Origin of the sequence: Lysobacter arenosi (assembly GCF_016613475.2) — a bacterium.
Lineage (GTDB): Bacteria > Pseudomonadota > Gammaproteobacteria > Xanthomonadales > Xanthomonadaceae > Lysobacter_J > Lysobacter_J arenosi.
Genome location: NZ_CP071517.1, coordinates 3,179,188 through 3,235,450 on the forward strand (window position 1 = coordinate 3,179,188; position 56,263 = coordinate 3,235,450).

A 56,263-nucleotide genomic window follows, 5' to 3' on the forward strand; every position below is an offset into this window, starting at 1 on the left:
GTCCGGTGGGACTTTTGGCCTGTTGCCTGCCTTCGCCGGTGGCCTAGGATGCAAGCTTCCACCTGGACAAGGGAGTCCGGGCGTCACCCGATCAGGAGTCTTCCATGACCGCTACCTTCCGACCGCGCGCCGCGGTCCTCGCCGTCGCCCTGGCCACGGCCGTCGCCGGCACCGGCTTCGCACCGTCGTCCGCGCTGGCAGCGCCCAAGGCGACCGTGGACATTCCTTTCGAGGAATTCACGCTGCCCAACGGGCTGCGCGTGGTGGTGCACACCGATCGCAAGGCGCCGATTGTCGCGGTCAACATCTGGTACCACGTCGGCAGCAAGGACGAGCCGGCAGGGCGCACCGGCTTCGCCCACCTGTTCGAGCACCTGATGTTCAACGGCTCGGAGAACTACCGCGGCGAATTCTTCGAGCCCTTCGAGCTGGTCGGCACCACCGACCAGAACGGCACGACCAACTCCGACCGCACCAACTACTTCCAGAACGTGCCCACCACCGCGCTCGACATGGCGCTGTGGATGGAGTCCGACCGCATGGGCCACCTGCTCGGCGCGATCGACCAGGCCACGCTCGACGAGCAGCGCGGCGTCGTCCAGAACGAGAAGCGCCAGGGCGAGAACCAGCCCTATGGCCAGGTCTGGGACGAGCTGGGCAAGGCGATGTATCCCAGGACGCATCCCTACCACCACAGCACGATCGGCTCGATGGCCGACCTCAACTCGGCCTCGCTCGAGGACGTGAAGGGCTGGTTCCGCACCTGGTATGGCCCGAACAACGCCGTGCTGGTGCTCGCCGGCGACATCGACCTGGCCACCGCGAAAGCGAAGGTCACCGAGTACTTCGGCAACATCCCGGCCACGCCGACCATGGCCCAGCCGAAGGTCGACGTCGCACCGCTGGAGAAGTCGACCCGCGCCACCATGACCGACAAGGTGCCGCAGTCGCGCATCTATCGTGTCTGGAACGTCGCCCAGACCGGCACCACCGACATCGACCAGCTGCAACTGCTGGCGCAGGTGCTCGGCGGCAGCAAGTCCTCGCGCCTGGACCGCCGCCTGCTGCACGAAGACAAGATCGTCGACAGCGTTTCCGCCTCGGCCTATGGCTCGCAGCTGAGCTCCAGCTTCATGGTCACCGCCGATGTGAAGGAGGGCGTCGATCCGGCCAAGGTCGAAGCGGTCATCGACGAGGAGATCAAGCGCCTGCTCAAGGACGGCCCGAGCAAGGTCGAGGTCGAGCAGGCACGCACGGTGTTCAAGGCCGGCTTCGTGCGCGGCATCGAGCGCATCGGCGGCTTTGGCGGCAAGGCCGACGCACTGGCCGAATGCACCGTCTACACCGGCAACCCGGGCTGTTTCCGCGACAGCCTCAAGGTGATCGAGACCGCAACGCCCAAGGACCTCAAGGCGATCGGCAACAAGTGGCTGACCAAGGGCAGCCATACCCTGCTGGTGGTGCCGGGCGAACGCACGGTGATCGCCGAGGACCCGTCGGTGACGCCGGCCCCGCTGACGCTGCCGCCGGTGGATCCGAAGTTTGCCACCACGCCGAGCACGGTCGACCGCAGCAAGGGCGTGCCGGTGACCAGCCAGTTCCCCGACCTGAAGTTCCCCTCGTTGCAGCGCGCGATGCTGAAGAACGGTACGCGCGTGATCCTCGCCGAGCGCCATGACATCCCGGTCGTGCAGATGAGCTACGAGTTCCTTGGCGGCTTCAGCGCCGACCAGGGACACACGCTCGGCACGTCGAGCTTCACCATGGGCATGCTCGACGAGGGCGCGGGCAAGCTCGATTCGCTGGCGTTCGGCGACCGCGTCGAATCGCTCGGCGCCAGCATGGGTGCCGGCGCTTCGCTCGATGGCGGCAAGGTCTACCTGTCGGCGCTGAAGGAAAACCTGGTGCCATCGATCGACCTGTTCTCGCAGATGCTGCGCGCGCCGCGCTTCGACCAGAAGGAGATCGACCGGGTCAAGGCATCGTGGATCGCCGGCATCAAGCAGGAGAAGGCGCGTCCGAATGGCGCCGCGCTGCGCGTGCTGCCGCCGTTGCTGTACGGCGAGGGCCACCCGTACGCGATGCCGTTCAGTGGCAGCGGCACCGAGGAGTCGATCGCCTCGCTCAGCCGCAACGACCTGGTCGCGTTCCACCAGGCCTGGGTGCGCCCGCAGGATGCGACGCTGATCGTCGTCGGCGACACCACGCTGAAGGAGATCGTGCCGCTGCTCGACAAGCACCTGGGCGACTGGAAGGGCACGGGCGAAGCGCCGGCCAAGCCGACGATCGGCGAAGTCGCCAGGGCCGAAGGCGCCGCGCGTGTTCCTGATCGACCAGCCCGGCGCGGTGCAGGCGAACATCTTCGCCGGTGAAGTCGTGCCTTCGACCAAGGACCCCAGCTCGGTGCGGTTCGATATCGCCAATTCGGTGCTCGGCGGCGAGTTTTCCTCGCGATTGAACATGAACCTGCGTGAGAGCAAGCACTGGGCGTACGGCGCCTACAGTTTCTCGGCCAACTCGCTCGGCCAGCGCCCGTGGATGGCCTTCGCCCCGGTGCAGATCGACAAGACCGCCGACTCGCTGAAGGAACTGCAGCGCGAGATCAGCGCGTACTCCAGCGGGCAGAAGCCGCCGACCGCGGAAGAAGTGGCGAAGATCCAGGCGACCGAGATCCGCGGACTGCCCGGTTCGTTCGAAACCGCCTCGGCCGTGCTCGGCGCGATCAGCGCGATCGTCCGCTACGACCGTCCGGACGACTACGTGTTCAAGCGCAAGGCCGAGATCGAAGCGCTGACGCCGGAGCAGGTCAAGGCGGCCGCTGCCACTATCGATCCGGATGCACTGACCTGGGTCGTGGTCGGCGATCTCAAGCAGATCGAACAGCCGGTGCGCGCACTCAAGCTCGGCGACGTGCAGGTCCTGGACGCCGACGGCCAGACGAAGTAATCGCCGCCAACCCCTCCTTTGGGAGGGGTTCTCACTTCTGGCACAGGCGGCGGCTTGCGCAAAAGCGCGACCGCCGCCTCAGTCGGTGTTCACTTCGTCTCATTCACAACGTCAGCGTGTGAGGCGACAATCGCGCCGGTCGAGTGGCCGGTCGCGGATTGCGCCGTGCCGTACTCAGCAATCATTCGGAGCAGGCAATGCGTCAGTCGATGAGGGCTACGGTCCTGGCAGTGGGTTGTGCGGTGGCGATGGCTGGATGCACCTGGGTGCAGATGGCACCGGGCGCGTCCTCGGTGCGCGTGATCGACGGCAGCAGCGCGCCGGCCGGTTGCGAGAAGCGCGGCGAAGTCGAAGTGTCGGTCAAGAACAGCGTGGCCTTCTACGACCGCAACCAGTTGCGCGTTCGCGAGGAGCTGGAAACGCTTGCACGCAATGAGGCGCCGAGCCTGCAGGCCGATACCGTTCAGCCAATGGGCGAGCCGCTCAATGGCTCGCAGCGCTTCGCCGCCTGGCGCTGCGCCGCCGGGAACGCTGCTACGAAGGCCTCCGGGTCCGGTGGCAGTGCCCAGACCTATCCGATCGGACGCTGATCCGGGCCGTGCCGTTCGTCGCCGGCGCGGTGCACCACACGCCACCGAATGGTGGCTTGCCCGATAAAGCGTTAACATGGTGTGTTCATCCGTCTCCGGTCAGACCACCATGTTGTTCCAGCACGTCGCAATCGCCGGCCTCGCACATATCGACGCTCCTCGCCGGCTGACCTCGGATGAGATCAACACGCGTCTCAAGCCCACGCTCGATCGTCTGGGCATCAATTACAACGTGCTCGAAGAAGTAGCGGGTGTGCGCGAACGGCGTCTGTGGGACGGCGAAGTCCGCGCCTCCGATGCCGCAACGCTTGCAGGCGTGAAGGCACTGGCTGACGCCGGCATCGACGCCGATCGCGTCGGGCTGCTCGTCAGCACCTCGGTCAGCCGCGACTACCTGGAGCCGTCCACGGCCTCCATCGTCTCGGGCAATCTGCGCCTGCCCAACACCTGCCAGAACTTCGACGTCGCCAACGCCTGCCTCGCGTTCCTCAACGGCATGGACATCGCCAGCCGCATGATCGAGCGCGGCGAGATCGACTACGCCCTGGTCGTCAACGGCGAGACCGCTGACCTGGCCTACGAGAAGACCCTCGAGCGCCTGAGCCGCGACGATGTCACCCAGGAGCAGTTCCGCGACGAGATGGCCACGCTCACGCTCGGCAGTGGTGCCGCGGCGATGGTGCTGGCGCGTACCGAACTGGCTCCGGGCGCACCGCGTTACCGTGGCAGCGTCACCCGCTCGGCCACCGAGTGGAACCAGCTGTGCCGCGGCGACCTGCACCACGACCGCATGGTGGCCGACGGCCGCATGCTGATGATCGAAGGCCTCAAGCTCGCCAAGACCACCTTCGTTGCCGCCCGCGCGGCGATGGGCTGGGTGGTCGAGGAGCTCGACGAGTTCGTCATCCACCAGGTCAGCAAGGCCCACACCCAGGCCTTCCTCAAGGCCTTCGGCATCGACCCGAAGAAGGTCATGACCATCTTCGGCGAGCACGGCAACATCGGTCCGGCCTCGGTGCCGATCGTGCTGAGCAAGCTGCGCGAGGGCGGCCGCCTGAAGAAGGGCACGCGCGTGGCGCTGCTCGGCATCGGCTCGGGCCTGAACTGCTCGATGGCGGAAGTGGTCTGGTAAGCGCCAGCGCAATCGCGAAACAGAAAACCCGGCCATGTGCCGGGTTTTCTTTTGGTGCGGCACCTAGATCGCCGACGCGTCCAGCACGATGCGATAGCGCGCCTTGCCTTCGCGCAGGTGCGTCAGCGCTTCGTTGACCTTGCCCATCGGGAACATCTCGACCTGCGGCCGGATGTCGTGCCGGGCGGCGAAGTCGAGCAACGTGGCGATGTCGGTCGGTGAGCCGGTGGGTGATCCGGAGATCTCGCGTTGCTTCATGATCAGGCTGAAGGCGGCCACCGGGATCGGCTCCAGCACCGCGCCGACCACATGCATGCGGCCTTTCGGCGCGAGCGTGCCGACCATCGCGTCCCAGTCCATCGGCACGTTCACCGTCACCAGCAACAGGTCGAGGCTGCCGGCGATGGCGGCGATTGCCGCCGAATCGCGACTGGCGACGACGTGGTGCGCACCGAATCCGCGCGCCTCGTCGGCTTTCGCCGCGGTCGAGGTGAACGCGGTGACGTCGCAGCCCCAGGCGGCGGCGAACTTGATCGCCATGTGGCCCAGGCCGCCAATACCAACCACGCCGACTCGCATCGTCGGCTTGATGTCGTAGGCCAGGAAGGGCTTGAAGACGGTGATGCCGCCGCACAGCAGCGGGCCGGCGCTGGCGACATCGAGGCCATCAGGAACCGGTATCGCCCAGGCCCAGTGCGCGCGCACTTTCTGCGCGAAGGCGCCATGGTGCCCGCCGATGGTTGGCGTGCCGTTCGGACACAGGTTCTGGGCGCCGGACAGGCATTCGCGGCAATGCATGCAGGTTTCCGCGGTCCAGCCCACGCCGACGCGCTGGCCCACCTGCAATCCCTTGGCATGGCTGCCGACGGCGGAAACACGACCGATCGCCTCATGGCCTGGCACCAGCGGGTATTGGGTCATCCCCCAGTCGTTGTCGAGCATCGACAAGTCGGAGTGGCAGATGCCGCAGTACTCGACATCCACTTCGACCTCTTCCGCGCCGAGCGGTCCCAAGTCCAGGTCCTGCAAGGCCAGCGGCTTGCCAGGACCCTGAGCGGCCCATGCCTTGATCGTCGCCATTCCCGCTCTCCATCACGCATCAGCAAGGGTCACCGACGCTACGCCGGTCGCCGCATCGAACGGATGAAATCGCAGTGACCGGACCGGCGCTGGCCGCCGGCCCGGTCGCCGCTGCCGGATGACTCAATGGCGCCTGGGTTGCGGCCGCAATTGCGTGGTGGCCACGAACTTGCCGACCTTCTGTCCCAGCTTCACCCCGGCCTCGCAGCCGGTGCGGAAGTGGATGCCGCCATAAACGCGCGCATCCGCGGATTCATTGGCAGCTTGCGACAAGCTGGTGTAGCTGCGGGTGACCGAAGGCGGAAGCCCGGTGGCGGTGATGGTGAAGGGCACCTTGTCGGTGCCGAAGAACTCGCGCAGCGCGCCGCTGAAGGAGCCGACGGTGTTGGGCAGGCCGCAGGTGTAATCCGGATACGGCGGCGTGACGATGTACGACGTCCAGTTGGCGTCGGGTTGCGTGGCCTTGTTGCCGTCATCGACCCAGTGGATGGCCGTGTAGGGGCGCCAGAAGTTGTGGGTGTACTTGACCCGGAACGTGGCGACGAGACCGTCGTTGATGGCCATGTTCATCAGCGCGAACAGGCGCGCATGCTCCCACAGGTCGAAGTCGTAGTCGGCGACGATGACGCGGGCGACGCCATTGAGGTTGCCGCCGCCACCGGGCCAGAAGCGCGCGATGCGACTCGGCTCGGAATCGGGCGCGGCATTGCGGACGGCCGCGTTGCCGACGGCTTTGACTTCGTTGTAATCCTTGGCGTAGGCCGTGGTCTTGATGTTGAGCATGGCTGCCTTGCCCGGGTTGAACTGCATCGCATTGTTCAACGCGAAGGGTTCGACATTGCCCCAGCCACCGAACTGCGGGAACGGTGCGGGTGCAGGAGGTGTCGGCGGCGTCGGCTGGTAAACGCCAGGGCCCGGCCCGAGCGTGTACGGCACGTGCGGCGTCTGCGAACCATCGAGGACGCGCATGTCGAGGATGGCATCGGCAGCCGCAGCGCCGATGGTCTCGCCCTGGCTCACGCAGGCAGCCTGCGCCGGAGGGCAGGCGGGAAGCGCGGCGATGAAGTTGGTGTAGGCGGTATTGATGGTGGCGGCCTGGGTCGGCAACGTCGCCAGCAGTACATCGCGCGCTGCGCGTGCGACCGCCGCATCGGGCGATGCATTGGGATTGCCGGCACCGACCACGGCGTAGGTCCTGTAGCGCGGATCGATCGCGTTCAATGCATCGTGGATGGCGATGTGGACCATCGCGAACACGCGGAACTGCTGCGGCGGGCCCCCTGCCGCGCCGATGACCTGGTTGGTGGTGGCATTCCAGTCAGTCACGGCGTCGGCCAGTGCCTGGCATGGAACAACCAACGGCAGGACACCCGCCAACAACCAGCGGGGCGAATGCTTCCGGGGGAACTTCATGGTGGACTCCTTGCATCAGAGGACGCGCCATCGCGACGCGACCGCCGGGGGGCGGCATTGAACTCGACCAGAAGGTTTACGAGATCGACGCAGAAGAATTACGCGGTAGGACCGCCGCGCGGGCCACGTCGCGCAAACGCATGCGCTACCGGGCGTCGCGGACTGGCACGAATCCTGCCGGGAAGCGCCCCCAATCGAGAAAACGCGGCTGCCGACACCCGCGTGCGCGGTGCGCGAGGTCTGCTCGAAAACAGGCAACTGCTACAGCGTCGTGATGACCTCACCGCTGGCACTGCGCAGCAGCTCGGCCACCTGCGTTCGCTGCGCATGCGAGAGCGCGTGCACGACCACCGCGTAGCGACCTTCGCCGAGTGCATCCTGCACCTTGAGGATGTAGAGATCATGGTCGGGCCGCAGCGTGACCAGACCGCCGAACATCAGTCCTGCAACCGCGGCGAAGAAGATGATCGCGCCGGCCGCGTACGCGGCCGAGTTGACGATGAAAGGTATGCGCAGCGTCCACAGAACGCCGAACAGCACGGCGCCGAGCGCCGCACCGAGCAGGCCAAGCCAGAAATGCGCGCGCAGCATCGTCGAGAAGATGCCCTGGCTCTCCGGCTCGAGTTTCTTGCCCGCGCGCGGATCGTGTGGCGCAACCACGCGCACCTGGCTGTCCTTCAGGTGCAGCGTGCGGCGGATGGTATCGGCCGCCTGCAAGGCGGCGGCCTTGCTGTCGAGTACGGCGGCGACCTTGCTGTTGGAGACTTCGCCGGTGAGCACATGGTCGGTCATGACACGCTCCTGGTGGCTGTCATCAACCGGATCGTGTTGTGCGGCTGGTTGCGTGACCGTGAATTCGTGGTGATTGCGCCGGCCACGGCTCATCAACGTGAGGGCGACGTCATCAAGAAGTGCGCACAGCCGCCCCGGCACGGGATAATGGCGGCTTGTTCCCGGCTTGCGGCCTCCCGCGAGCGCCACCGAGCCGCCATGACGATCGACCTTCCACTTCCCGACTACCCCTTCACCCCGCAGCGCCTCCAGGTCCGACCCGACATCGGGATGAGCTACCTCGACGAAGGCCCTCGCGATGGCGAAGTGGTGGTGATGCTGCACGGCAACCCGTCGTGGAGCTTCTATTGGCGCCGGCTGGTGCTGGGCCTGCGCGATCGCTACCGCTGCATCGTTCCCGACCATGTCGGCATGGGCCTGTCGGACAAGCCCGACGATGCCGCCGGCGCGAGCCCGGGCTACCGCTACACCCTGCAATCGCGCATCGACGACGTCGAGACGCTGCTGCAGTCGCTGGGCGTGACCGGTCCGGTGACGCTGGCGGTGCACGACTGGGGCGGTGGCATCGGCTTCGGCTGGGGCCTGAAGCATTCGGCGCAGATCCGTCGGCTGGTCATCCTCAACACCGGCGCGTTCCCGTTGCCGGCGGAAAAGCCGCTGCCGAAGTCGCTGCGGCTGGGTCGCGATTCGGCGCTGGGCACCGGCATGATCCGCGGTCTCAACGCCTTCGCCGCCGTCACCGCGCGGGTCGGCGTCGAAGACGCGATGTCCGCCGACGTCCGCCGCGCCTACCTGGCGCCGTACGACACCTGGGCCAACCGCATCGCTACCTCGCGCTTCGTCCAGGACATCCCGCTGGGCGAGGGCGATGCCGCCTGGCCGCTGGTGCAGGCGATGGGCCGCAAGCTGCCCGAATACGCCGACCGCCCGACGTTCATCGGCTGGGGCCTGCGCGACTTCGTGTTCGACAAGCATTTCCTCAAGGGCTTCACCGACGCGTTGCCGCAGGCGCAGGTGCATGCGTTCGAGGATGCCGGGCACTACGTGCTGGAGGACAAGGCCTCGGTGCTGGTGCCGGAGATCCGGACCTTCCTGGACACGCACCCGCTTTGAACATGGCTGGCCTGCATGCGGCCGGCCGATGCGATTACAGGGCTGGCAGCGGGTTCTTGTCCGCCTCGCCGACGCCGGCCCAGTCGTCCTGGGTCAGCACCGCCAGGCCATGGGCCACGCGCGCCTTGTCGCATTGCGCGCTGGCGGCACCGAACTCCCACGACGCCGGCACCGCCGCGCAGACCGACGGGCGCCGGTCGTGGATGCTGCAACGGCTGTAGCGGCCGATGTCGGCGTCCAGTGCAATGCAGCTCGGCTTCGCCTGCGAGGTGCCGCGCATGACCCGCTCGTGCGAGCGCAGCGACTCGGTCAGCTCCAGCGGTACCCGCCCGCCGAGCTCCGGGTCGGCCTCGGACCAGTGGAAACTCACGCGGAAGAAGGCGCAGCAGGCGCCGCAGGTCAGGCAGGGGTGTTGCATGGGCTGGTGTTGCATGGACTGACAGGGTCCAGAAACAGCGGTTCGGGGGCGCGATTCTGAGGCTTTGCCGGCCCGAAGCAAGCGCTGTGCATAAAGGCGAGAATGAATGGATGAGCATGAATAGATGAGCACCCCCTGCAACATTGCCGCGTCGCTGCCTGGTCTGGCGGCACAGTTCCCCGACCGGGTGGCCATGCGCTGCCCCGGGACGCGCGGTCCGGACGGTCTGGCCCGTTTCGACCTGACCCTGACCTACCGCGAACTGGACGCCCGCAGCGATGCGATCGCCGCAGGCCTGGCCCGGCGCGGGATCGTTCGAGGCACCCGGACGGTGGTGATGGTGCGGCCGTCGCCGGAGTTCTTCCTGCTGATGTTCGCCCTGTTCAAGGCTGGCGCGGTGCCGGTGCTGGTCGATCCGGGCATCGACCGGCGCGCCCTGCGGCAGTGCCTGGACGAGGCCCAGCCGGAGGCGTTCATCGGCATCCCGCTGGCGCAGGTGGCGCGAGTGGTACTGGGCTGGGCCCGCTCGGCGAAGGTCCGGATCACCACCGGCCGGCGCGCCTGGCTGGCCGACGCCACCCTGGCACGGGTCGAGGCCGAGGGCGCCGGCGCGGGATCGCAACTGGCCGCAACCGAGCCCGACGACGTCGCCGCGATCCTCTTCACCAGCGGTTCGACCGGCATCCCCAAGGGCGTGGTCTACCGCCACCGCCACTTCGTCGCCCAGATCGCGATGCTGCGCGACGCCTTCGGCATCCGTGCCGGTGGCGTCGACCTGCCGACCTTCCCGCCGTTCGCGCTGTTCGATCCGGCGTTGGGGCTGACCTCGATCATCCCCGACATGGACCCGACCAAGCCGGCGCTGGCCGACCCGCGCAAGCTGCACGACGCCATCGCCCGCTTCGGCGTCGACCAGTTGTTCGGCTCGCCGGCGCTGATGGCCGTGCTCGCCGGCCACGGCGCGCCGCTGCCGACGGTGAAGCGCGTGACCTCCGCCGGCGCGCCGGTCCCGGCCGACGTGGTCGCCCGGATGCGCGAGCTGTTGCCGCAGGACGCGCAGTTCTGGACGCCGTACGGCGCCACCGAGTGCCTGCCTGTGGCCGTGATCGAAGGTCGCGAACTGCAGGCCACGCGCGCGGCGACCGAAACCGGCGCCGGCACCTGCGTCGGTCGTCCGGTCGCGCCCAACGAGGTCCGCATCATCCGCATCAGCGACGATGCGATCGCACAGTGGTCGGACGACCTGGAAGTTGCGGCCGGCGTCGTCGGTGAGATCTCCGTGGCCGGTCCCAGCGTTACCGACCAGTATTTCAACCGTGAGGCGCAGACGCGCCTGGCGAAGATTCGTGAGCCGCTGGCCGATGGAGGCGAACGCGTCGTGCACCGGATGGGCGATGTCGGCTATCTCGATGCGCAGGGGCAGCTGTGGTTCTGTGGTCGCAAGTCGCACCGCGTGGAGACCGCACAGGGTCCGCTGTACACCGAGCAGGTCGAGCCGGTGTTCAACACCCACCATGAGGCGCGACGCACGGCGCTGGTGGGGCTCGGCATGGAGGGATCACAGCGGCCGGTGCTGTGCGTGGAGCTGCAGCCCGGCGTGGATGCCGGGCAGTGGCCGCGAATCGAGCGCGAGTTGCGCGCGCTGGGCCAGACGCAGCGGCATACCGCCGGCATCGACCAGTTCGCATTGCATCCCAGGTTCCCGGTCGACATCCGCCACAACGCCAAGATCGGGCGGGAGAAGCTGGCGGCATGGGTCGCGGCACGGCCCACGTCTTACTGAAATCGTGACGCGGTGCTTCGCCCCGATGTGTAATAGCGATACACCATCCCCATAGCGACAACGCGTCGGCAAAGGCCACACACGAATGAAGATACTGGTAACCGGAGGCGGTGGTTTCCTCGGGCAGGCGTTGTGCCGGGGCTTGCGCGCGCGCGGCTACGAGGTCACGAGTTTCAACCGCGGCCGCTACGACGCGCTCGACGCCATCGGCGTGACCCAGGTGCAGGGCGACCTCGCCCAGCGCGATGCGATTGTGTCTGCCGCACGCGGCTGCGATGCGGTGTTCCATAACGCTGCCAAGGCCGGCGCCTGGGGTAGTTACGAGAGTTACCACCTGGCCAATGTCGTCGGCACCGACAACGTCATCGCCGCCTGCCGCGCGCATGGCATCGGCCGACTGGTCTACACCTCCACACCGAGCGTCACCCATCGCGCCACCCATCCGGTCGAAGGCGGCACCGCGCAGAACGTGCCCTATGGCGACCACCTCAAGGCGCCCTACGCCGCGACCAAGCAGATTGCCGAGCGCGCGGTGATCGCCGCCAACGACACCTCGCTGGCCACCATCGCCCTGCGTCCGCGCCTGATCTGGGGCGTGGGCGACAACCAGCTGCTGCCGCGTCTGGTCGAGCGCGCCAAGGCCGGGCGCCTGCGCTTCGTCGGCGACGGCGAGAACCGCATCGACACGACGTATGTCGACAACGCCGCACAGGCGCATTTCGATGCCTTCGACCATCTCGCACCGGGCGCGGCCTGCGCCGGTCGTCCTTACTTCATCAGTAACGGCGAACCCAGGACCGTGCGCGAGATCATCAACGGTCTGCTGCAGGCCGCCGGTGCACCGCTGGTGACCAAGACCATTCCGTTCCGCGCCGCCTATGCCGCGGGCGTCCTTTGCGAAGGTCTGTGGCATGCGCTGCCGCTCAAGGGCGAGCCGCCGATGACGCGCTTCCTCGCCGAGCAGCTGAGCACGACGCACTGGTACGACATGGCACCGGCCAAGCGCGACTTCGGCTACGTACCGCGAGTGAGCATTCACGAGGGACTCACCCGGCTGAAGGCCGCATGCACGGAACACGCGGCCGTCACCCACTGAAAACGAATGCCTATGCAGGATCGGGCTACATCCATCAGGCGCGAGTCGCCGGAGGTTTCCGATGCTGCACTACGCAGTGGTGTTCTTCGTCATCGCGATCATTGCCGCTGTGCTGGGCTTTACCGGCATCGCCGGCACGGCCAGCAACATCGCCTGGATTCTCTTTGTCGTCTTCCTGATCCTCGCCATCGTCTCGATGCTGCGCGGCAGACGCGTCTGATCCAGAAGCATAAGAGTGACCGCCACCGGGAGACGGTGGCCTCAGGCTGCGCCGGACCCGCAGGGAAGGGGAGCCCGGCGCTGGGGAGACATCCCCGGGGAGAGCAGGGGGCAGGGCTACAATGACGGGATGACAGACTCATCCCCACAGCCGGCTCCCTCGGCGCTGGCCGCGCTCAAGCCCATTGCCGGCCGGGCCCTGGAGGCCGCGCTCAATCGCGCACTGGCACTGGACCCCGACACCCGCGACGGGCTGCGCACGCTGGACGGCCGCCGCGTCGCCCTGCGCGTGGCTGCGCCGCCGCTGGCGCTGCAGGTACGGGTGGCCGGCGAACGGCTCGAGGTGGGGCCGATCGAGGGCGAGGGCGAACTCGACCTGTCGGTCCGCAGCACGTTGGGAGGCCTGCTGTCGCAGCTGCCATTCCTGCGTAATGACGACGCGCCGCCGGTCGGCAAATTGCGCATCGAAGGCGATGCCGAACTTGCGCGCCGCCTGCAGCGCCTGGCCGAACGATTCGATCCGGACTGGCAGCAGCCGTTCGTCAGCGTCTTCGGCGAAGTCCTCGGCGTGCAGATCGCCAGCTCGTTCGCCGCCGGCCTGCGCCATGCCCGCGGCGCCGCCGGCGCATTCGCCGGCAACGCCGCGGAGTACGTCACCGAGGAATCGCGCGACGTGATCCCGCGCGAGGAACTCAATGCCTTCCACGACGACGTCGACACCCTGCGTGACGACGTCGAACGCCTCGCCGCGCGCGTGGGCCGTTTGCGTGTGCGTACCGGGGGCGGTGCATGAAGCCTGTGTTCCGTGCATGGCGCATCGGCCGCGTGCTGTTGCGCTACCGCCTCGACGACCTGCTCGACGACACCCCGGTCGAACCGTGGCTCAAGCTGGCCCGGCCGTTCGTACCGCGTGCCTCCGCCGAAATCGCGGCGCAACCGCGTGGCGCGCGCCTGCGCCTGGCGCTGCAGGAACTGGGGCCGATCTTCGTCAAGTTCGGACAGATCCTGTCGACGCGCCGCGACCTGGTACCGCCGGATGTCGCGCAGGAACTGGCCTTGCTGCAGGACCGCGTCGCACCGTTCGATGGCGAGGCCGCGCGGCTGATCGTCGAGCGCGCGCTGGAGCGTCCGGTCAGCGAAGCTTTCGCCCAGTTCGACACCAATCCCCTGGCCTCGGCCTCGATCGCCCAGGTGCATGCAGCGACCTTGCCGCCCGATGCCAACGGCGTATCGCGCGAAGTCGTGGTCAAGGTGCTGCGGCCGAACATCGAAAAGCAGATCAGCGGCGACATCGCCCTGCTCAAGGCCGTGGCAGGGATCGTCGATCGCACCCATCCCAGTGCCGACAAGATCCGCCCGCGCGCAATTGTCGAAGAGATCGAAAATACGCTGGCCGCCGAACTCGACCTGCAGCGCGAAGGCGCCAACGCCAGCGTGCTGCGCCGGTTCTGGGCCGACAGTGACGACCTGTACGTGCCCGAGGTGATCTGGTCGCACACCGCCGAGCGCGCGCTGACGCTCGAACGCGTGCGCGGCATCCCGTCCGACGACATCGAAGCACTGGATGCGGCCGGCATCGACCGCCACGCGCTTGCCGCCAAGGGCGTGCGGGTGTTCTACACGCAGGTCTTCCGCGACAACTTCTTCCATGCCGATGCCCACGCCGGCAACATCTGGGTCGATAGCGATCCGGCGCGGCGCAACAACCCGCGTTTCATTGCGCTGGACTTCGGCATCATGGGCCAGCTCTCGGACGAGGATCAGTACTACCTCGCCGAGAACTTCATGGCGATCTTCAACCGCGACTACCGCCGCATCGCCGAGCTGCACGTGCGCGCCGGCTGGATGCCGTCGCACATCCGCATCGACGAGCTCGAGGCGGCCGCGCGCGCGGTATGCGAGCCGTACTTCACCCGTCCGCTGAGCGAGATCTCGCTGGCAGAAGTACTGCTGAAGCTGTTCCGCACCGCGCAGCGCTACGAGCTGACGCTGCAGCCGCAGCTGATCCTGTTGCAGAAGACCCTGCTCAACATCGAGGGCGTCGGCCGCCTGCTCGATCCCAAGCTCGACATCTGGGCGGTGGCACGACCGGTGCTGACGAAGATCCTGGTCGAGCGCTACAGCCCGCAGCGCCTGGCCAGCGAGTTCCGCAAGCGCCTGCCGGAGCTGGTCACGCACGCACCGGAAATGCCGCGCCTGCTCCACGCCTGGCTGACCCAGCAGGTCGAAGGCAAGCACGAGCTGCACCTGCACTCGCGCGACCTCGCCGAGCTCAACCGTTCGATCCGCTCGGCCCAGCGCCGCACGGTCGCCGCCGTGCTCGGCGTCGGCCTGCTGATCTGCGCCACGGTGCTGTACGGCCTGGAAGCCGGCGGCCCGAGCCTGTGGTCGATCCCGGCCGCAGCCTGGATCGCAGGTCTCGGCGGCATCTGGGCCTTGCTGGCCGCCTGGCCGCGCCGCAGCTAAGCTCCTCCCCCTGCGAATGCAGGGGGAGGCCGGGAGGGGGTGAAGTAGGCAACGGATGCCGCAAACGGAGGCCCAACGAAACCCCCAACGAAGGAGATCGCATGGAAGCGATATGGAAGAAGGCACGCAGCCTCAGAAGCACCGCAACGGACGCAGAGCGCCTGCTATGGCGTCACCTGAAGCAACGCCAGCTCGCGGGTGCCAAGTTCCGACGCCAATACCCGATTGCCGGTTTCATCGCCGACTTCGCCTGCGTCGAAGCAAAGCTGGTCATCGAACTTGATGGTGGGCAGCACCTGGACGCGGTCGAGTATGACGCGATGCGCACTCGTCGGATGGAGACGAACGGCTACCTGGTCCTGCGCTTCTGGAACGACGATGTGCTGCTGCGCACTGGCTCCGTGTTGGAGCAGATTCTGCGGATATTGAACGAGAGACGGCATCAGTGACTGCTTCACCCCTCCCCAGCCCTCCCCTCCATTCGGAGGGGAGGGGGCCAGAACCAGAAGCCCTCGACATCCTCTACGTCGATGAGCAACTGGCCGTGGTCAACAAGCCCGCCGGCCTGATGGTCCACGACAGCGCCCTGGCGCGTGGCGAAACCGACTTTGCCGCCGACCGCCTGCGCGAGCAGTTCGGCAAGCCGATCTTCCTGGTGCATCGCCTCGACCGCGCAACCAGCGGCTGCCTGCTGCTCGCGTTCGATCGCGACAGCGCTTCGACGCTGGGCAAGGTGTTGATGTCGCGCGAGGTCGAGAAGGACTACTGGGCGATCTGCCGCGGTTGGCCGGAAGAGAGCTTCGTCGTCGACTATCCGCTCGATGGCGGTCCGGGCAAGCCGCTCAAGAAGCCGGCCATCACCCGCTTCACGCGCCTGGCGACGACCGAGCTGGAACTGCCGTCGGCCAACTTCCCGACGTCGCGCTACGCATTGCTGTGCGCGCAACCGGAAACCGGACGCTTCCGCCAGATTCGCCGACACCTCAAGCACCTGTCGCACCACATGATCGGCGATACGAGTCATGGCGACGGTCGCCACAACCGCCAGTTCCGCATGCTCGGCATCCATCGGATGCTCCTGCACGCGCGCCGGCTGGCGTTCGCGCATCCGCTCGACGGGCGGCGCATCGAAGTGATCGCGCCGCCTGATGCGGAGTTCGCAAAGGCGCTGGCGTTGTTCGCCGACGCCCCATCGCATTGATTCCGGATTGGTAGAGTTGCGCCATGCTCGAGATCAGCGACAACCTGGCCATTCCCGACGACGAGCTGGTCGAGCGTTTCGTGCGCTCGTCCGGTCCGGGCGGCCAGAACGTCAACAAGGTGGCCACGGCGGTCGAGTTGCGCTTCGACCTGGCCGGCTCGCCGTCGCTGCCCGAGCCGGTGCGGGCACGGCTGCTGGCCAAGCGTGACCGTCGCATCACCGACGAGGGCGTGCTGGTCATCAGCGCCCAGCGTTTCCGCACCCAGGACCGCAATCGCGAGGATGCACGCGAACGCCTGGCGGCCTTCATCGCCACGGGATTGTTCGCGCCGACCCCGCGCGTGGCGACGCGGCCGACCCGGGCCAGCAAGGAGCGGCGGCTGAGCGGCAAGCGTGAACGCGGTACGATCAAGCGCGGTCGTGTCGTTCGCGATTGGGATTGACGAACCGGAACCGAAAGGCCGCACAGCACCATGAAAGCGCACCAGCCACGAGGGGCCAATGGCCGACACTGACGACCACCGCGTGCTCGACCAGCGCGTTCTGGACCTGCCGCCGAACGCGCCGCGGGTCAAACCCAATGCCTTCACACGCTGGCTCGGCCGCGCCATCCTCCGCGCCGGCGGCTGGCGCATGGTCGGTGCGTTCCCCGACATCCCGCGCCTGGTCCTGATCGGCGCGCCGCATTCGTCCAACTGGGATGGCATCTGGGGCTTCGCCGCGAAGATGGCGATGGGCCTGGACCTGAAAGTGCTGGGCAAGGATTCGCTGTTCAAGCTGCCGGTGATGGGCGCGCTGATGCGCCACCTCGGTGTGATCCCGGTCGACCGCAAGGCCGCCCACGGCGTGGTCGAGCAGGCGGCGCGGATGATCCGGGAGGCCGACAAGCTCTGGTATGCGCTGGCGCCGGAAGGCACGCGCCGGGTCGTCGAGCGCTGGAAGCCCGGCTTCTGGCGCATCGCCAAGGCCGCCGCGGTGCCGGTGGTGCCGGCGTACTTCCACTACGGCCAGAAGGTGATCGGCATCGGTCCGCCGTTCGACCTGGGCGAGGACTTCGACAGCGACTTCAACCGCATCCGTAACTGGTACCGCGGCGTGTCGAAGGGCAAGAACCACGACGCGTGACCCGCGGGGAGGGGCGTCAGCGCTCCGACTGCCCCGTCGAGTAGTAGTCCCCGCGCTCGAACAGCGCCGGCTTTATTAGTTCTGTAAATGCACGGGCTTGCGGCGATAAATATTTGCCCTTGCGGACCACGACACCGTAGGTCCGCGACGGGAAGTACTCCGCCAGCGACCGCGCCGACAGCCGCTCGCGGTCGGCCTCGGTCAGGCAGATCGCGGTGACGATGCTGATTCCCAGGCCCATCGCCACATACTGCTTGATGACCTCCCAGCCGCCGACCTCGAGCGCCACCGTGTACGGCACCCGGTTCTGCTGGAAGACCAGGTCGATCAGGCGGTAGGTGGTCAGTCGCTGCGGCGGCAGGATCAGGCCATAAGGCGACAGGTCCTGCAGGTGCAGGTCCTCCTTGAGCGCCAATGGGTGGTCGCGCGGCGTGATCAGCATCGGCTCGAACCGGTACACCGGCTCGTAGCTGAGGTCGGCCGGGACATCCAGCATTGAGCCCACGGCCAGGTCGACCCCGTCCGAACGCAGCAGGTCCAGGCCGCCGGCGCCGGTGACGTTGTGCAGGGTCAGCCGCACCTCCGGATGGGCCGCGCGGAAGGCTTCGACGATCCGCGGCAGCAGATAGAGGATGGTCGAGCTGCCCGCCGCGACATTGAGCTCGCCGGCATCGAGTCCGCGGATCTTCTCCCGGAACACCGAATCCAGCGCGTCCAGGCCCTCCACGAGCGGTCGGGCCAGCTCGTATAGCTCCTGGCCCTCGCGGGTCAGGGTGATCCGCCGGCCGCTGCGCTCGAGCAACCGCACTCCCAGCTCCCGCTCCAACGCCTGCAATTGCAGCGTTACGGCGGGCTGGCTGAGGTACAGCGCCTCGGCCGCCCGCGACACCGAACCCAGGCGGGCGGTCTGGCAGAACGCGCGAAGGGGCTTGAGCCGGTCCCCCTTATAGGCGAACCGCGGGCTGGAAGGCGGCTGGCTGGCCATGGTTTCAATGCGTATTAAGGAAAGTAATGATTAGCATTGAAAAATCTTGATTGTCAAATAACACACGCCGCCGCATGGTGACTCTCCAAGGTGACCACGGAGTTACAGGCATGTCGGCAGTGATGGCCAAGCGGCAAGACGGCGATACCCAAGTGGGTGTCGACGGCAATATTGAAGTCCTGGCCCAGGCCGAGGGCCAGGACCAGGTACTGACCCCTGCCGCGCTCCGGTTTCTCGCCGGACTCCATCGCCGTTTCGAAGCGGCCCGCCAGTCGCGCCTGGATGCCCGCGCCGCCCACCAGGCGCACTTCGATGCCGGCGGCCTGCCGGACTTCCGCGCCGACACCGTCGCCATCCGCAATGGCAGCTGGAAGGTGGCGCCGCTTCCGCAGGCCCTGCTCGACCGTCGCGTCGAGATCACCGGCCCGGTCGACCCGAAGATGGTCATCAACGCGCTCAACTCCGGCGCGAAGGTGTACATGGCCGACTTCGAGGACAGCACCTCGCCGACCTGGGACAACCTCATCGCCGGCCAGCGCGCTCTGACCGGCGCCGTCGCCGGCACCCTCGAGTTCACCGCCGTCGGCGCCGATGGCAGCACCGGCAAGCACTACACCCTGCGTCCCTTTGAGGAGCAGGCCGTGCTGATGGTGCGCCCGCGCGGCTGGCACCTCGACGAGAAACACGTCCGCATCGACGGCGCGCCGATGTCGGCCAGCCTGTTCGACCTGGGCCTGTTCGCTTTCCACAACTCGGACGTGCTCGCCGCGAAGGATCGCGGACCCTATTTCTACCTGCCCAAGCTGCAGTCGATGGAAGAGGCGCAGCTGTGGAACGACGTGATCGACCACGTCGAGCGCGAGCTGCGCCTGGTGCCGGGGCAGATCAAGGTCACCGTGCTGATCGAGACGCTGCCGGCGGTGTTCGAGATGGACGAGATCCTGCATGCGCTGCGCACGCGCATCGCCGGTCTCAACTGCGGCCGCTGGGATTACGTCTTCTCCTACATCAAGACCTTCCGCAGGCATCGCGACAAGGTGCTGCCCGAGCGCGCCCAGGTCACGATGACCCAGCCGTTCCTCAAGGCCTACTCGGAACTGCTGATCCAGACCTGCCACAAGCGCGGCGCGCACGCGATGGGCGGCATGGCCGCGCAGATCCCGATCAGCGGCGACGAAGCCGCCAACGAAGTCGCAATGGCCAAGGTCCGCGCCGACAAGCTGCGCGAAGTCACCGCCGGCCACGACGGCACCTGGGTCGCGCATCCGGCACTGATCCCGCTGGCACGCGAGATCTTCGACGAGCGCATGCCTACACCCAATCAGCGCCACGTGCTGCGCGAAGACGTCTGGGCCACGCGCGACGACCTGATCAAGCCGTCGCTGGGCACGATCAGCCGCGCCGGGTTCGAGGGCAACGTCGAGGTCTGCGTGCGCTATCTCGCCGCCTGGCTCGACGGCAACGGCTGCGTGCCGATCCATTGGCTGATGGAAGACGCGGCGACTGCCGAGATCGCGCGCACCCAGTTGTGGCAGTGGCTGCACAGCGACGGCTTGCATCTGGACGACGGCACGCCGGTCGACTTCGCCCTGCTCGAACGCGCCTTCCTCAACCTGCCCGGGCGCCTGGGCGACCGCGCGCGCCTGCCCGGTGCCAGCCGCATCAATGAAGGGATCGGCGTGCTCGACCGCCTTACCCACGCTGACGTGCTGGAGGACTTCCTGACCCTTCCTGCTTACGCACGACTCGACTGACGCAGTTCCATCCCACCAACCCTCCCCTTGAACGGGAGGGCTCCAAAGAAGAAACGAGCAGAGGGCACCGCCATGACCACCGCATTGCACACCGCCGAACAACTCCGCCACGACTGGGCCACCAACCCGCGCTGGGCCGGCATCGACCGCCCGTACTGCGCCCAGGATGTCGTGCGCCTGCGCGGCACCGTGCCGGTCGAGCACACCATCGCCAAGCTCGGTGCCAACAAGCTGTGGGCCTCGCTGCACAGCGAACCTTTCGTCAACGCGCTCGGCGCGCTGACCGGCAACCAGGCGATGCAGCAGGTCAAGGCCGGCCTCAAGGCGATCTACCTGTCGGGCTGGCAGGTCGCCGCCGACGCCAACATCGCCGGCGAGATGTACCCCGACCAGTCGCTGTACCCGGCCAACTCGGTGCCGCAGGTCGTGCGCCGCATCAACAACACCCTGCTGCGCGCCGACCAGATCCAGTGCGCCGAAGGCAGCGGCGACATCGACTTCCTGCAGCCGATCGTGGCCGATGCAGAAGCCGGCTTCGGCGGCGTGCTCAACGCCTTCGAGCTGATGAAGGGCATGATCGAGGCCGGTGCCTCCGGCGTGCACTTCGAAGACCAGCTGGCCAGCGTCAAGAAGTGCGGCCACATGGGTGGCAAGGTGCTGGTGCCGACGCGCGAAGCAGTCGAGAAGCTGGTGGCCGCGCGCCTGGCCGCGGACGTCATGGGCGTGCCGACGCTGATCGTCGCCCGCACCGACGCCGAAGCCGCCGACCTCATCACCTCCGACATCGATCCGAACGACGCACCGTTCATCACCGGCGAGCGCACGGTCGAGGGCTTCTTCAAGACCCGCAATGGCCTCGACCAGGCGATCAGCCGCGGCCTCGCCTACGCGCCGTATGCCGACCTGGTGTGGTGCGAGACGGGCAAGCCGGACCTGGAGTTCGCGCGCAAGTTCGCCGAAGCGATCCATGCGAAGTTCCCGGGCAAGCTGCTGGCCTACAACTGCTCGCCGAGCTTCAACTGGAAGAAGAACCTCGACGACGCCACCATCGCCAGGTTCCAGAAGGAAATCGCCAGCTACGGCTACAAGTTCCAGTTCATCACCCTGGCCGGTTTCCACAGCCTCAACTACGGCATGTTCAACCTCGCCCACGGTTACGCCCGCCGGCAGATGAGCGCGTTCGTCGAGTTGCAGGAAGCCGAATTCGCCGCGGCGGAAAAGGGCTTCACCGCGGTCAAGCACCAGCGCGAAGTCGGCACCGGCTACTTCGACGCGGTGACCCAGACCATCCAGGGCGGCAAGTCCTCGACGGTGGCGCTGAAGGGCTCGACCGAGGAAGAGCAGTTCCACGAAAAGCGCGCCGCGGCGGCCTAAGAAAAAGTCTCGGTTACCACGTCCTCCCCTTTGCCTGGCAAAGGGGAGGACACGCGAAAAGCCTGCTTTGAGGCTTTCCTGAGCACCTCAAGCCCTGCTCAGGTTGTCGTCCCGCAGAGGTCCTCCGGGCAACGGGTAGCCGTCCTCCAGACCCCCTTTTCACCGTTGTTTACCGTGTTCAGGTGCTATTCTCCAGCCTCACCACGGACCGGGGTCGTGGGATGAATCGCGACAGCGCGGCACTCATACACAGCCGCGAAACCTTCATCGCAGGCAGTCCCAGCACGGCGTCGGCGGATGTGGCGACGGCGGTGCTTACCGATGCGGAATACGAACTGTTCGCCGAGATCGGCCGCTCGCGCCGCATCCAGGAAGGACAGGTGCTGTTCCGTCGCGGCGAACTGGGCACGACGATGTTCGTGATCGCGCGCGGCGTCATCGACCTCGACTTCGGCGAGGACCTCGTCGGCAAGCGCCTGGGTCCGTGCGAATTCTTCGGCGAACTGGGATTGTTGATCGGCGATCACGTCCGCAGCGCCGATGCCGTCGCCGCCAGCGACGGCCTGCTGATCGAACTGCGCCATGAGGAATTCCAGCGCCTGGTCGATTGCGACCCGGGCCTGGTGTCGTACTTCCTGCGCCGCGCGATCCTGCGCGTCGTGCTCAACGAGCAGAGCCTGATCCGCCGCCTGCGCCGCCGCAACGAAGAACTCGAGTCCGCACTCGACAGCCTCTACGCCGCCACGCACCAGCTCAACCAGACCGAAGAGCTGGTCCGCACCGACGAGCTGACCAGCCTTTACAACCGCCGCGGCCTGACCCTGCACCTGCAGGAATTCCGCAAGCTCGGCATGCCCAATTCGATGGGCCTGTTGCTGATCGACTGCGACCGCTTCAAGCAGGTCAACGACGAGCACGGTCACCTGATCGGCGACCGCGTGCTGCAGGGCGTGGCCAACATCCTGCGTTCGGTCGCGGGTCCCGACGACCTCGCCTGCCGCCTCGGCGGTGACGAGTTCTGCCTGTTGATGGTCGCCGAGAACCGCGAAGAGGTGATGCGCTTCGCCGACTTTGTCGTCTCCACCGCCCAGGGCCTGATGCAGATGGTGCACGGCGCCCCCTTGATGTGTCCGCTCAGCGTCGGTGCCTGCCTGGTCGATCCGACCAAGGACTGGAACGACTGGTACGCCCGTGCCGACGAAGGCCTTTACCGGGCCAAGCGCATGGGTGGCAATTGCGTCCAGTGGCAGGATCACGATGCGGAACTGACGTCGGCCTAGGCCGAAGAGGCGACACCATCGATGAATGAGATGACCCATCGCCCGTCGATCGACTCTCCGCAACTGCGGACATTGCTGCTGACCGACCTGTGCGACTCGACCGCGCTGGTCGAGAGCATCGGCGACGTCGCAACGGCGACGCTGTTCCGCGACCACGACCGGCTCGTGCTGGATCTCCAGCAGCGCTGGCGCGGACGACTGATCGACCGCTCCGATGGCCTGCTGCTCATGTTCGAGCGGCCGATCGACGGCCTCGGCTTCGCCCTCGACTATGTCCGCACGCTGGAAGTGATGAGTGCCTCGCTCGGCATGGAGCTCAAGGCGCGCGCTGGCCTGCACGTGGGCGAGGTGCTGACCTGGCGCAATACCGATGAAGCCGTTCTCGCCGGCGCCAAGCCGCTGGAAGTGGAAGGCCTGGCCAAGCCGACCGCCGCGCGCCTGATGTCGATGGCGCGACCCGGGCAGATCCTGCTGTCGTCCGTGGCCGAACCGCTGGCCCACCGCGCTGCGCGCGAACTGGGCGAACGCGGCCAGCAGCTGTTGTGGAAATCGCATGGCCGCTGGCGCTTCAAGGGGATGCCCGAGAGCCAGCAGGTCTATGAAGTCGGCGAGCCCGGCATCGCCCCGCTGCGCACGCCGCAGAACACGACCAAGGCCTGGCGTGACATCCCGCTGTGGCGTCGGCCGGCGTCGCTGGTCGCCGAAGCGGCCCTGGTGGCGCTGTTCGGCATCGGCGTCTGGTTCATGACCCGCCCGGCACCGGCGATCGCGTTCAACCAGCGCGACTGGGTGGTGGTGGCCGACCTGCGCAACCTGACCGGACAGAGCGTGCTCGACGATTCGCTCGAGCAGGCGTTCCGGATCAGCCTGGAGCAGTCGCGGTACGTCAACGTCTTCAGCGACCTCAAGGCACGCGACACGCTGACGCGCATGCGACGGGAGCCGGGCACGGTGCTCGATCGCGCGGTGGCCTCGGAGATTGCATTGCGCGATGGTGCCCGGGCCGTGATCCTGCCGACCGTCGCCGAAGTGGGCGGACGCGTTCGGGTCAGCGCGGAGATCATCGACCCGCATACCCAGGCCACCGTTTACGCGGTGTCGTTCGACGGCACCGGAGCTGCCTCGGCACTGGACTCCATCGACTCGGTCACCGGCGAGCTGCGCGGCAACCTGGGTGAATCGATCAAGTCTATCGAGCGTGACTCGGCCAGCCTGCCGGAGGTCACGACCACGAACCTCGATGCATTGCGCGCATTCGCGCTCGCCCAGAAGGCCGCTTCGAAATTCCAGTACAGCGAAGCGCTGCAGCTGTACCGCCGTGCCACGGAGCTCGATCCCCAGTTCGCGCTCGCCTGGCTGGGACAGGTGAGGATCTACTACGGCCAGGAGAAGGCGAGTGCGGCGGTGGAGCCACTGCGTCGTGCGCGGGCGCTGAAAGCCCATCTTCCGCCCCGCGAAGCGCTGTACCTGGACGCCTGGGTGTCGGAGTTCGCCGATCCCTCGACCACGACCGGGAAGTGGATGCAGCTGGCGCACCTCTATCCCGACTACCTGCCGGGCAGGGGCAATGCCGCGATCTGGCTGTACACCGAGAACCGCTTCGAGGAAGCGTTGGCGCATGCGCTGGCGGCGGCCGTTCCGCAGAATCCGCTGGCGGGTAACGAGTTCGACACGGTCGGACGCGCCTACCTGGGCATGCAGCAGTACGCTCAAGCGCAGAGCGCGTTCGAGAAATCCTATTCGGCCACCGGCGGCAGCGTGCGGCGATTGCTGGCCACGGCCGCGGCCCAGGGCGACTTCGCCGCGGCCCACAAATACGTCGAGAAACTGGAACCAGACAATCCCTTCGCCTACCTGGAGCGGGCCAGCCTGGCCGTCGACCAGGGGCAATGGAAGCAGGCCCAGGCGCTGGCACGCACCGGGCTGTCGCTGACCGAGGCGGAGCGCGGACTGGAGAGTCGCTACCTGCTGCTTCCGGTGGCCGTGACGACCTGGCTGGCGGGCGACAAGGGCAATGCCCTGCGTTATGCGCGCTCGGCCGCGGAGCAGGCGCTTGCGGCGTTGGCCAAGCAGAAGGCATCCGACCTCGACGCCGATGCCGAAGAAGATGCGGCCTTGTCCCTCGGCGCGGCGATCGTTGCCCAGCGCCTGGGTGATCGCGACATCGCAGCGACGGTGCTACAGGAGCTGCCGAAGTACGGCCTTCTCATGAAGACACCGCAGTTGGCGGAGTTGCTGGTCGTCGTGCGCGCGCAGAAAGCCCGACTCGATGGCAACACGGACGAGGCGGTGAAACTGCTCCTGCCACTGCTGACAGGACGGGAGCGCTTCCAGACCCGCGCAGCCTTGATGGACGCGTACCTGGATGCCGGTCAATCCGACCTGGCGATGGAGCAGGCGCAATGGCTGCGCCAGCATCGCGGATTGGCGTACGTCGAGCTCGAATGCGGCCACTGCCTGCAGGCGCTCAACGTCGCCGACAGCAACCGCGCAGCACGAAAGGAATCCGAGCTGCGCGGTCGCGTCAAACCGGCGGGCGGCTAGCCGCACCGCCCCGCCGTATCAGCGGCGGACGAATCCGGACGTATCGGTACCCGCGTCCAGGCGCGGCGTCGTCTGGTTCAGGCCACGCAGGAGCATCGCCATGATTTCACCGCGGGCAGCGGCAATGGCTTCCTTCGGGGCGAGGTCGGTGACCTTGCAATCACGGAACGGTTCCGGCGCCGAAGCGAGCACCAGCCCGCATGCCGTCATCTGGCCGGGCGAGGGCGATTCATAGCCGAGGGTGCGCAGTGCACCGAGGTGGTCGCGCTGGAACTGCGCGCGGAAATCGTCGTCAGTGCTGAGCAGGTCCAACAACCGGTCCGCGATGGCCGGATCCAGCGGTGTGGTCAGTGCCTCGTTCATCCCCGTTCCCCTCGAAGGCCCGTTGCAGGCCGTGATGGCGCAATCTAACCGCCTGTGCCCTACGTCACAACCAGGCGGGCCGGGCCGCCTTGGACCCGGAGGTTTGCCGAAAGGCCAGTGCGGGGCCACTGACGTGTCTTCCGTCAGGGACCGGTTGCCAGCAGAGTAAGGGCTTCTACTTCAGGGGTATTGGAATGCGTGTCCGACGTTGTGCCGTTGTATTCCTCGAGCCCCGCGAGCAGGCCGAGTTCGATCTGGGCGTGCTGCTCGGCGGCGGAGACGGCCTGCGCCGCGAACGTCGCTGGCTCGCCCTGGCACCCCATCTGGGTACCGAGGTCGAGGTCGACGGCACCGAACGCGAGCTGCTGGGGGCGATGAGTCCGGGTCAGTGGGTCGACGAGGCCGGCATCGAAGAGCGCGCCGCAATGGAGCGCCTGCTGGCCGAGGGCCTGCTGGTCAGCGACGACCCTTCCCACGCCGCCATGCGCGCGCGCGACGAATCGCTGCGCGGCACCTACTGGCATCCGCTCGCCGCCACCCTGCACGCCTTCACCCGCTGGAGCGGCGTGGACACCGTGCAGAACATGAAGGACAGCGGCACCGAGACGGCCGCGGAAATGCGTCAGGTGCTGGGCGCGCCGCCAGTCGAGGCCGCGCGTCGCGCCGGGGCGCCCGACCTCAAGCCACTGCCGCGCATCGCCCCCACCGCCTTTGATGACCTGCTCGCCCGCCGCGCCACCTGTCGCAATTTCGATCCGGCGCGCAAAGTCCCCTACGACCTGTTCGCGCAACTGCTGCAGCGCGTGTTCGCCGCCCAGGCCGAGGTGCGGGTCAGCGACGACCTGGCCTTCCTCAAGAAGAACGTTCCCTCCGGCGGCGGCCTGCACCCGATGGAGTGCTACCTGATCGTCCAGCATGTCGAGGGCGTGGAGCCGGGTCTCTACCACTACCAGGCGCAGGAGCACGCGCTCGAACCGCTGGCCGGGCCGGACAAGCCGCTGCGCGAATTCGTCATGGACATGGTCGCCCAGCAGCACTGGTTCGCCGATGCCCATGTGGTCGTGCTGCTGTCGCCGCGCTTCGACCGCACGTTCTGGAAATACCGCCACCACGCCAAGGGTTACCGGGTGGTCGCGCTGGAGGGTGGCCACCTCTCGCAGACCCTCTATCTGTCGGCGACCGAGGCCGGGCTGGGCGCCTTCATCACCGGTGCGATCAACGAGGTCGAGCTGGAGCAGGCCTTCGCCCTCGACCCGATCCACCAGGGCGCCCTGGCCATCTGCGGCTTCGGCTGGCGTGGCCAAGTCATGGAGACCGCCGAGCTCGATCCGGGGGAGCGGATCTGGGTCCGCGGGGCGGCGGCGGACACGGATTCACAACACTGAACAACATTTGCGCCAAAAGGCAGTCGACATTGCCAAATCTGTCAAGTTATGTTGGAAGGCCCTAACCAAGGTTTCGTTCCAATGCGCGTCCTACGCCTCCTTTCCGCCGCCGTGTTTGGCCTGGCCATGGTCATGCCGGCATTCGCATCCGTCGACAGCCGCGTGCTGATGCTCGATGACATCCGCACCCAGCAACACGAGATCCGCATCGGCGTCGAGGAACGCTCCGGTCCGTACAAGGATCTGTCGGCGACCGAGCGCAGCGAACTGCTGACCAAGCAGGATCGGATGCTGCGCACGATCGAAGGCAAGAAGTCGACCGACGAGCTCAACGACCAGCAGAAGACAGAAGTGTTCAACACGCTCGAGTGGATCGAGGCGGTGGTCAACAACTCCGACGAAGATGAGCGCATGGTCTGCGAGCGCCGCGCGATCCTCGGCAGCACCCGCAAGGAACGCGTCTGCAAGACCCAGTCGCAGTGGCGCGAAGAGCGCGAAGCCGCCCGCAACCTGATGGACTCGCGCGGCAACTGCCAGGATTGCAGGAGCAACTGAGTGACCGCGCCAGGCAGCACCGGCCACCCGCGCCGGTGCTGAACATCCTGGCGTGAGGTTCCACGAGCGGGGCGCACGACAATCTGGCGATGTTCCGGGGAGGAACTGCTATGAAGCGATGGATCTGGCTGGTGGTGCTGACCACCGCAATGGCGGCGGCAACTGCGCAGGAGCCGACTGCGCAGCAGGACGGCCTGCAGATGATCCTGACGCAGCAGCAACAGCTGCAGCGTGACCTCGACGATGGCAAGACCAGCGGCATGACCACGCGCCAGGTCAACATCATCCGCAAGTCGCAGCGCGAAGTGTTCGCCGTCACCGAGGGCAAGACACATCTTGACCAGCTGACGATGGAAGAGAAGGTGCGGCTCGAGAACGCGCTCGAGCGCATCAACGCCGAAGTGAAGGGCACCCGTGCCGGCCAGGACAGCAAGCAGGTGTGCTGGCGCGAGAAGCAGACCGGGACCACGGTCAACGTAACCCGTTGCGGTACTGAAGCGGAGATGCGCGAAGCCCGCGAGGGCGCGCGTGACTTCCTCGAACGGCCGAAGGTCTGCGGCGACCGCTGCGGCTGACCGGCCAGCGGCCCTCAGGACCCTTGCGCGTCCAATCCGCGCGCCGCGCGGCGCAAGCCGATCGCTTCGGTCAGGTGCGCGGTCCCGATCGACACCTCACCAGCCAGGTCGGCGATGGTCCGCGCCACACGAACGATCCTGTGCAGCGACCGCGCCGACAGCTGCAGTGAATCGACGGCACGCTCCAGCAATGCGTGATCACCCGCCGACAGGCGACAGGTCGACGCGGTCTCGGCCTGTCCCAGTTGCGAGTTCGGCTTCGCGCAGCGCGCGAGTTGTCGCTCACGGGCCGCCACCACGCGCGCGCGCACCGACGCGGTGTCCTCGGCCAGCGGCGCATCCTGCCGCAGCTCCGAAGGCGGCAGCCGCGCCACCTCGACATGCAGGTCGATGCGATCGAGCAATGGCCCGGAGATGCGGCCGCGATAGCGTGCAATCGCCTCGCTGCTGCAGCGGCAACGGCCGCAGACATCGCCGGCCCAGCCGCAGGGGCACGGGTTCATTGCCGCGACCAGCTGGAACCGCGCCGGGAACTCCGCGCTACGCGCCGCGCGCGACACGGTGACCACACCCGATTCGAGCGGCTCGCGCAGCACCTCCAGCGCGCGCCGTTCCCACTCGGACTGGAAATTGCTAGTCACCTTTCCTGAATCGAACAGAGATACTTCTCGAAACTTTCAAGAAGCTTCATTCAGTGAAGGTTTGCTAGCAAATCAGCAAGAGTCCGAGTCGGCGTTGCTGCCAGACTCCTACATTGGCGGATCGAAATCCAAGCCTAGCACCCTGGTTAAGCAAAACAAGCGCCTTGATGTCACGAGTTACAGCATGACTATTACTCTCATGACCTACCAGATACGCGTGGTGGCACTTGGCGCAGCAAGTCGTTTCGACAGCCGCAGCTCGTAGGCGACATTCCGCGTCGCCACACCACTCGATCTTCTTCATGAATCGGCCGCGTCCGCAGCGGACATCGGCGGCTGCATCGGGCATGGGCTAAACTCACCACGGCTCATTTGCGGAGGTTCTGCAATGGACAGTGATCCTCAGTATGAGTTGATCGATCGCCTCGTGAACGAAATGCAGGAGTTCCGGGAAGAGGAGAAGAATTCGCCGTATCAGGCGAGCACTTGCAGATGTGGATGGAGGGAGAGCTGTTCCACACGAAGAGATGGTCACATGGGTAGCTTCTCTTAGCTAGCGCCTATTTTAGATGCATGACGTTCCCACAACAGACCTCCAAACCCCTGCCGCTACGCGAGTGGCCTTGCGTACGTTCTTTCGTATTTCTGAGGCATGGCAATTGGATGGAGCAGAGGAAGCCATCTTGCTTGGCGAGCTTCCAGCGATCGTAGGAACGTGGCGTGAGCGACCACCCGAAGAGCCGCTTCCGCGGGCGACTCTCGAACGACTGTCCCACCTATTCGGGATCTACGCTTCGCTGGTGGAGCTGTTCCAAGATCCTAGCCGCGCACACGCTTGGCTCCGACGGCCCAATACAGCACCATTATTCGGCGGCGACACAGCCTTGGCGCGTATGCTTCTTGGAGATGTGGATGACCTGCAGGCCGTTCGCGAGTATCTCGAAGCCCAATTCGACCATTGATCCCAAGTCGCGGCCTGTCCTGGTCGGCAGACGGGATGCGGCGGACGGGGCTGAGCCCTCGGGCGATGCCGCTTCTGGCCAATCGCGAACAATGGGGCTGCCTGGTCGCCAAGGGCCACTTCCAGCGTCCGCTTTCGGCCAGGAGCGGACATCCGGCCACTGTCACAAGGATTCAAAATCCCCGTGTCGGCGGTTCGATTCCCTCCCGAGCCACCATGCATTAAACGTAAACCCAGTAAGGCTCTCAGGCTTTACTGGGCTTTTTCGTTTTGGGCTGACGCGAGGTCGTGGGTAGCATCTGGGTAGCAAGGCGATTCGGTCAGCCCCCATGGGCCGAGCGGAAATCCGCACGGAGTCGCCAGATCATCCACGTGCCGCTGATGACCAGCGCGAATGCGAGCGCGAACAGCCCGATCGGAACGACCCATCCGAGGACCTCGACGACTGGACGCATTAGGTCGCCTGCCCCTTTGCTGATTGTGGCAAGAAGTCCGTTGAGGACCAGCGCCGCTATAGCAACCACGGCGCCCTGCCAGACGCGGACACTCGCCATGCGTTCTGCCTTTCGATATCCACGGTCCAAGCTCATGCGCACAGTCAGCCTGAGCCGCCCGGACGGGGTTGTGACGACGCGCTTCCAATGGCCTGGAGCGCCTCAGGGCCATTGATCCGCATCATTCTAAGGCGGCCGGCGCGCTGACCCGCGCCACCGGGGCTCCATTGATACGCGTCTCATCCTGTGCTCTTTTCGTCGCTAGCATGTAGGCATGACCCGACTCCCGCTCCCGCCCGACATCACTTGGCGCCGAGGCTGTTGTGAGCGGTCCTGACACCACGCGCTGGCTGCGCTGCGGCCCGGTTGCGGTGACGGTTGTCGCCTTCCATAACGACGTTTGGCGGACGACGGTCAACCGGCACTTGGACGTGAAGCGGGAGCGGAAGGCCCACACGTCGAGTGAGGCCCTGGCAATCGCTGGGGTGGAGCGCTGGGCTGTGGCGAATGCGGGGCGGATCAGGGCCAGCTTGCAACGCACTGCAGCAGGAGCACACTAAATACTCGCCAAGCTCGGTGGGGACCGGACCATGCAGCTACCTCTGGATGAGCTCGATCGGCGCCTAGATTCGCTGGACGAAGTCATTTTGTTAATGCTGAAAGACCAGACGGACCGGGAGTATCTGTTGGCTGTCGTTGCATCGGCTGCTGAAGGAATTCAGAGTCTTGCAGGCCCACATCATGACTACGTTTCGGCACGAGTGCTGGAGATCGTCACCGCCCATGGGCTGGGGCTTCGACCTGCGGCCGACCATGACCCCACCTGAGCGAAACACATCACCCCAAGGAACCGGAATGGACGAGAGAGAAGCTTTCTTCGAAGGCCAGCTAACGGCCATGCAATGGGCTTTGTGGGCCATTATTGATGCCTCCCCTTCTCGCGATGCCATCTGCGCGACGGCACTCCGGGGAGTAGCCGCGCACGATGAGCGTTATCGCCAAAGTGACCTGAGCCCGGCAATTCGCGATGAGTTCCTGAAAGGTCTGAACACTGTCGCCGATCTGCTGTTCGCGCCGCGGGGTGACACCTAGCCGGCCAAGTCCTTGGCGACTGTGTCGAGACCGGTCCCCATGTCCGCTTTCGGCCAGAAGCGGACATCGTGCTAATCACGTTTCACGCATGGCCGAAATGCATCAGTCGTCCACGTGTTTTTGTCCTGGTCTTCAATCCGGATGCGGAAACTCCGGGAATTGTCCGCTTCACCGACTTCGTACAGCATCGCCGCAAGTATTGTCCGATCGCCGGGATCGATCTTCAACGTAGGTTGCGCCATCGGACCATGCCCACCCGGACCATGCCGCCACGCGACATTACCGGCGTCATCAAGAATCTCGTAGGACAACCAACTCAGTGGGTACGGCGGGCCCGAGGCTCCGTCGATCCAGACTCGCAGGACGCCGTGGCTACCGTTTTGCACGCGAACGCTGACCGGAATGTCCTGGCGACGCCGGTCGCATTCCAGAACCGGCGCTTCTACCTTGACATCAACGAGGTCGGGCGTCATGCGATGCAGCGACGCGCAGCCTGGTGCCACCGACAGAACGAGCATTGATACCGCCAGCGAATATTTGGCGTTAGTCGCCACATCGCCCCCTTGCGAAGTATGGCTCAAGCAGCTCAGACCCGGTCCCAACGAACAGATCAAATGTCCCCTTTTGGGTCGAAAGCGGTCATAGAAATGCACCGGCTGAGGTCAGCCGTTGGCGCGCTAGATGACTCTCTTTGTGTGGACCTGGATGTCGGCGTCCATGGCGAGGCACTACGAAACCACTCGCGCAAGGTGCGCCGCAGGCTCCGCATCGTCGTCTGCGACCTGACCAGCCTTACACGGCCCATGTGCGCCGCACCAGAGAAGCGCTGATCCTAAATGTGAAGTTGCTGTGCATATCCGAAGGGCGCAGTCTTCATCAGGGTTGGCCGCATGGCGCCTCCACGCCGACGAACGGTAGCTGCGAACGCCTGCTCGCCCGCTGGTGGGACAGAGTTGGCGTATTGTGCGGTCATGATGCATCAGTTTCTCACCGCGAACCGGAAAGAACTAATTGCCCGCTGCCGGGCAAAGGTCGCCGAGCGATCGCCGCCTGGCGTAGCCGGTGAGGAGCTGGAGCATGGGGTCACTGTGTTCCTTGAGCAGGTGATCAAGACACTCGCGTTGGAACGGACATCGGATCCTATGCGGAGCCGAAAGGTTTCTGGCCGTTCCGGCGGGGGCAAGCCCGCGCTGTCGGAAATCGGCGATTCGGCGGCGCAGCACGGCAAGGAACTGATGCAGCATGGCTTCACGGTCGAGGAAGTGGTGCACGACTATGGTGACCTATGCCAAGCGATAACTGATTTGGCATTTGAGCAGGATGCGGCAATAAGCATCGATGAGTTCAGGACGCTCAATCGATGCCTGGACAACGCAATTGCTAACGCCGTGACCGAGTTTGGGTACCAACGCGACTTTGTCGTCGCCGACAAACAAGCAGACGCTCTGAATGAGCGGCTAGGATTCTTTGCCCACGAATTGCGCAATCAGTTGTGCACCGCCACCTTGGCGCTTTCTATCATCAAGGAGGGCAGCGTTGGTTTGACCGGCGCGACCGGTGGTGTACTCGACCGGGCCCTGGTCGGGTTGAGTAATCTTATTGACCGTTCCCTCGCAGAGGTCCGTATGACAGCGGGCATGCCGCTGCAGAATCGGCTCTTCTCGGTCGCGGATTTCCTTGCGGAGGTCAAGCTCTCCGCCTCGCTGGAAGCGGACGTGAGGGGTTGCAAGCTAACCGTCTCGGACGTGGATCCCCTGTTGGCACTCGATGTGGATCGGGACTTGCTGCTGTCGGCGGCCGGGAATCTCCTGCAGAACGCATTCAAGTTCTCGCACCCTCATGGTGAGATCAGCCTCAACGCCTATGCAGTGGCTGACCGTGTCCTGATCGACGTCGAAGACCAGTGCGGCGGCCTTCCGCCCGGCGACGCGGAGAAGATGTTCATCCCTTTCACGCAGGGCGCTGATGACAGGAGCGGTCTGGGATTGGGGCTGTCGATCTCTCGTCGCAGTATTGAGGCGAACCTGGGGGTCCTCAGCGTGCGCAACGTGCCAGGTTCCGGATGCGTCTTTACTATCGACCTACCTCGTCACTCGGTGGCGGAAGTGCCTTCGACCGTTTCGCCGGTGGTCGATTAGTTGTCAGCGAGGCAGATGGTGCACCTGCATCTTATCTATCGCGTAGTTCACTGACATATAGGTTGGCGACATGTGCGCCGCCGTTGCCCTCGCACGATTCAACGCGTCTTCGAGTCGGTGGGTCGTCGCAACGCCCTTCGGAAGCTGAGAAATGAGCGACTTGACGAGTTCGCGAAGGACCACCACTTCGCCGTGCAGGTTACAGAAGGCAATTTCCTGTTTGCTTGCCATGACGCTCTCCGATTAACAGTGACTTTGGTTCCTCCGGCACTACGTCCGGAGCGGGCGCTCTGTTTCTCGCCGTCTAAGGCTTCAATTTCCTAAAACGGGGACAGTCGCGAGCGCATTCACCAGCCATAAAGTGCTAGCGCCACCAGGGTGCCAGCCCCCGTCAACGCAGTGAACCAGTAGGTAGCCAGCATCACGGTCCTGCCGCGGCCGCAGTAATGCACGCCTTCCTGGTCCGCGCTCGAGAGGTAATCTCGATCGTGCAGATACCGCATCGTGACCCGTGCGCTGAGTGCGGTCCGGTCCTGCCAGAAGGCTGGCTGCGCGGCGTGCAGCCACTGGCGCGGATGCCGGACCCGTAGGCGCTGCAGGAAGGTCACCCAGATGGCCGTCTCCATAGCGATGGCCAATGCGAACGCCATACTCGTGAAGATCGTAATCCTGTTCATAGGAACCTCAACGACTTCTGACCGGTCTTCGGAACCTGTCAGCCGCCAATCTTGGCTCGGTAGAACGACTGTTCGGGATCCGTGCTATAGAGCGCTGCACCGGCCATCCCTCGTTCTCCGCCGCCTCGATCGCGGCAACCGAACCGCCAAACCCCGGGATCCGGGTCGGTCCATTTGCAACGACTCTGTGATGCTTAATTGGTTGCATGCTCGCTCTCTTCGTGGGAATCCCCGAACACCTGACTAGCGCGGAAACGCGCTGGTGAAAGGTAGGTGTTCGTGTGAGCAGACGGCATTGGCTCGGCACATGCTTCGCCAATGCCGACCTCCGTTCGACGCGAATCGTTATGGCTCCGTCGCTTCTGCAACTCTTTGGCGCGAGACCTTGCGCATTGCCGCTCGATGATCCGGTCAGCAGGAACTATTGAAGATCCGCCTCAGTCTGCACCAAGGAGGGTTACCCCTGGGTAACTCAGGCAGATGTAGGACTGTGAATAGTCTGCGCCGTCGTCTGTTAAACGCTGCGATCCCGAAGCAGGAACGTCTTGAGCGCCTCCACATAGCTGTAGTCGGCGGGAGAGAGGCGCGACTGCACATCCTCCAGCTGCGCCCGGAACGCCCAGCAAAGTTCAAGCATCTTCTTGTGGCTTTCCGCCTCGATCACCGCAGTTCGGCGTCGGACTTCAATCATGCTTTCCATGAAACGCCTGCTGCACGCGGCAGGCCCTTGAGGCATCCGCGTTAGACAACACGGTTAATATTTCAATGTAGCACCTTTGTGGCTGTCGCACCGATTCTCCCACGTCGACCTCTCGCCGCTGCGATGGCGCAGGCGTGTGATGATTCCGCGAAAGCGGCGCACACACCGCTGGGTGAACGAGATATCGATCCGATCACCAGATTACGGTTACGTAACACTCGATAGCGCAGCCTCCAGTGGCACTACGACGCAATGTCGTAACGGCCACTCAGCCGCGCAGCACGTCCCATTCCCCATCCGCTCTGAGCCCTATCGCCCCTGCCGTCCGGCAGGAGCTTGGCTTCGGCCATCCTCGATTCCGTGCCACCGCGGATCGCATCAAAGGCAATAATATTTATGAGCACCATGACCAATACCAGCACCAAGAACCTCGTCGATACTGCCGCTGCCAATGGGTCGTTCAAGACCTTTGGCAAGGCCATCGAACGTGCAGGCATGAGCGACACTCTGCGCGGCGTAGGCCCGTTCACAGTCTTCGCACCGACCGATGCGGCGTTCGACAAGCTTCCGGCGGGCAAGCTGGAGAACCTGTTCAAGCCGGAGAACAAGGAAGAACTGGTCTCGATTCTGAATTACCACGTCGTCAGCGGTCGCAAGACCATGGCCGATATCGGCAAGTCTGAAACAGCAAAGACGGTCAACGGTCAGTCGGCTCCGATCATGTTGACCAATGATAGGGTGAGCATTGACGGCGCGCGCGTCACCTCGGCGGACATCGGTTCCAGCAATGGTGTCATCCATGGAATCGACAAGGTCAATATTCCGACCAAGCAATAAAGTAGTCGGATTGACCAAGGGAAACGGCGGGCTTGCCTCGCCGTTTTCTTTGCTCAGTGCCACTTGCGAAGACGCCCGCGTTTGGCGGGTGCTGAGGGTGTCTTCGCTTCGATCGAGTTGCCCTGAAGATGCACTGTGAAGACGAGGGCCGACTACTACACGGATTGGCCTGCCACCCATGGACTTTCCCTCCATGCCATATGCCTGATATCGGCCAGAATGAAGATGATTGGCATCCACTCTCCACGTCTGCGCGACAGCACTTCGGGGGGCCGGGGGGCCGTACACGAGGAGCGTTATCGCCAGAGTGACCTTAGTCCGGCAGTTCGGGATGGTTCCTGCAAGGAACACTGTCGCCGATCTGCTGTTCGCGACGCGGGATAACGCCTAGCGGGGGACTACGCGGCCCACGGCCAACTTTTCGAAATCCTTGATGACAAGCGCGCCATCCAGGGGGGCTTAACTCCACGTAACGCGCAACGCCGCAATGACTGCGGCGTCACGTGCGGCTACCATTTTGTGCGTAACGTTGTTTGTGCATCGGACTGGTGTCATCCCCAGTCTTGCCATCCGGGCCTCCGTGCAGCTCTCTGCGAGATGAGGCTAAGCTGTGCAGATTCTTATGACCCAGGACTGCCGCGCCATCACCCAGGTGGGCAGTGCGGCGGCCCATCCCAGGCGTGCAGCTTGGGGAGCCCTGTGCGCATTCTCCTCCTAGAAGACAATGCACTGATGGCTGCATGCGTAGTGCTGGCTTTGGATGCCGAGGGCCACGACACTTTTCTTGCCTCAACGATAGCCAGCGCTTCCGAGGCGGTTGGCGCCATATCCTTCGACGTGGCAATGCTCGACATCGAGGTCGGCAAAGAGCTCTCTTTTGGTTTCGCCCATCATTTGGTGGTGAAAGCACCTGCACCTGGACTCCCCGGGTGGTCCACACACTGTTCGCAACCGATCTTCCGGGGATAGCTGTTCGGCGACGCGAGCATCGGTCCAAGCGGCGAGGTAGATCTGGACGTCCCGGGGGGGATCGCGGCCAACGGCGCTGGATGGCGCCGTTGGCCTGTTGCGCCTATTAGCCTACCTCAGCAACCAGCGCGCATTGTGTTGGCTGCGAGCGGCCTCGACAGCGTCTGCTCGGCGCGCTTCAGCTGGACGACGACTTGGCCGATCCAGTTGCCGAGCCGTCGCCTCCCACTCGGTGCGTCTCTTGAGCTGTTCGGAGGCATCCTTGGCAAAGGGCGCGCCGGCCCGGCGAAGCGCCCAGCAGCGATCGTTGCAGCGCCGACCCGGCCGCCCCAAGGGGATTGGCCGGGCCGCCGTGCGGATTACATCGACGTGGCTTTGACCGACACGCCCGTGAACGTGGCGGCACCCAGCACCTTTACGTAGTACGCGCCGGCGGCAGGTGCATTGATCGTGATCGTTTGGTTGTTGCCCGGGCGTTGCGATATCGCCTCGTAGCTGCTCGTGGTCGGCTCGCTCCCGTTCTTCGCCAACAGCTTCACCTGGCCGGTGCCACCGTAGGTGATGACGTTCAGGCGGGCCGTACCGGCCGCGACCGGGAACACATAGACGAAACCCTCGCCGGCATTGCCTCGCAGACCAGTGCGAGGCACACCATTGGTCAGCGGCTGGCCACCGGCGCGGGCGACCACGACGGCCGATCCGGCATCGACGATTCCAATGCCGAGGGGACGATCCGGCGCAATCGGGAACGGGCGCGCGGTCTGCTTCAGCAGTGCGGCAAGCTCCAGCGGCGACTTTGGCGTCGACAATGCGCTCTGCACGATCGCCGCCACGCCGGCGACATGCGGCGCCGCCATCGAAGTGCCGACCATGCCGCCGTAGCCGGCTTGTCCCGGCACCGTGGTGCCGAGGTTGACGGTCGACCAGATGTAGCCCTGGTTCTGGTTGGCGCCATCGTTGACGCCACCGCCCGGCGCGGCGATATCGATTCGGGCGCCGTAGTTCGAATAGCTCGCACGCTTGCCGCTGATGCCGTTGGAGCCGACGGTGATGACGTTCTGGCAGTTGGCCGGTGTGTGGGAGATGGCATCGGTGTTCTGGTTGCCGGCCGCAACTACTATGGTGGTGCCGCGCGCGACCGCGCTGTCGATCGCCGCCTGCGTGGCGACTTCGCAAGCGCCATTGCCCCCCAGGCTCATGTTGATCACTTCCGCCGGGTATTCGTTGTCGGGCACGCCCTCGACATGGCCGCCCGACGCCCAGACGATGGCATCGTTGATGTCGGAGTCGTAACCGCCGCAGTGGCCGAGCACGCGCACCGGGACGATCCTGGCGTCGAAGGCGACGCCGGCCATGCCGGCGCCGTTGTTGCTCACAGCCGCGACCGTGCCGCTGACGTGGGTGCCGTGCCAGGAGCTGCTCCGCGCCGGCGTGCCGGCGCCGCAGGCGTTGGCCGCGACCCAGTCGCCGGTGTCGGCACCGCCCGGCACGCGGCCGTCGGTAGCGCGACCGGAGACTTCGTGATCGACGATGAAGTCATAGCCGGGCAGCAAGTTGCCGGCCAAGTCAGGATGCTCGGTGACGCCGGTATCAAGCACCGCCACGACCACGCCCTGGCCGGTGGCGCCACCGTCCCATGCTGGCTGCGCACCGGCGCCGCCTACCGGGTGGTTGTAGTGCCACTGGTGGCTGGCATAGAACGGGTCGTTCGGGACGCCGGTCGGCTGGCGCAGCCGGTCCGGCACGATGTACTCGACCGCCGGATCGGCGGCGATGGCGAGCATGAAGTTCTGCGCTTCGACGCGGTCGAGCTTGCGCGACAAGCGCACCAGGTGCGCACCACTGGCCGCGAGGCGGCGCAGGTGGCGCGCGCGCGGTGCAGCGCCGGCGGCGCGCAGTACCGTGCGTGAGGCGACGGAATCGAGCGTGCGCGTGAGTTGTGCTGCGTCGGACTGGGCGGCCGCGCCATTGCGGTACTTGACGATAAAGCGGTCATTGCTGCCGTCATCGTTGCCCAGCGCGCTGAAATCGGCGCGAATCAGCTTAGGTTGCGCCGGGCCGGCCGACAGCGCGGTGCCGGTGGCGCCGGCGACGATGGCGGCGGCGAGTGCCAGGGAAAGTGCCTTGTGCTGCATGAGAGTGTCCCGAAGAGATGAGGGTTGGAGCGTTCCCGCCCAGTGGCAGTCATGCCTGGGAACCGGGCACCGAGATCGCGGCGCCCGGCGCGATCACCAGCTAAAGCCCGCGCCCGCGCCGACGCTGGAGTCGTCGCTGGTGAAGGCTGCGCCGGCGGAAACGCTGGCGCGGTTGTTGTTGAAGGCGCGCTGGTAGCCGACCGAGATGGCGGCTTCGCTTCCGTAGGTGCCGACGCCGACGCCGACACGGTTCACGCCCGACAGGCCGGAGGTGTTTGCGCTCATCTGCGCCATCGCCGCGCCCATCGCACCGACGCGCTGGATGCGCTCGTCGTTTTCGACGAGCCGCTCGCTGACCGTGTCCTGCCACTGGTCCATGGCCTGGAAGCGCGCGTCGGTGTACGCGTTGGCATCGTTCAGGGTGCGCGTTGCCTGCGCGCGCACCTGGGCGACGTTGGCGGCGTCGCTGTCCTGCGTACCTGCGGCAACGTTGGTCACCTGGCGTTGCGTGCCGGCGTTGCCGACCGATACGGTGTTGGCACGATCGGCGACCGCACCCTGTCCGATCGCCACCGCACCGGTCGCGTCCGCCTGCACCACCGCGCCCTGGCCCAGTGCCGTGCCGCTGGCCGCCTGCACCGACGCACTTTCGCCGATTGCCACCGCGTTGGTCGCTGCCGCCGCGACGCTGGCATTGGCACCCACCGCGGTGCTGCCGTCGGCCTCGACGCGGGCATTGCCGCCGATGGCGGTGTCGTTGGGGCCGGCCGCAAAGGCGCTGCTGCCCAGGGCAATGCCGTTGGCACCGTTGGCGGAAGCGTGTGAACCGACCGCCACGCCCTTGGTCCCCGCGCCGACCGTGGCCTTGTCGCTGCCATCGCCGACACCGTCCACCGAAATCAGGTCGACCTGCTGGACTGCGTTGCGCAGCGTGCCGATGTCGTTCTCGACGTCGGTCAGGCGGCCATCGACGCCATCGACACGCGCATTGGTATCGGCCCAGGCCCTGCTCGACGCCGTCGACGCGGCCGTTGGTGTCAGCCAGGCCCTGCTCGACATCGTCGACGCGGGCATGGGTGTCGGCCAGGTCCTGGCTCACCGCATCAACCTGGCCCTGCATCCCGTCGATGCGGCCGTTGGTGTCGGCCAGGCCTTGTTCGACGCCGTCGACGCGGGTGTTGACGTCGGCCAGGCCCTGGCCAAGCTCGGCCGAGACCGCGTTGAGCTGGTTGACGTTGACCGCATCGGTGCCGTTTTTGCCCGCGGCGACATTGCTCAGCTGGCGCTCGCCGCCGACGCTGCCGATCGACACTTCGCCGACCGAGTTCTGGCCGGTGAGCAGGCCACTGCCGTCGGTGTAATTGCTCAGGGCACCCACGGTGGTCCGCGAACCTGCGCCCAGCGCCACCGAGTTGGCGAACGTCGCGCTGCTGTTGGGTCCCAGTGCCATCGCGTTGGCCGTCGTCGCGCTGACCAGGCTGTTGGCACCGAACGCGATCGAGTTGTCGCTGTTGCTGGTGCCGGTGGAGGTGCCTGCCACACGCGCGCATTCGCGCCCAGCGCCATCGCATTGGCCGCGTACTGCACCTTCGCGTTGAAGCCCATCGCCACCGAGTTGACGGACTTGAGCTGGCTGAAGTCCAGAGAGTCGGCGACATACCCTGGCGCGGTCGGATCGCCGCCCGTACCGGGCTTTGCGACCGGCGCCACATCCTGGACGCCGGCACTGGTGCCCAGGGCCAGGCTCTGCACGCCAGCTGCGCTCGCGCTCGCACCGAGTGCGGTGGCGTTCTGGGTGGCGGCCGCGGCGGAACCGATGGCAGTGCCATTGGCGGTGAACAGGTATTCGCCGCTGAGGGTGGCCGGCGCGCCTGTCTGCCCGTAATAGGCCGTCATCGCCTTCTGGCCCATGACCGTGTTGTTGCTGCCCGGCGCAACGGCGCTGTAGCCGATGGCGATCGAGTTGGCGCCCACGCCAGGCTCGATCCGGAAGTTCTGGTGGTAGCCCGCCCAGTTGCCGATCGCAATCGCATTGTCATGGTAGGCATGCGCGTTCGCGCCCATAGCCACCGTGTTGTAACCCTGTGCGACCGAAGCAAACCCGACGGCGACCTGGCCAGTGGCATCGACCGCAGTGTTGCTCTTGGCAACGTTCGTGTTTGCATGCAGCGGCAGGTAGCCGACCACCGTCGACAGCGCACCGATGGCGACACCGTTGCCACTTTTGGCCCACGCCTGGTTGCCGATCGCGGTGGCGTTGAATGCAGTTGCCTGTGCCCCCGTGCCCATCGCCATGGAACTCGGGCCTGACGAAAATGCGTTGACGCCCAAGGCCAGGGAGCCGGTGGCCTGAGCGTTTGCGCCGTTGCCGATGGCGGCGGCGCCTTCGCCGCTGCCCGTGCTGGCGCTACCGAGCGCGAGCGAATTCGGGCCGCTTGCGCTGCTGCCGGAACCGAACGCGGCGCTGGCCGTGCCGGTCGCGTTGCTGCTGCCACCGATGGCCGTGCTGTTGATGCCGTCGGCGATCGAACCGTAACCGTAAGCACTGCTGTTTAGTGCGTTGGCTGCGGCGTTGACGCCGCTGGCAGTGCTGTTGTCGCCCAGCGCGAAGGTGCCGGTGCCGAGCGCGACACTGTTGACGCCGCCGGCCCAGCTGTAGGCACCGAAGGCCGCACTGTTGTCGGCCTCGGCCAAGGCATAGGCGCCGTTGGCGGTGCTGTAGCTGCCAGCCGCGCCGCTGGCCGTGCCGACCGCGGTGGCGCCCAGGCCGCCCGCGTCGGCATCCGTGCCCAATGCGGTGCTCTCGTCACTGCTGGCCTGCGCACCGGCGCCGACGGCGGTGGAGCGCACGCCCGATGCGAGCGCGTTGGCGCCGCAGGCAACTGCCTGCGGATCAGTGGCCGAGCCAACCGGATTGCCCGAGGAATCGACGCAGAACGATTGTGCGTTGGCGAGTGCCGGGGCCAGGCCCAGCGCAAGGACGGTGGCATGGGCCAGACGCGCGCAGCGCAGTCGGCCCGCAGCGGGATGCAGAGTCATGTTCTTCTCCGACGACTAGGCCGCATGGGGCCTTGTCGGGTTGCGGTTGCAGGATGTTCAACGGGGCATGCGTCACGATTCCCTAGGACGCATGCCCGCAGCCTAGGCAGCCGGTTACAACGTGGATTTGATCGTCGGTGCCAAGGTTTGACCACGCGTTCCAGCCGCACGCCTGAACAGGCTCATGGCCGCAGCTCGGATGCCCGCACCTGGCCCGGCGTCATCCCGAAGCGGCGTTTGAACAAGCGCGTGAAGGCGTGCAGGTCGAGGAAGCCGTGCTGGAACGCAACCTGGCCGATGTTGACCTGAGCCGACGCGGTCGCCAGCGCGGCGCGGCAGCGCAGCAGGCGCCACTCGCGCAGATAGCCCAGCACGGTCAGCGATCTGGCGGAGAACAGGCGGTACAGCGAGGTGCGCGAGCATCCCACTGCCGCGGCCACTTCGTCGACAGACAGGTCGGGGCGGCGGAAATGCGTCTGCAGGTACAGCTGTGCCTTTGCCAGCAGGATGTCGTGGCCGGCCAGTGCCTCACTTTGGCCGGCGCCATGGTCACGCAATCCCAGCACCGTCAGCTCCACCAAGGCCTCGAGGACACGCTCGCACGCGGCGGCGTCCAGTTCGCTGCCGCGCGCAGCAAGCAGGCGTAGCTGCGACTTGAGCGCGTTCGACAGCACCGGGTCATCGATCGGCATCACCGCCCGCCCGGGTCGCCTCGAGGCCGTACCCGGCAAGTCCAGCTTGCTGCGTTCGGGCAATTGCAGGCACAAGTCGGAATGCGCGCTCCATTCGGCCTGTTTCACCGCCGCCGTGTCGAGAACGAACAGATCGCCCTGTCCCACTTCGGATTGGCTGTCTCGCGCATGGGCACTGATGCGCGCCTGGCCCGAGAGCAGGAACACCAGGCGGATGCGGCCTTGCGCAGCGTCAAAAGGACGCACACGCGCGGCGGCGGCGCGGCTGTGCAGGAAGCGGACATCGCCCTCGCCCCAGGCACTGTACTCGCCGACGAACTGGTGGGCCTTCTCCACGCCGGGCTGGAGCTGCAGGTCCCAGTTGTAACGTTCGCGCGAGATCGCCCGCCATTGCTCGAAGGTGAACCGGCCCGAAGCCTCGCCGGGCCTGTTGCCGATGCCATCGACGGGGCAGTCCGCTGCCCGCGTGGACGAGACCGGCCGGGGCGATCGGCGTCGAGAGTGGGATCTGGTCTTGTCGGACATCGGATGTCCCGCCGCAATGCCACCGCCTGGGCGAGTCGGCATGCGCGGGTTGCAGGGGCTAGGGAGCCACGGGCTCGGCAGCGCCGATTACCGCAGCTTCCAACCCGGCTGGCTTGGCCTGGCGCGTCAGCGAGTTGGCATCACGTGACAATCATCGGAAAATGTTTATCTGCTTGCGTTTCGCCATTGCTGCTTGCCTTGAACCACGCCGGCCCCCTGATCCGCATCTCCTCGCTGGCCCGATACCGTGAGCTCGTCCGCGAGCTCGGCGGGCACCCGGAAGCGTTCCTGCGCGAGTTCAACATCGCGCCTGAGCTGCTCGACGTCCATCACGCGATGATCCCGATGCAATCGATGGTGCAACTGTTCGAACTGACGGCGTCGCAACTGGACTGCGCGGATTTCGGCCTGCGCCTTTCGGCGCAGCAGGACTGGAACGTCATCGGCCCCGTCTCCCTGATCGCGCGAAACGCACCCGACGTCGGCGCTGCCCTGGACGACTTCGCCCGATTCGTGGGTTTCTACAGCGCCGGCACCATCATCGCGCTGGACCGTACCGACCCGGCCGCACCACGCTTGACCTACCGTTTCGAACTCGGCCGTGAGATCACGCGCCATCGGCAGACCGTCGAACGCGCCCTGGGCGTGATGCACAACACCATGGCCCTGCTGCTGGACGACAGAGCCTTCCATGCCCAGGCGGTGCTGTTCCGCCACGGAGCCGCATTGCCGCTGCAGCGCTACCGGAAGCACTTCAAGACAAATGTCCTGTTCGGCCAGGAGGTGGACGGCCTGGTCCTGCATCCGGCGCAGATCATCCGTCCGATATCCCAGCACAACCGCATGATGCGGGAATTCCTCATCGACTTTGTCAGCAGTGCAATGTCGCGCCACCCGCGTACCGTCCGCGAGCTAGTGACAGCGGCTATCGACCGCCTGCTCCCGACCGGACGCTGTACGCTGCACGCCGTGGCCGAGCAGCTCGCGCGGCGTGAACGAACGTTGCAACGGCAGCTGGCGAACGAAGGCGTGACCTTCGAGCAAGTGGTCGACGCGGTGCGGCGCGACTGGTCGGAGTCATACCTGGCCGAACTGGCCATGCCGATCGCGCAGATCGCCGGGCTGCTGGGCTATGGCGAGCAGAGTTCGTACAACCGCGCCTGTCGGCGCTGGTTCGGCCAGACCCCGCTGGAAAGGCGCAGGGCGCTATTGGGCTAGACGCTATCGGACCCACCCCTATAGCCGCAGTTCCTCTTCGACCGCGAGGTTCTCCTGCGCGAGCGAGCGTTGCCGCCGCGACCAGGCGCCCGGAAGCGAAGAAACCGGTAGCAAGTACTTGCGCGCCGGTTCCGCCGGCATCGGTGCGCAGTGGGGCAGGTGGAAGCCCTGCAGCGGCAGGCGCACTAATTCGGAGATTCCAGGTAGAGCCCGACCAAGCCTGGTCCGCCCGACTGCCGATGCTTCTGGCCGTTAGCGGTCTTTGAAGCGGCTGAGGCCGGAGATGGTTGTCCCGACCGCTTCCGACCCGAAACGGACGCTGCGGCCATCGGCATTCGGCCTCCGCTGGGTCGTGACGACGGCGTGACCAAGGTCCATGAAGGGCCCACCTAGGATCACGCTCCGAACTCCGGTTTCCCTGCGCTGGGTTCTCAAGGAGGGCTCATGCATTCTCGGCGACTCGCAACATGGCTCGCGGCCGTCACCATGCTGGCCTTACCGAAGGCATACGCCCAGGACGCGGATGAGTTAGCCAAGCAGCTTTCCAACCCGATCGCCAGCCTGATCAGTGTCCCTTTGCAGTTCAACTATGACGATGGCATCGGGCCAACCGATGACGGAAGCAAGAGCTACGTCAACGTGCAGCCGGTGATTCCAGTCTCGATTGGCGAGAACTGGAACATGATCTCGCGCACGATCATTCCGATCGTGTACCAGGAGGACATCTTCCCCGGAGCGGGCAGCCAGTTCGGCACGGGTGATGTTCTGCAGAGCCTCTTCTTCTCGCCAAAGGCATTGACGGCGTCTGGCTGGACATGGGGCGTGGGCCCCGCCTTGCTACTGCCAACGGCCAGCGATGATCTCCTGGGCTCAGACAAATGGGGCGCCGGGCCCACCGCCGTTGGGTTGAAACAGACTGCGTCGGGTTGGACGTATGGCGCGCTGGTGAACCACATCTGGTCGTTCGCGGGTGACGACGATCGTTCCGACATCAGCTCCACCTTCCTCCAGCCGTTCCTGGCGAAAGGACTTGGCCAGGGACGGACGCTGTCGCTCAACCTGGAGTCGACTTACGACTGGAAGGCCGAGCAATGGACGGTGCCTATCAACCTCGGATACTCCAAGGTCAGCAAAATCGGGACGCAACTGGTGAGCTACCAGGGCGGCGTCCGCTACTACGTCGAGGCGCCCGACAGCGGCGCCGAATGGGGGCTGCGCTTCACCTTCACCTTGCTTTACCCGGCGAAGTAAATGCTGTGCGCTTGGCGCGCCCGCCAGCGAGGACATGACCATGAGCCGCGTCGATGACCGTTCCGCTCCGTTGCGCACGATCCTGCTGATCGCGGCGCTCGTCATGATCACCACGCCCGGCTGCAACAGGTCCGACGCTCCCACCGCGCAGAGCCCAAAACCTTCCGCCGCCCCGGCCGCTGATGCCGAGCAGCCGACTGATCAGGAGATCGTTGACGCCTGGTCCTATTTGTACGGGCGCTACCTGGTGCTGCAGCAGGAAGACCACGACATCAACGTCGAGAAGGTCGGCTTCAACAAGATCAAGTACAACCCCCTCGGCTCGGCGCAGTTCGTCAATCCCAACATGGACGTCGCCTACCTAGAAGCCTGGATCGCGGTGGACAAGGACCACGCGGTGGTCCTCAACGTGCCGAAGGTGACTGGTCGCTACTACACGGCGCAGCTGCTCGATGGCTGGGGCGAGGTCATCGCCAATATCAACGAGCGCACCTATCCCGACCACCCCAACGGCAAGTTCGCGCTGGTGCTGAAGGGTTCCAACCCACCGGTGCCGACCGATGCGGTCAAGATCGAGTTGCCGGCCGCGAAGGCGAAGCTGCTTGCCAGAGTGGAACTCAAGGACAGCCCGGCCCAGGCCAAGAAGCTACAGGAGCAGTTCACGCTGGAGGTGCCGGAAGGCATCCAGATCGAACCCCCGCTGGCGATATCGGAGTTCACTCCCGCCAAACCGATCGGCGTCGAGATCTTCGACAATGTATCAGGCGTGCTGGAGACCTACCCCGACCGCATGCCCAAGGCCCCGCAGTACCAGGCCCTGGCCGAGAAGATCGCCGCCTACCTCAAGGCCAATCCGCAGGCGCGCGATAGCGTAGCCTCGATCGTGAACGAACGCGCCGTGCCGGAGTTCCTGCAGCGCATCAAGGGCTTCGGCACGCAAAAGGGCGGTTGGTCCGTGACCTACGCAGCCGGCAAGTTTGGCAACGACGTCGCCGCCCGCGATGTCATCAACTATGGCGGCCTGTGGGCCAACACCGCCGACGAAGCGCTGTACTTCATCGGGTTGACCGACAGCGAGATGCGCCCGCTCGATGGCAGCAAGACCTACGAGATCCGCTTCCCCAAGGGCGGCATGCCCGATTCTCAGGTCAATGCGTTCTGGTCGGTGACGGCCTACAGCGTGCCGGACTTCCGCGTCGTGCCCAACCCGCTCAAGCGCTACAACCTCAACAACATCTCGCGCCTAAAGGCCAACCCCGACGGCACCACGAGCATCTGGCTGGCGCCGAAGCTTCCCAAGGGCACCGACGAGAGCAACTGGCTGCCAACGCCCGACGGCAAGGGCTACTCGCTGAACTTCCGCATGTATGGCGCAAAGGCCGACGTGGTGAACGGCAAGTGGTTCCCACCGCCGATCGAGGCGAAAGCGCAGTAGCTTCGCCAAATTTCGATCTCGTGATCTCTCCCAGGAGATTCGACATGAATGTCCGGCTCATCACCATCGCCATCCTAATCACCTTACTGATCGCGTCCTGCAATGTGCCTGAAACCGGCGCGCCCACGCAGGCGAACGCGCCCCAGACGGCTGCGCCGGCGGTCCCTACTGCGGCGCCGGCCGACGACGGCAGCCGCTTCGACACATTGGCCAACGCCGCATTCGTCGAGAACCGACCGACGGCGGAGACGGCGAAGATGCTGCGTGACGAACTGCTGTTCCAGCGCGCCACGCAGACCTACCTGTGGGCCTTTCCGTTGATCAACACCCTCGGCATGAAGGTTGGCTCCGAGAAGACCTTCGGCGCCGGCTACAACGTCCTGCCCGTGTGGAAGAAGCGCCTTGATGCCAAGACGCTGGTCACCACACCGAACTCCGATGTCATCTATGCGATGAGCTACCTCGACCTTGGCAAGGACGGCCCGATGGTGTTCGAAGCACCGGCGGGACTGCAGGGCATCCTGCTGGACTTCTGGCAGCGCCCCATTCCGGTCGACGGCGGCAAGTTCTTCGGTGACGTCGGAATGCCCGGACCGGACGGGGGCAAGGGCGGAAAGTTCCTGATTGTGCCGCCGGGCTACAAGGGCAACGTGCCGTCGGGCTATTACGTGTACCGCTCGGGCACCAACAACGTATTCGTGTTCCTGCGCTCGTTCTATCAGGACCCGAATGACCTGTCGGGCGCGGTCGCTACCATGGAAGGCGCGAAGATCTATCCACTCGGCGCGGCCAATCCGAAGCCGATGGAGTTTCCGGATGCGTCGGGCAAACCGGCGAACCTGCTGCCGATCAGCGACGCCACCGCCTTCGACGAGCTGAAGAAGCTGCTTGACAGCGAGGGCGCCAACCTGGGTGACCCCGATTGGCTGGGCATGCTGGCAGGCATCGGCATCGTCAAAGGGCAGCCGTTTAATCCAGACGCCAATACGCGAGCCATCCTCGATAAAGCGGCGAAGACGGGCTACAAGATGAGTCGGGTGATCGGCTTCGAAGAGAAGGTCAGCGGGCGCGACTTCCGCGTCTACCCAGACCGACGCTGGGTCAATCCCGTGGCGGACGGAACGCCGGAAAACCCGGGAGGACCGTTCGACCTGGCCTCGCGCCGAAAGGCAGAGGGCTATACCGACATCGACACGCGCGTCTGGTTCTTCACAGACTACTACTCACTAAGTCCCGGCATGCTGTCGCAGATTCCAGGCAAGGGCGCGAAGTACATGATCGCCTTCACCGATAGCAAGGGCGTGCCTCTCACGGGCGGCAAGGATTACAGCCTGAAGTTGCCGGCCAACATTCCGGCGGCAAACTTCTGGTCGGTCACCCTGTACGAAGCCGAGAACGCGTCTGGCTACGCCAGCGGCCGCCCGTTCCCGTCGCTGGGTTCCCGCGACAAGCCCAAGCAGAACGCGGACGGAAGCACAGACGTCTACTTTGGACCGAAGTCGCCTGTCGGCAACGAGACGAACTGGATGGAAACCGTACCCGGCAAGGGCTACTTCGCGATTCTGCGGCTCTACTCGCCGACCGAACCGGCGATCAGCAAGAGCTGGAAGCCCGGCGATATTGAGCCGGTCCGGTAGTTGATGGTTTCTGCGGGAGTCAACGGGAGCTTCGCCATGCACACCTCTGTCGGCCTTGCCGTTCAATCCGTTTCGACCCTGACGCTTGCCGTCGGCCTTGTGACTGCTGGCTGCACCAAAAGCGACGGGAACGGACCGACGGACGCTGGAACTTCCGCCGCGCCGGCGGCCACCGAGACAGCGTCCGCGGACCTGTCGAAGGGCGAAGGCAGGCAGGTCATCGACTCCCGGCTTGGCAAGCTCGAACTGGTCAACGGTTTCCCGACCGATGAAACGGTGAAGAAGATCTATGACGACATGGACTTCCAGCGCGCCACGCAGGCGTACATCTGGGCACTGCCATATATGGCAATGACCGAATGGCAACGCTGGTCGCGCGATGTGTTCGGCGCAGGCAACACCGGCTACGTCGACTACCTGAACTTCAAGGACAAGCTGGGCATCCTGACCGCCAATGCGACCACGCCCTATGCGCAGGCGTTTCCCAATCTCGCGGAGACCGGGCCACTGGTGTTCGAGTTCCCGCCCGGCGCGGCGGCCGGCGGGCTGATCGACTTCTGGGAACGCCCGATCACCGACACCGGGCAACTGGGGCCGGATAAGGGCAACGGCGGCAGGTACCTGCTGCTCGGTCCGAACGATCCTGACATCAAAGCGCCCGGCTACTTCGTGTTCCGCTCGCCGACGAACAACGTCTGGTCGGGACAGCGTGCGCTCGACCCGGACCCCGCGAAGGCCCGCGAGATCATCGCAAAGATGAACATCTATCCCTACAGTGTGCGCGCAAACCCGCCAGCGCCAAAACACGTCACGCCTCGGGGCAGGACCTGGTTAGCGGCTCAACCACGCGGCCTCGCGTATTGGGAAGGCTTGGCCAAGACCATCAACTCCGAACCGGCGCAGGAGCGCGACCGCATCCTCCTGGCCATGCTCGTGCCGCTCGGCATCGAGAAGGGTAAACCGTTCAATCCCGACGAACGCCAGAAGCGGATCCTGATCGAGGCGGCGCAAGTCGGCGAAGTCATGGCTCGCGCCAACGGATATGCCAAGCGTTTCCCGGGTGCGACGGTGTGGCCGGGCAAGCACTGGGAGTACTCGCTGTTCCTGAAAGAGACGACCCAGGAGCTGCCCAACTACACACAGCTCGACGAACGCGCGTCGTGGTTCTACGAAGCCGTCGGTGTGACCGTAGGCATGATGGGGCGCACCGTGGGTGCCGGGCAGGTGTATCTGGAATCGCAGAAGGACGGCGCCGGCGCATGGCTGGACGGCGGCAAGCAATACACGCTACACGTGCCGCCCAATGCGCCCGTGGCGCAGTTCTGGTCGTTCACGGTGTACGACAACGTCAGTCGCGCGTTGATCGACACTGGCAGCTACCCAGACCGCTCCTCGCGCGACGACATTGTCAAGAACCCGGACGGTTCGGTAGATCTGTACTTCGGCCCCTCGCCGCCGGCGGGTAAGCCGCAGTCGAACTGGATCAAGACGCTGCCAAATCGTGGCTGGTTCACGTACTTCCGGCTCTATGGCCCCACTGATACCTATTTCGACAAGAGCTGGGTGCTGCCGGATATACAGGCAAGGCGAGGCTGAGCCGAATGACCGCTACTGGCCGTTAGCGGACATGGGGGCAGGGCGGAGCCCACGGCTCCGACGGCCAATCCGCTCTGAACAAGGCCGAACTTCGCTAACGCGGGACGCAATTACCAAGTGCGGCAATCGTGAGGGGTGGCAGGGACAGGCCGCCCCCAAAACGAGGCTGGCGCGGTCACATGCCGAGCGTCCGTCGCCTACAAGTCGGTGGACGAAGGTGGACCACTGTCGCTTCTGGGGACGGGACCGCCCCTCGTAGCAGGCGCTGTCCGTACGAGGCGCTTTACCCATTCGACCATTTGCGCATGGGCAATAACACGCCCGGCATCGACGTCGGCAAGTGCCTCGAGTGTCGCCTGATGTCTGCTTGTCTGGGAATCACTTTGCATTGGCATGGGTCTCTCGAATCGGGATCATCCATCGCCAAGCGGTATGGATGCATTTCTAACCCCCCGTCAGCGAGTGGGGGTTAGCGTCATGGGTGGGCCCAAGGTAGCGGGATCATTGGCGCACACGCCCATGCGAAGGTCCCATGAAACACAATAGCTCGATCAATCAGCTTGGTCACAATTGGCAACGCTCGGCAATCCTCCTAGCCCTTGGCCTGCTATTCATCTACGAATTTGACGTAGAACGGATAAGCGGGTGGTGGACCATCCTTCAGCCGGGAATCGACGCATTTGCGATGTCGCAAGCTTCCAGGAGCAGCGCCACGCTGCTGGATGCGCGAGCAAAACTCTTCGAGCGCCTTCCCAGAGTTCGGCAGGCCTTGGCTTGGGCAGAAAGGGTGATTGCCGTTCTGATCCCACTTGGCACCTGAACGACAACGCACGTACCCAGGAGGTCTGCCCCGGTCCGGAATCTCTTCGTTCAAAGCGGTTCTCGTTCATGCTACCCCGTCGAGCCCGCGCTCAAGTTCAGCACGTACCGACGAACACTCTCGACGCCCCCATGTCGCACGTAGTAGTCCGCAGTCCGGCCGCCCAGTTCCTCGAGGGGCTCGTTGAGGAACCACTGCCGCGCCCGCGCGTAGTCGCCGCCATTGAGTAGACCGATCAGGACGATGATGTCATGGGCTTCATTCTCATGATCAGGCGTTCTTCGCTCCTCCCATGGCGCCACGAGCGCTGGCCCCGGCTCGCCGTGCGCGTACTGTTGGAAATAGGCGACCTTTCGCGCGGTGGACCACCGCTTGAGGCGCCTCTCCTCGCGCATTGCCTCCGAGCGCGTTCCGACATCGATGGCGCCGACGAGCGCTATGACCCCGTGCGTCCGCGTAAATTGGCTGCCCTGTCCCTTGCGGTGCTTCGCCAGCCGTGCGGCCAGATCGTGTGTGGCGCCAAGGTAGTACCGATCTCCGCCGCATTGCAGCAAGTAGACACACCACGTGACGCTAGGCCCCGTAAGTGTTCATGACGTGAGCGGCTCGCGCCATATCGAACGAGCCAAGGGCTTGGCAGAACAATATGGCCGTGTCCGAACTGATCCCAAAGCAGTCCACCAGAACGCGCGGCTGACGGACGCCACCGGTCACCATCGCGGCGATGGCGGTGATGCGAAGCTGGTTGGTTCCTACCTGATACCGCCTAAGCCATTTGGCAATCGATTTGGAATCGGTGGCGGTCGTGGCGATTCTCCCCGGAAAGAGAAAAGGACTGGTGTCGGTCTCATCGAAGGCCGAAAATTCGCGCCTGCGCGTTAGCCAGCTCATCAGGGGCTTCGTCAGCAGCGGGTCGACTTCCATCCACAGCTTCGCGAACTTGATTTCGTAACCAGTCGGCGTCTCCCGGATGGCGTCGAGACGGATCCGAGAAGCGCGAACCGCCGTCTGTGCATACACGAGTATGAACAGTGAGATCAGGCCCATGCGCATGTCGGCCTGCGACGGCGAGACCTTGGCGAAGGCCTGGGCCAGCTCAAGGCGTCGCTCTGTAGGAAGCACGGAGTGGTAAGGAAACGGCCGCCGCACTGACGGGACGCTGAGCTTATGAAAGGACCGCTCGCGCTGATTGATGTGGCGGACAAATGCACGTACCCGCGCGCCGCGCAGGGGGTTGATGCCAAGGAACCGATCGAGGACTTCCTGGTTGACCTCTTGGATGCTGCTGGCGCGGTACTCGACCTTAGCGAAGGCGAGTAGTTGATGTGCTGCACGCAGCGCCGACTCGATGCTCTTGGGCTGGATCGGGATCCGGCCGTGCTTTGAGCGGTTGGTGATGCGCGCGCGCGTCGTCACCATCCGCTGCATAAAGCGCTGCAACACCTGGTGGATCCAGGGGCTGTCGTCTTCGAGAAGATGCTGCAAGCGACTGATGGCCAGTTCCAGGCGGTAGTCCGGCTCATTGTCCAGGCCGATCACACCCTGGTGCGCCATGAATGACATAGCCCGTTGGTGCTTGTGCACAAACTCGTGGCCCAGCCGCCGCACGATCAGGACACTGGTGACTTCCTCGCGATCGCCAAAGGCGAGCTCAATCGCCACAAAAAAGCCGATGTCGCGTTTCAGGGCCTTGTACCATTGCCCCCGTTTGCTGGCGAGCCGAGCATGGCGGTGGTACTGCGCGAACAGCTCGCGTGTCCAGCCACGCGTCAACTGCGGCTTCAGTCGCGTCAGCAGGACCTCGTGCAAACGCTCCCAGCCGCAGTCTTCACAGTGGGTCTTGCTGTAACCGGGGCGCCACCGGCCGCACCCTTGGCAATGAATGAGCGCCGGAGCGCCGGTGGGAAGGCAATGCGCGCAGTAGACGCGTCCATCGCGCTCGCCTGCCGGCGTGCGTGGCCGTCGGCAGCCGGCGCAAGTAACGTGTGCGCTGCGCTTGGTCTGGCAACTGCTGCAGGCGGGCTGGTCGAATCCCAGCGCGTAGTTGCGCGTGACGCGCTTTCCGGTGAATCCACAGTAGGCGCAGGTGCGATCGGGCCACATGTAGCGACGACAGCGCCGGCAACAGGCGCTACCGTCGCGCCGCAGGATGCCGCGAGGGCCGATCAGGTCACCGCATCGATCGCAACTGCGTCGTTCGCGCAGGACGATATCGCGGCAGCCGTTACAAAGCGGGGTCGGGTCATCCTCACGCGCGCGCGCCATTTCTCCGCAGCGCTGGCAAGGGCGATGCTTGAACAGAAGGTGGTAACACGCCAGGCAGTAGCCGCCCTCCAGGTCGCGCCGATGGGCCCGGGGTATCTGCTTGTTGCAACTGGTGCACGCTTCGCTCATGAATTGCCCTTGGCCAGGGCGTGGCGCGAAAGCGCCCGAAGGGTCGGGCCGACCGTCGAGTGGGTCGAAGGCGCCGGCGTCGGCGCAACTTCGCTGTCAGTGGCCACCGCCGCCACCTGCGGCTTGCGGACGCGCGCCACCGGGTCAGCCGGCACGGCTGCTTCGACCGGGGTGATGGTCAGTAGGTCGTTTAGCGTGCAATCCAGTGCTTCGCACAGTCCCACCAGCACCTTCAGGGACAAGCGTGCGGGCGGCTGCGGCTTGGCCCAGCGGCCTAGCTGCACTTGCGAGACTTTCACGCCGTGTGTCGACAGTCGACCTTGCAGGCCGACCAGCGTGTTCACGCCGCTCTCCGCCATGCGCACACGCAACCGCCACCTAACTTGTACGCCTCGGGTCATTCGTCATCCTGTTGTTGAAGTGACTGACGCACGATGTTCTTGGCGATCGTGCGCATGAAGTCGTCGGGCAGGTGCGTATAGCGCTGCGTAGTACTGGCGTGCGCGTGTCCGACTTTGGCTTGGGTAAAGGCAAGCGGGACGTTGGCCGCCGCCTCGTGCGAGACAGCCATGTGTCGCAGGCCGTGTGGTGAGAACAACGTCGGATCCAGACCCACGGAGGTAAGAAAATGCTTGAAGCGCGCGGAGATGCTGGCACGCGACAGACGTCGGCCACGATCCGACAGCCACAACGCCTTCCTGGCGTCCTCGCTCTTTGTTTCGAACTGGGGGCGCACGTGCTCGACATACCAGGTCAAGACCAGGGGCAAGTCCGGGTGAATGGTCGGAACCGTGCGTGTGCGCGGACCACTGCCGCGCGAGCCCTTACCTACGACGGTGGCCGCCCCGTAAATGCCGAGCTCGGGCAGGTCGGGATTGGGCGAGAAGCTGAGGAGGTTGAGTTGCTGCCCCTCCTGCAGGCGCAAGCCAAAGCCGTAGTAGACGTAGAACATCGCCTTGTCTCGCTGGAAATAGCGCAACTTGCCCGGCGCGATCTCAGCCGCCGCCTCGATTACCGCGTCGTAGGCAGCGAACGCCAGCGTAGTCTCGTCATCAGTCAAATAACGGCGGGCGCGCACGCCGTTGGCGTCGGTCGAGTGCACCACGCGGTTGTCCGAGGTGGCGATCCGGCTGACCTGCTTGCCGAACAGACGGAGCGCCTCGTTTTGCAACGCGGCGTTCTCGACCAGGTAATTAAAGAACGTGGCCACCGCACCCTGCATGGTGCGCTGACTGCTGGGAGTGAGGTTCCGCTCGAGGCCCAAATGCGCCGACCAGCTCTCGAAATCCGCCTCGGTGATCTCCCACAGCGGCTGGCCGACGAACTGCGCGAACTCGAGCGCGCGTCGTCGAGTGCCCTTGATCGAGTCGGCAGCATGGCCTTTCGCCGGCCGTCGACCCTCGAAGTAGGCCTGGAACATGCGCGTCTGCAGCGCCTGCTCCTCCGCCGTCAGTACCCGCGGCGGCCGGGCCAGGGCGCTGGGCTTCAGGGGCGCCGATGCCTCGGCCGGATCGCCTGGTGGTGTCGGTGGTCCGGACGGAGGTGTCACCGCCAGACCCAGGGCCGGGTCGGTCAACTCCACCGGATCAAGCCGGCGGGGGAATTGGATTACGCGAGCGGTCATGGCCACCCCCTCGCGGTCGATTGGGTGGGCGCCGCGGTCGGACCGGGGCGGGCGGTTAGGTCACTTCGGGTCAGAGGGATGTTCATGCCAAACAGGCATACATCACGCCTCTCGTCTCACAAGTTATTCGACCTAATTCGGCAAAGTCGGCTTACACCGCCGGTTCCCGGTCTTCAACCCCCACCCTTCATGAAATGAAGGGTGGGGGTTGTCCAGCACGGTTTTTTTCTGCCAGATCAATAGCTTGACTCGACTGCCCAGCTTAGCCGGGAACTCTAGAACTTCGGCAGTTCGTCCAGGAACAGGACGCCTTGGTGCGCCATTGATATCTCGCCCGGGCGCGGCTGCGCGCCGCCGCCGATGAGCGCCACCGCGCTCGCGGTGTGGTGGGGCGCACGAAAGGGTCGTTCACGCCAGCGTGCCGGGTCCAGTCCGCGGCCACTGACCGAGGCGATTGCCGCCGCTTCGAGTGCCTCTGCTTCGGACGCTTCCGGCAACAAGCCGGGCAGGCGCGAGGCGAGCAGGGTCTTTCCGCAACCGGGCGGGCCGATCAGCAGCATGTGATGTCCGCCAGCGGCTGCGATCTCCAGCGCCCGACGCGCGTGCGTCTGCCCGCGGACATCGGCAAGGTCCAGCTGCTGGCCTCGCACGCTCGGCACGGCGATGGCCAACGGCAACGACTTGCGACCGGTGAGCTGCGCGCACACTTCCAGCAGCGTGCGTGCGGTGCGAACTTCGACCTGGCTGGCGAGTGCGGCCTCGGCGCCGTTGCCAGCCGGGACGATCAATCGCCGCCCGGCTTGCGCGGTGGCCAGGGCCGCCGGGAGGACGCCGTCGATCGCACGCAACTCGCCGGTCAGGCCAAGTTCGCCGACGAACTCATGGTCGTTGAGTGACTCGAGCGGGATCTGTCCGCTGGCGGCGAGGATCCCCAGCGCGATCGCCAGGTCGAAACGCCCACCCTCCTTCGGCAGGTCGGCAGGCGCGAGGTTGACGGTGATGCGACGGGCCGGGAACTCGAACTGTGCGCACTGGATCGCCGCGCGGACCCGGTCCTTGGCCTCACGAACCGCCGCTTCGGGCAAACCGACGATCGACATCGACGGCAGTCCGCCGGCCAGGTAAACCTCGACGCGTACTGCCGGCGCGCGAACGCCCGATCGCGCACGGCTGTGCACGAGTGCCAGGTTCATCGGGGA

At 65.4% G+C, this 56,263-nt stretch carries 48 protein-coding genes and 6 pseudogenes; 32 read left to right on the top strand and 22 right to left on the bottom strand.

The window, feature by feature from the left end:
* Positions 1–104 precede the first annotated feature (104 nt).
* From HIV01_RS14645 to HIV01_RS14655, 3 genes and pseudogenes are all read left to right on the top strand, one after another.
* Positions 105–2,946 (top strand): annotated as a pseudogene (locus tag HIV01_RS14645) (M16 family metallopeptidase).
* A gap of 209 nt (positions 2,947–3,155) precedes the next feature.
* Positions 3,156–3,464, top strand: a pseudogene (locus HIV01_RS14650) (DUF4156 domain-containing protein); the annotation flags it as partial.
* 181 nt (positions 3,465–3,645) lie between these two features.
* Positions 3,646–4,668, top strand: a complete 1,023-nt coding sequence (locus HIV01_RS14655; RefSeq protein WP_200608278.1) for a 3-oxoacyl-ACP synthase III — start codon at positions 3,646–3,648, stop codon at positions 4,666–4,668.
* Positions 4,669–4,731: 63 nt separating this feature from the next.
* Here the strand turns inward: HIV01_RS14655 and ahr are convergent, their stop codons facing one another.
* The 3 genes from ahr to HIV01_RS14670 form a co-directional block, all read right to left on the bottom strand.
* Complete coding sequence (gene ahr / locus HIV01_RS14660) at positions 4,732–5,748, bottom strand: NADPH-dependent aldehyde reductase Ahr (protein ID WP_200608280.1); 1,017 nt, start codon at positions 5,746–5,748, stop codon at positions 4,732–4,734.
* Positions 5,749–5,871: 123 nt separating this feature from the next.
* The gene (locus tag HIV01_RS14665) at positions 5,872–7,161 is read right to left on the bottom strand and encodes a vanadium-dependent haloperoxidase (RefSeq protein WP_200608282.1); all 1,290 of its coding nucleotides are present in this window, start codon (positions 7,159–7,161) and stop codon (positions 5,872–5,874) included.
* A gap of 261 nt (positions 7,162–7,422) precedes the next feature.
* Entirely contained in the window at positions 7,423–7,953 is a 531-nt protein-coding gene (locus tag HIV01_RS14670; RefSeq protein ID WP_200608284.1) for a hypothetical protein, read from the bottom strand.
* Between the two features lie 198 nt (positions 7,954–8,151).
* Here HIV01_RS14670 and HIV01_RS14675 point away from each other — a divergent pair, with 198 nt between their 5' ends.
* On the top strand, positions 8,152–9,066 hold the full coding sequence (locus HIV01_RS14675; RefSeq protein ID WP_200608285.1) for an alpha/beta fold hydrolase: 915 nt from the start codon (positions 8,152–8,154) through the stop codon (positions 9,064–9,066).
* Between the two features lie 34 nt (positions 9,067–9,100).
* Here HIV01_RS14675 and HIV01_RS14680 read toward each other — a convergent pair whose 3' ends face one another.
* Complete coding sequence (locus tag HIV01_RS14680) at positions 9,101–9,484, bottom strand: YkgJ family cysteine cluster protein (protein WP_200608287.1); 384 nt, start codon at positions 9,482–9,484, stop codon at positions 9,101–9,103.
* A gap of 124 nt (positions 9,485–9,608) precedes the next feature.
* Between HIV01_RS14680 and oleC the strand changes: the two genes are divergently transcribed.
* The 9 genes from oleC to HIV01_RS14725 all read left to right on the top strand — a co-directional run bounded on the left by oleC (position 9,609) and on the right by HIV01_RS14725 (position 17,374).
* Complete coding sequence (oleC, locus tag HIV01_RS14685) at positions 9,609–11,267, top strand: olefin beta-lactone synthetase (RefSeq protein WP_200608289.1); 1,659 nt, start codon at positions 9,609–9,611, stop codon at positions 11,265–11,267.
* Between the two features lie 85 nt (positions 11,268–11,352).
* A complete protein-coding gene (gene oleD, locus HIV01_RS14690) occupies positions 11,353–12,363 on the top strand; it encodes a 2-alkyl-3-oxoalkanoate reductase (RefSeq protein ID WP_200608291.1) in 1,011 nt (336 codons plus the stop codon).
* Between the two features lie 61 nt (positions 12,364–12,424).
* Positions 12,425–12,583: a DUF1328 domain-containing protein gene (locus tag HIV01_RS14695; protein ID WP_200608293.1), complete on the top strand. Its 159-nt coding sequence runs from the start codon at positions 12,425–12,427 to the stop codon at positions 12,581–12,583.
* A 129-nt stretch (positions 12,584–12,712) separates the two neighbouring features.
* On the top strand, positions 12,713–13,375 hold the full coding sequence (locus HIV01_RS14700; protein WP_200608295.1) for a ubiquinone biosynthesis accessory factor UbiJ: 663 nt from the start codon (positions 12,713–12,715) through the stop codon (positions 13,373–13,375).
* Complete coding sequence (gene ubiB / locus HIV01_RS14705) at positions 13,372–15,048, top strand: ubiquinone biosynthesis regulatory protein kinase UbiB (protein WP_200608297.1); 1,677 nt, start codon at positions 13,372–13,374, stop codon at positions 15,046–15,048. The genes HIV01_RS14700 and ubiB overlap by 4 nt, the downstream gene beginning before the upstream one ends.
* A gap of 101 nt (positions 15,049–15,149) precedes the next feature.
* Positions 15,150–15,497, top strand: coding sequence for an endonuclease domain-containing protein (locus HIV01_RS14710; protein ID WP_200608298.1), 348 nt, complete (start codon positions 15,150–15,152; stop codon positions 15,495–15,497).
* Entirely contained in the window at positions 15,494–16,249 is a 756-nt protein-coding gene (locus HIV01_RS14715; protein WP_245156822.1) for a pseudouridine synthase, read from the top strand. The genes HIV01_RS14710 and HIV01_RS14715 overlap by 4 nt, the downstream gene beginning before the upstream one ends.
* Positions 16,250–16,272: 23 nt before the next feature.
* Positions 16,273–16,692 (top strand): alternative ribosome rescue aminoacyl-tRNA hydrolase ArfB, encoded by a 420-nt coding sequence (arfB, locus tag HIV01_RS14720; RefSeq protein ID WP_158732140.1) that lies wholly within the window; start codon positions 16,273–16,275, stop codon positions 16,690–16,692.
* A gap of 58 nt (positions 16,693–16,750) precedes the next feature.
* Complete coding sequence (locus HIV01_RS14725) at positions 16,751–17,374, top strand: 1-acyl-sn-glycerol-3-phosphate acyltransferase (protein WP_200608300.1); 624 nt, start codon at positions 16,751–16,753, stop codon at positions 17,372–17,374.
* Between the two features lie 16 nt (positions 17,375–17,390).
* Here the strand turns inward: HIV01_RS14725 and HIV01_RS14730 are convergent, their stop codons facing one another.
* On the bottom strand, positions 17,391–18,359 hold the full coding sequence (locus tag HIV01_RS14730) for a LysR family transcriptional regulator (protein WP_200608302.1): 969 nt from the start codon (positions 18,357–18,359) through the stop codon (positions 17,391–17,393).
* A gap of 110 nt (positions 18,360–18,469) precedes the next feature.
* On the opposite strand from HIV01_RS14730, the gene aceB reads away from it, so the two are divergent.
* From aceB to HIV01_RS14750, 4 genes are all read left to right on the top strand, one after another.
* Positions 18,470–20,113 (top strand): malate synthase A, encoded by a 1,644-nt coding sequence (aceB, locus tag HIV01_RS14735; protein WP_245156823.1) that lies wholly within the window; start codon positions 18,470–18,472, stop codon positions 20,111–20,113.
* Between the two features lie 72 nt (positions 20,114–20,185).
* Complete coding sequence (gene aceA / locus HIV01_RS14740) at positions 20,186–21,487, top strand: isocitrate lyase (RefSeq protein WP_200608304.1); 1,302 nt, start codon at positions 20,186–20,188, stop codon at positions 21,485–21,487.
* 221 nt (positions 21,488–21,708) lie between these two features.
* Positions 21,709–22,767 (top strand): GGDEF domain-containing protein, encoded by a 1,059-nt coding sequence (locus HIV01_RS14745; protein WP_200608305.1) that lies wholly within the window; start codon positions 21,709–21,711, stop codon positions 22,765–22,767.
* Positions 22,768–22,788: 21 nt separating this feature from the next.
* A complete protein-coding gene (locus HIV01_RS14750; protein WP_200608307.1) occupies positions 22,789–25,311 on the top strand; it encodes a putative peptide modification system cyclase in 2,523 nt (840 codons plus the stop codon).
* Positions 25,312–25,329: 18 nt separating this feature from the next.
* On the opposite strand, the gene HIV01_RS14755 is transcribed toward HIV01_RS14750, so the two are convergent.
* On the bottom strand, positions 25,330–25,674 hold the full coding sequence (locus tag HIV01_RS14755) for an NHLP-related RiPP peptide (protein WP_200608308.1): 345 nt from the start codon (positions 25,672–25,674) through the stop codon (positions 25,330–25,332).
* Positions 25,675–25,868: 194 nt separating this feature from the next.
* On the opposite strand from HIV01_RS14755, the gene HIV01_RS14760 reads away from it, so the two are divergent.
* The 3 genes from HIV01_RS14760 to HIV01_RS14770 all read left to right on the top strand — a co-directional run bounded on the left by HIV01_RS14760 (position 25,869) and on the right by HIV01_RS14770 (position 28,189).
* A complete protein-coding gene (locus tag HIV01_RS14760; protein ID WP_200608310.1) occupies positions 25,869–27,059 on the top strand; it encodes a putative peptide maturation dehydrogenase in 1,191 nt (396 codons plus the stop codon).
* A gap of 81 nt (positions 27,060–27,140) precedes the next feature.
* Positions 27,141–27,614 carry a hypothetical protein gene (locus HIV01_RS14765; RefSeq protein ID WP_200608312.1) on the top strand — a complete coding sequence of 158 codons (474 nt, stop codon included), beginning with the start codon at positions 27,141–27,143 and terminating at the stop codon, positions 27,612–27,614.
* A gap of 110 nt (positions 27,615–27,724) precedes the next feature.
* Positions 27,725–28,189 (top strand): hypothetical protein, encoded by a 465-nt coding sequence (locus HIV01_RS14770; protein ID WP_200608314.1) that lies wholly within the window; start codon positions 27,725–27,727, stop codon positions 28,187–28,189.
* A 14-nt stretch (positions 28,190–28,203) separates the two neighbouring features.
* Here the strand turns inward: HIV01_RS14770 and HIV01_RS14775 are convergent.
* Positions 28,204–28,857 (bottom strand): annotated as a pseudogene (locus HIV01_RS14775) (ATP-binding protein); the annotation flags it as partial.
* Positions 28,858–29,399: 542 nt separating this feature from the next.
* Here HIV01_RS14775 and HIV01_RS14780 point away from each other — a divergent pair.
* Positions 29,400–29,792 carry an MbcA/ParS/Xre antitoxin family protein gene (locus HIV01_RS14780; RefSeq protein WP_200608316.1) on the top strand — a complete coding sequence of 131 codons (393 nt, stop codon included), beginning with the start codon at positions 29,400–29,402 and terminating at the stop codon, positions 29,790–29,792.
* Between the two features lie 319 nt (positions 29,793–30,111).
* On the opposite strand, the gene HIV01_RS14785 is transcribed toward HIV01_RS14780, so the two are convergent.
* Positions 30,112–30,381 (bottom strand): hypothetical protein, encoded by a 270-nt coding sequence (locus HIV01_RS14785; protein ID WP_200608318.1) that lies wholly within the window; start codon positions 30,379–30,381, stop codon positions 30,112–30,114.
* 494 nt (positions 30,382–30,875) lie between these two features.
* Here HIV01_RS14785 and HIV01_RS14790 point away from each other — a divergent pair, with 494 nt between their 5' ends.
* The gene (locus HIV01_RS14790) at positions 30,876–31,112 is read left to right on the top strand and encodes a hypothetical protein (RefSeq protein ID WP_200608320.1); all 237 of its coding nucleotides are present in this window, start codon (positions 30,876–30,878) and stop codon (positions 31,110–31,112) included.
* A 28-nt stretch (positions 31,113–31,140) separates the two neighbouring features.
* On the top strand, positions 31,141–31,377 hold the full coding sequence (locus HIV01_RS14795; RefSeq protein ID WP_200608322.1) for a hypothetical protein: 237 nt from the start codon (positions 31,141–31,143) through the stop codon (positions 31,375–31,377).
* A 71-nt stretch (positions 31,378–31,448) separates the two neighbouring features.
* On the opposite strand, the gene HIV01_RS14800 is transcribed toward HIV01_RS14795, so the two are convergent.
* On the bottom strand, positions 31,449–31,958 hold the full coding sequence (locus HIV01_RS14800) for a hypothetical protein (protein ID WP_207526987.1): 510 nt from the start codon (positions 31,956–31,958) through the stop codon (positions 31,449–31,451).
* 390 nt (positions 31,959–32,348) lie between these two features.
* Between HIV01_RS14800 and HIV01_RS14805 the strand changes: the two genes are divergently transcribed.
* On the top strand, positions 32,349–33,515 hold the full coding sequence (locus HIV01_RS14805) for a sensor histidine kinase (protein ID WP_200608326.1): 1,167 nt from the start codon (positions 32,349–32,351) through the stop codon (positions 33,513–33,515).
* A 3-nt stretch (positions 33,516–33,518) separates the two neighbouring features.
* Here HIV01_RS14805 and HIV01_RS14810 read toward each other — a convergent pair whose 3' ends face one another.
* The 3 genes from HIV01_RS14810 to HIV01_RS14820 all read right to left on the bottom strand — a co-directional run bounded on the left by HIV01_RS14810 (position 33,519) and on the right by HIV01_RS14820 (position 34,892).
* Positions 33,519–33,746, bottom strand: coding sequence for a hypothetical protein (locus tag HIV01_RS14810; protein ID WP_200608328.1), 228 nt, complete (start codon positions 33,744–33,746; stop codon positions 33,519–33,521).
* Positions 33,747–33,862: 116 nt separating this feature from the next.
* Positions 33,863–34,192, bottom strand: a complete 330-nt coding sequence (locus tag HIV01_RS14815; RefSeq protein WP_200608330.1) for a hypothetical protein — start codon at positions 34,190–34,192, stop codon at positions 33,863–33,865.
* Positions 34,193–34,706: 514 nt separating this feature from the next.
* Positions 34,707–34,892: a hypothetical protein gene (locus tag HIV01_RS14820; RefSeq protein ID WP_200608332.1), complete on the bottom strand. Its 186-nt coding sequence runs from the start codon at positions 34,890–34,892 to the stop codon at positions 34,707–34,709.
* A gap of 396 nt (positions 34,893–35,288) precedes the next feature.
* On the opposite strand from HIV01_RS14820, the gene HIV01_RS14825 reads away from it, so the two are divergent.
* Both HIV01_RS14825 and HIV01_RS14830 read left to right on the top strand, forming a co-directional pair.
* Positions 35,289–35,729, top strand: coding sequence for a fasciclin domain-containing protein (locus HIV01_RS14825; protein ID WP_200608333.1), 441 nt, complete (start codon positions 35,289–35,291; stop codon positions 35,727–35,729).
* A 699-nt stretch (positions 35,730–36,428) separates the two neighbouring features.
* The gene (locus HIV01_RS14830; protein ID WP_207526988.1) at positions 36,429–36,698 is read left to right on the top strand and encodes a response regulator transcription factor; all 270 of its coding nucleotides are present in this window, start codon (positions 36,429–36,431) and stop codon (positions 36,696–36,698) included.
* Between the two features lie 359 nt (positions 36,699–37,057).
* Here the strand turns inward: HIV01_RS14830 and HIV01_RS14835 are convergent, their stop codons facing one another.
* From HIV01_RS14835 to HIV01_RS14855, 5 genes and pseudogenes are all read right to left on the bottom strand, one after another.
* Entirely contained in the window at positions 37,058–38,833 is a 1,776-nt protein-coding gene (locus HIV01_RS14835) for a S8 family peptidase (RefSeq protein ID WP_200608337.1), read from the bottom strand.
* 93 nt (positions 38,834–38,926) lie between these two features.
* Positions 38,927–39,670 (bottom strand): annotated as a pseudogene (locus HIV01_RS14840) (YadA family autotransporter adhesin); the annotation flags it as partial.
* Positions 39,671–40,055: 385 nt separating this feature from the next.
* A pseudogene (locus tag HIV01_RS18410) lies at positions 40,056–40,283 on the bottom strand (autotransporter adhesin YapN); the annotation flags it as partial.
* Complete coding sequence (locus HIV01_RS14850) at positions 40,199–41,872, bottom strand: hypothetical protein (RefSeq protein ID WP_207526990.1); 1,674 nt, start codon at positions 41,870–41,872, stop codon at positions 40,199–40,201. The gene HIV01_RS14850 and the pseudogene HIV01_RS18410, both read right to left, overlap by 85 nt.
* 182 nt (positions 41,873–42,054) lie before the next feature.
* Positions 42,055–43,089 carry a helix-turn-helix domain-containing protein gene (locus HIV01_RS14855; RefSeq protein WP_200608340.1) on the bottom strand — a complete coding sequence of 345 codons (1,035 nt, stop codon included), beginning with the start codon at positions 43,087–43,089 and terminating at the stop codon, positions 42,055–42,057.
* Positions 43,090–43,287: 198 nt separating this feature from the next.
* On the opposite strand from HIV01_RS14855, the gene HIV01_RS14860 reads away from it, so the two are divergent.
* The 6 genes from HIV01_RS14860 (at position 43,288) to HIV01_RS14885 (ending at position 51,046) form a co-directional block, all read left to right on the top strand.
* Positions 43,288–44,307 carry an AraC family transcriptional regulator ligand-binding domain-containing protein gene (locus HIV01_RS14860; protein ID WP_207526991.1) on the top strand — a complete coding sequence of 340 codons (1,020 nt, stop codon included), beginning with the start codon at positions 43,288–43,290 and terminating at the stop codon, positions 44,305–44,307.
* 444 nt (positions 44,308–44,751) lie between these two features.
* Entirely contained in the window at positions 44,752–45,558 is an 807-nt protein-coding gene (locus HIV01_RS14865) for a transporter family protein (RefSeq protein WP_245156824.1), read from the top strand.
* A 40-nt stretch (positions 45,559–45,598) separates the two neighbouring features.
* Positions 45,599–46,993, top strand: a complete 1,395-nt coding sequence (locus HIV01_RS14870) for a DUF1214 domain-containing protein (RefSeq protein ID WP_200608344.1) — start codon at positions 45,599–45,601, stop codon at positions 46,991–46,993.
* Between the two features lie 44 nt (positions 46,994–47,037).
* On the top strand, positions 47,038–48,630 hold the full coding sequence (locus HIV01_RS14875; RefSeq protein WP_207526992.1) for a DUF1254 domain-containing protein: 1,593 nt from the start codon (positions 47,038–47,040) through the stop codon (positions 48,628–48,630).
* Positions 48,631–48,666: 36 nt separating this feature from the next.
* The gene (locus tag HIV01_RS14880) at positions 48,667–50,226 is read left to right on the top strand and encodes a DUF1254 domain-containing protein (RefSeq protein ID WP_207526993.1); all 1,560 of its coding nucleotides are present in this window, start codon (positions 48,667–48,669) and stop codon (positions 50,224–50,226) included.
* A 532-nt stretch (positions 50,227–50,758) separates the two neighbouring features.
* Positions 50,759–51,046: a hypothetical protein gene (locus HIV01_RS14885; RefSeq protein ID WP_200608349.1), complete on the top strand. Its 288-nt coding sequence runs from the start codon at positions 50,759–50,761 to the stop codon at positions 51,044–51,046.
* Positions 51,047–51,117: 71 nt separating this feature from the next.
* Here HIV01_RS14885 and HIV01_RS14890 read toward each other — a convergent pair whose 3' ends face one another.
* The 5 genes and pseudogenes from HIV01_RS14890 to HIV01_RS14910 form a co-directional block, all read right to left on the bottom strand.
* Positions 51,118–51,600, bottom strand: coding sequence for a GIY-YIG nuclease family protein (locus tag HIV01_RS14890; protein WP_200608351.1), 483 nt, complete (start codon positions 51,598–51,600; stop codon positions 51,118–51,120).
* 19 nt (positions 51,601–51,619) lie between these two features.
* Positions 51,620–53,440 (bottom strand): hypothetical protein, encoded by a 1,821-nt coding sequence (locus HIV01_RS14895; protein WP_200608353.1) that lies wholly within the window; start codon positions 53,438–53,440, stop codon positions 51,620–51,622.
* Positions 53,437–53,841, bottom strand: a complete 405-nt coding sequence (locus HIV01_RS14900) for a helix-turn-helix domain-containing protein (RefSeq protein WP_200608354.1) — start codon at positions 53,839–53,841, stop codon at positions 53,437–53,439. Before HIV01_RS14900 ends, HIV01_RS14895 begins: the two co-directional genes overlap by 4 nt.
* The gene (locus HIV01_RS14905) at positions 53,838–55,064 is read right to left on the bottom strand and encodes a tyrosine-type recombinase/integrase (protein WP_200608356.1); all 1,227 of its coding nucleotides are present in this window, start codon (positions 55,062–55,064) and stop codon (positions 53,838–53,840) included. The genes HIV01_RS14900 and HIV01_RS14905 overlap by 4 nt, the downstream gene beginning before the upstream one ends.
* Positions 55,065–55,342: 278 nt before the next feature.
* Positions 55,343–56,257 (bottom strand): annotated as a pseudogene (locus HIV01_RS14910) (YifB family Mg chelatase-like AAA ATPase); the annotation flags it as partial.
* Positions 56,258–56,263: the final 6 nt, after the last annotated feature.

What these genes read in the sequence shown, in the direction of transcription:
- HIV01_RS14655 (WP_200608278.1), top strand. Translation starts at nt 3,646, where the DNA reads ATGTTGTTCCAGCACGTCGCAATCGCCGGCCTCGCACATATCGACGCT.
- ahr (WP_200608280.1), bottom strand. Translation starts at nt 5,748, where the DNA reads ATGGCGACGATCAAGGCATGGGCCGCTCAGGGTCCTGGCAAGCCGCTG.
- HIV01_RS14665 (WP_200608282.1), bottom strand. Translation starts at nt 7,161, where the DNA reads ATGAAGTTCCCCCGGAAGCATTCGCCCCGCTGGTTGTTGGCGGGTGTC.
- HIV01_RS14670 (WP_200608284.1), bottom strand. Translation starts at nt 7,953, where the DNA reads ATGACCGACCATGTGCTCACCGGCGAAGTCTCCAACAGCAAGGTCGCC.
- HIV01_RS14675 (WP_200608285.1), top strand. Translation starts at nt 8,152, where the DNA reads ATGACGATCGACCTTCCACTTCCCGACTACCCCTTCACCCCGCAGCGC.
- HIV01_RS14680 (WP_200608287.1), bottom strand. Translation starts at nt 9,484, where the DNA reads ATGCAACACCCCTGCCTGACCTGCGGCGCCTGCTGCGCCTTCTTCCGC.
- oleC (WP_200608289.1), top strand. Translation starts at nt 9,609, where the DNA reads ATGAGCACCCCCTGCAACATTGCCGCGTCGCTGCCTGGTCTGGCGGCA.
- oleD (WP_200608291.1), top strand. Translation starts at nt 11,353, where the DNA reads ATGAAGATACTGGTAACCGGAGGCGGTGGTTTCCTCGGGCAGGCGTTG.
- HIV01_RS14695 (WP_200608293.1), top strand. Translation starts at nt 12,425, where the DNA reads ATGCTGCACTACGCAGTGGTGTTCTTCGTCATCGCGATCATTGCCGCT.
- HIV01_RS14700 (WP_200608295.1), top strand. Translation starts at nt 12,713, where the DNA reads ATGACAGACTCATCCCCACAGCCGGCTCCCTCGGCGCTGGCCGCGCTC.
- ubiB (WP_200608297.1), top strand. Translation starts at nt 13,372, where the DNA reads ATGAAGCCTGTGTTCCGTGCATGGCGCATCGGCCGCGTGCTGTTGCGC.
- HIV01_RS14710 (WP_200608298.1), top strand. Translation starts at nt 15,150, where the DNA reads ATGGAAGCGATATGGAAGAAGGCACGCAGCCTCAGAAGCACCGCAACG.
- arfB (WP_158732140.1), top strand. Translation starts at nt 16,273, where the DNA reads ATGCTCGAGATCAGCGACAACCTGGCCATTCCCGACGACGAGCTGGTC.
- HIV01_RS14725 (WP_200608300.1), top strand. Translation starts at nt 16,751, where the DNA reads ATGGCCGACACTGACGACCACCGCGTGCTCGACCAGCGCGTTCTGGAC.
- HIV01_RS14730 (WP_200608302.1), bottom strand. Translation starts at nt 18,359, where the DNA reads ATGGCCAGCCAGCCGCCTTCCAGCCCGCGGTTCGCCTATAAGGGGGAC.
- aceB (WP_245156823.1), top strand. Translation starts at nt 18,470, where the DNA reads ATGTCGGCAGTGATGGCCAAGCGGCAAGACGGCGATACCCAAGTGGGT.
- aceA (WP_200608304.1), top strand. Translation starts at nt 20,186, where the DNA reads ATGACCACCGCATTGCACACCGCCGAACAACTCCGCCACGACTGGGCC.
- HIV01_RS14745 (WP_200608305.1), top strand. Translation starts at nt 21,709, where the DNA reads ATGAATCGCGACAGCGCGGCACTCATACACAGCCGCGAAACCTTCATC.
- HIV01_RS14750 (WP_200608307.1), top strand. Translation starts at nt 22,789, where the DNA reads ATGAATGAGATGACCCATCGCCCGTCGATCGACTCTCCGCAACTGCGG.
- HIV01_RS14755 (WP_200608308.1), bottom strand. Translation starts at nt 25,674, where the DNA reads ATGAACGAGGCACTGACCACACCGCTGGATCCGGCCATCGCGGACCGG.
- HIV01_RS14760 (WP_200608310.1), top strand. Translation starts at nt 25,869, where the DNA reads ATGCGTGTCCGACGTTGTGCCGTTGTATTCCTCGAGCCCCGCGAGCAG.
- HIV01_RS14765 (WP_200608312.1), top strand. Translation starts at nt 27,141, where the DNA reads ATGCGCGTCCTACGCCTCCTTTCCGCCGCCGTGTTTGGCCTGGCCATG.
- HIV01_RS14770 (WP_200608314.1), top strand. Translation starts at nt 27,725, where the DNA reads ATGAAGCGATGGATCTGGCTGGTGGTGCTGACCACCGCAATGGCGGCG.
- HIV01_RS14780 (WP_200608316.1), top strand. Translation starts at nt 29,400, where the DNA reads ATGCATGACGTTCCCACAACAGACCTCCAAACCCCTGCCGCTACGCGA.
- HIV01_RS14785 (WP_200608318.1), bottom strand. Translation starts at nt 30,381, where the DNA reads ATGAGCTTGGACCGTGGATATCGAAAGGCAGAACGCATGGCGAGTGTC.
- HIV01_RS14790 (WP_200608320.1), top strand. Translation starts at nt 30,876, where the DNA reads ATGCAGCTACCTCTGGATGAGCTCGATCGGCGCCTAGATTCGCTGGAC.
- HIV01_RS14795 (WP_200608322.1), top strand. Translation starts at nt 31,141, where the DNA reads ATGGACGAGAGAGAAGCTTTCTTCGAAGGCCAGCTAACGGCCATGCAA.
- HIV01_RS14805 (WP_200608326.1), top strand. Translation starts at nt 32,349, where the DNA reads ATGATGCATCAGTTTCTCACCGCGAACCGGAAAGAACTAATTGCCCGC.
- HIV01_RS14810 (WP_200608328.1), bottom strand. Translation starts at nt 33,746, where the DNA reads ATGGCAAGCAAACAGGAAATTGCCTTCTGTAACCTGCACGGCGAAGTG.
- HIV01_RS14815 (WP_200608330.1), bottom strand. Translation starts at nt 34,192, where the DNA reads ATGAACAGGATTACGATCTTCACGAGTATGGCGTTCGCATTGGCCATC.
- HIV01_RS14820 (WP_200608332.1), bottom strand. Translation starts at nt 34,892, where the DNA reads ATGGAAAGCATGATTGAAGTCCGACGCCGAACTGCGGTGATCGAGGCG.
- HIV01_RS14825 (WP_200608333.1), top strand. Translation starts at nt 35,289, where the DNA reads ATGAGCACCATGACCAATACCAGCACCAAGAACCTCGTCGATACTGCC.
- HIV01_RS14835 (WP_200608337.1), bottom strand. Translation starts at nt 38,833, where the DNA reads ATGCAGCACAAGGCACTTTCCCTGGCACTCGCCGCCGCCATCGTCGCC.
- HIV01_RS14850 (WP_207526990.1), bottom strand. Translation starts at nt 41,872, where the DNA reads ATGACTCTGCATCCCGCTGCGGGCCGACTGCGCTGCGCGCGTCTGGCC.
- HIV01_RS14855 (WP_200608340.1), bottom strand. Translation starts at nt 43,089, where the DNA reads ATGTCCGACAAGACCAGATCCCACTCTCGACGCCGATCGCCCCGGCCG.
- HIV01_RS14865 (WP_245156824.1), top strand. Translation starts at nt 44,752, where the DNA reads ATGCATTCTCGGCGACTCGCAACATGGCTCGCGGCCGTCACCATGCTG.
- HIV01_RS14870 (WP_200608344.1), top strand. Translation starts at nt 45,599, where the DNA reads ATGAGCCGCGTCGATGACCGTTCCGCTCCGTTGCGCACGATCCTGCTG.
- HIV01_RS14875 (WP_207526992.1), top strand. Translation starts at nt 47,038, where the DNA reads ATGAATGTCCGGCTCATCACCATCGCCATCCTAATCACCTTACTGATC.
- HIV01_RS14880 (WP_207526993.1), top strand. Translation starts at nt 48,667, where the DNA reads ATGCACACCTCTGTCGGCCTTGCCGTTCAATCCGTTTCGACCCTGACG.
- HIV01_RS14885 (WP_200608349.1), top strand. Translation starts at nt 50,759, where the DNA reads ATGAAACACAATAGCTCGATCAATCAGCTTGGTCACAATTGGCAACGC.
- HIV01_RS14895 (WP_200608353.1), bottom strand. Translation starts at nt 53,440, where the DNA reads ATGAGCGAAGCGTGCACCAGTTGCAACAAGCAGATACCCCGGGCCCAT.
- HIV01_RS14900 (WP_200608354.1), bottom strand. Translation starts at nt 53,841, where the DNA reads ATGACCCGAGGCGTACAAGTTAGGTGGCGGTTGCGTGTGCGCATGGCG.
- HIV01_RS14905 (WP_200608356.1), bottom strand. Translation starts at nt 55,064, where the DNA reads ATGACCGCTCGCGTAATCCAATTCCCCCGCCGGCTTGATCCGGTGGAG.